Source organism: Cyanobacterium sp. (assembly GCF_054166785.1).
In genome coordinates, this window is sequence record NZ_JBSZCP010000002.1 from 1 (window position 1) to 47,480 (window position 47,480).

The 47,480-nt window shown below is 37.4% G+C and carries 39 protein-coding genes and 2 tRNA genes; 20 read left to right on the forward strand and 21 right to left on the reverse strand.

Annotated elements, in window-relative coordinates; translation table 11 throughout:
• The first annotated feature begins 71 nt into the window (after positions 1-71).
• Positions 72-206 (forward strand): RepB family protein, encoded by a 135-nt coding sequence (locus tag ACXITR_RS00210; RefSeq protein WP_457995216.1) that lies wholly within the window; start codon positions 72-74, stop codon positions 204-206.
• A 236-nt stretch (positions 207-442) separates the two neighbouring features.
• Here the strand turns inward: ACXITR_RS00210 and ACXITR_RS00215 are convergent, their stop codons facing one another.
• Complete coding sequence (locus ACXITR_RS00215; protein WP_457995217.1) at positions 443-703, reverse strand: hypothetical protein; 261 nt, start codon at positions 701-703, stop codon at positions 443-445.
• A gap of 256 nt (positions 704-959) precedes the next feature.
• Between ACXITR_RS00215 and ACXITR_RS00220 the strand changes: the two genes are divergently transcribed.
• A complete protein-coding gene (locus tag ACXITR_RS00220) occupies positions 960-2,768 on the forward strand; it encodes a PP2C family protein-serine/threonine phosphatase (RefSeq protein WP_457995218.1) in 1,809 nt (602 codons plus the stop codon).
• Positions 2,761-4,200, forward strand: coding sequence for a RecQ family ATP-dependent DNA helicase (locus ACXITR_RS00225; protein WP_457995219.1), 1,440 nt, complete (start codon positions 2,761-2,763; stop codon positions 4,198-4,200). Before ACXITR_RS00220 ends, ACXITR_RS00225 begins: the two co-directional genes overlap by 8 nt.
• 106 nt (positions 4,201-4,306) lie before the next feature.
• Here ACXITR_RS00225 and ACXITR_RS00230 read toward each other — a convergent pair whose 3' ends face one another.
• The gene (locus ACXITR_RS00230) at positions 4,307-8,350 is read right to left on the reverse strand and encodes a CBS domain-containing protein (RefSeq protein ID WP_457995220.1); all 4,044 of its coding nucleotides are present in this window, start codon (positions 8,348-8,350) and stop codon (positions 4,307-4,309) included.
• Positions 8,351-8,523: 173 nt separating this feature from the next.
• Here ACXITR_RS00230 and ACXITR_RS00235 point away from each other — a divergent pair, with 173 nt between their 5' ends.
• The 3 genes from ACXITR_RS00235 to ACXITR_RS00245 all read left to right on the forward strand — a co-directional run bounded on the left by ACXITR_RS00235 (position 8,524) and on the right by ACXITR_RS00245 (position 12,175).
• The gene (locus tag ACXITR_RS00235; protein ID WP_457995221.1) at positions 8,524-10,083 is read left to right on the forward strand and encodes a cryptochrome/photolyase family protein; all 1,560 of its coding nucleotides are present in this window, start codon (positions 8,524-8,526) and stop codon (positions 10,081-10,083) included.
• Positions 10,084-10,241: 158 nt separating this feature from the next.
• Positions 10,242-10,916: a DUF4079 domain-containing protein gene (locus ACXITR_RS00240; protein WP_457995222.1), complete on the forward strand. Its 675-nt coding sequence runs from the start codon at positions 10,242-10,244 to the stop codon at positions 10,914-10,916.
• Positions 10,917-11,050: 134 nt separating this feature from the next.
• Entirely contained in the window at positions 11,051-12,175 is a 1,125-nt protein-coding gene (locus ACXITR_RS00245; RefSeq protein WP_457995223.1) for a hypothetical protein, read from the forward strand.
• A gap of 14 nt (positions 12,176-12,189) precedes the next feature.
• Here ACXITR_RS00245 and cdaA read toward each other — a convergent pair whose 3' ends face one another.
• The 4 genes from cdaA to ACXITR_RS00265 all read right to left on the reverse strand — a co-directional run bounded on the left by cdaA (position 12,190) and on the right by ACXITR_RS00265 (position 17,208).
• Positions 12,190-13,131 (reverse strand): diadenylate cyclase CdaA, encoded by a 942-nt coding sequence (cdaA, locus tag ACXITR_RS00250; RefSeq protein ID WP_457995224.1) that lies wholly within the window; start codon positions 13,129-13,131, stop codon positions 12,190-12,192.
• Positions 13,132-13,454: 323 nt separating this feature from the next.
• Entirely contained in the window at positions 13,455-14,855 is a 1,401-nt protein-coding gene (gene lysA, locus ACXITR_RS00255) for a diaminopimelate decarboxylase (RefSeq protein ID WP_457995225.1), read from the reverse strand.
• 148 nt (positions 14,856-15,003) lie between these two features.
• Complete coding sequence (locus tag ACXITR_RS00260) at positions 15,004-16,116, reverse strand: ATP-binding response regulator (protein WP_457995226.1); 1,113 nt, start codon at positions 16,114-16,116, stop codon at positions 15,004-15,006.
• Positions 16,117-16,206: 90 nt separating this feature from the next.
• On the reverse strand, positions 16,207-17,208 hold the full coding sequence (locus ACXITR_RS00265; RefSeq protein ID WP_457995227.1) for a DnaJ C-terminal domain-containing protein: 1,002 nt from the start codon (positions 17,206-17,208) through the stop codon (positions 16,207-16,209).
• Between the two features lie 334 nt (positions 17,209-17,542).
• Between ACXITR_RS00265 and ACXITR_RS00270 the strand changes: the two genes are divergently transcribed.
• Positions 17,543-17,932 (forward strand): hypothetical protein, encoded by a 390-nt coding sequence (locus ACXITR_RS00270; protein ID WP_457995254.1) that lies wholly within the window; start codon positions 17,543-17,545, stop codon positions 17,930-17,932.
• Between the two features lie 15 nt (positions 17,933-17,947).
• On the opposite strand, the gene ACXITR_RS00275 is transcribed toward ACXITR_RS00270, so the two are convergent.
• From ACXITR_RS00275 to ACXITR_RS00315, 9 genes are all read right to left on the reverse strand, one after another.
• On the reverse strand, positions 17,948-18,469 hold the full coding sequence (locus tag ACXITR_RS00275) for a hypothetical protein (protein WP_457995228.1): 522 nt from the start codon (positions 18,467-18,469) through the stop codon (positions 17,948-17,950).
• 51 nt (positions 18,470-18,520) lie between these two features.
• Positions 18,521-19,150: a hypothetical protein gene (locus ACXITR_RS00280; RefSeq protein ID WP_457995229.1), complete on the reverse strand. Its 630-nt coding sequence runs from the start codon at positions 19,148-19,150 to the stop codon at positions 18,521-18,523.
• A gap of 292 nt (positions 19,151-19,442) precedes the next feature.
• Positions 19,443-19,853, reverse strand: a complete 411-nt coding sequence (locus ACXITR_RS00285) for a hypothetical protein (RefSeq protein WP_457995230.1) — start codon at positions 19,851-19,853, stop codon at positions 19,443-19,445.
• Between the two features lie 221 nt (positions 19,854-20,074).
• A complete protein-coding gene (locus ACXITR_RS00290) occupies positions 20,075-20,995 on the reverse strand; it encodes a cobalamin-binding protein (RefSeq protein WP_457995231.1) in 921 nt (306 codons plus the stop codon).
• Between the two features lie 134 nt (positions 20,996-21,129).
• Positions 21,130-21,906, reverse strand: a complete 777-nt coding sequence (locus ACXITR_RS00295; protein ID WP_457995232.1) for a tryptophan-rich sensory protein — start codon at positions 21,904-21,906, stop codon at positions 21,130-21,132.
• A 17-nt stretch (positions 21,907-21,923) separates the two neighbouring features.
• Complete coding sequence (locus ACXITR_RS00300) at positions 21,924-23,111, reverse strand: homocysteine biosynthesis protein (protein WP_457995233.1); 1,188 nt, start codon at positions 23,109-23,111, stop codon at positions 21,924-21,926.
• A gap of 228 nt (positions 23,112-23,339) precedes the next feature.
• Positions 23,340-23,424: transfer RNA gene (locus tag ACXITR_RS00305), tRNA-Leu, on the reverse strand.
• 179 nt (positions 23,425-23,603) lie between these two features.
• Entirely contained in the window at positions 23,604-25,766 is a 2,163-nt protein-coding gene (gene katG, locus ACXITR_RS00310) for a catalase/peroxidase HPI (protein ID WP_457995234.1), read from the reverse strand.
• A gap of 309 nt (positions 25,767-26,075) precedes the next feature.
• Positions 26,076-28,388 (reverse strand): glycosyltransferase, encoded by a 2,313-nt coding sequence (locus ACXITR_RS00315; protein ID WP_457995235.1) that lies wholly within the window; start codon positions 28,386-28,388, stop codon positions 26,076-26,078.
• A 240-nt stretch (positions 28,389-28,628) separates the two neighbouring features.
• Here ACXITR_RS00315 and grxC point away from each other — a divergent pair, with 240 nt between their 5' ends.
• Positions 28,629-28,889, forward strand: a complete 261-nt coding sequence (grxC, locus tag ACXITR_RS00320; protein ID WP_457995236.1) for a glutaredoxin 3 — start codon at positions 28,629-28,631, stop codon at positions 28,887-28,889.
• 86 nt (positions 28,890-28,975) lie between these two features.
• Positions 28,976-29,938, forward strand: coding sequence for a glutathione synthase (gene gshB, locus ACXITR_RS00325; protein WP_457995237.1), 963 nt, complete (start codon positions 28,976-28,978; stop codon positions 29,936-29,938).
• Positions 29,939-30,156: 218 nt separating this feature from the next.
• Here the strand turns inward: gshB and ACXITR_RS00330 are convergent, their stop codons facing one another.
• Positions 30,157-30,711, reverse strand: a complete 555-nt coding sequence (locus ACXITR_RS00330) for a manganese efflux pump MntP (protein ID WP_457995238.1) — start codon at positions 30,709-30,711, stop codon at positions 30,157-30,159.
• 129 nt (positions 30,712-30,840) lie between these two features.
• Here ACXITR_RS00330 and ACXITR_RS00335 point away from each other — a divergent pair, with 129 nt between their 5' ends.
• Positions 30,841-32,058, forward strand: coding sequence for an ABC transporter permease (locus ACXITR_RS00335; RefSeq protein WP_457995239.1), 1,218 nt, complete (start codon positions 30,841-30,843; stop codon positions 32,056-32,058).
• A 112-nt stretch (positions 32,059-32,170) separates the two neighbouring features.
• On the forward strand, positions 32,171-33,211 hold the full coding sequence (locus tag ACXITR_RS00340) for a D-alanine--D-alanine ligase family protein (protein WP_457995240.1): 1,041 nt from the start codon (positions 32,171-32,173) through the stop codon (positions 33,209-33,211).
• A gap of 57 nt (positions 33,212-33,268) precedes the next feature.
• Here the strand turns inward: ACXITR_RS00340 and ACXITR_RS00345 are convergent, their stop codons facing one another.
• On the reverse strand, positions 33,269-34,393 hold the full coding sequence (locus ACXITR_RS00345) for an iron-containing alcohol dehydrogenase (RefSeq protein ID WP_457995241.1): 1,125 nt from the start codon (positions 34,391-34,393) through the stop codon (positions 33,269-33,271).
• Positions 34,394-34,441: 48 nt separating this feature from the next.
• A complete protein-coding gene (locus tag ACXITR_RS00350) occupies positions 34,442-34,822 on the reverse strand; it encodes a hypothetical protein (protein ID WP_457995242.1) in 381 nt (126 codons plus the stop codon).
• A gap of 126 nt (positions 34,823-34,948) precedes the next feature.
• Between ACXITR_RS00350 and ACXITR_RS00355 the strand changes: the two genes are divergently transcribed.
• Together ACXITR_RS00355 and ACXITR_RS00360 are read left to right on the forward strand one after the other, a co-directional pair.
• Positions 34,949-35,021, forward strand: a tRNA-Arg gene (locus tag ACXITR_RS00355).
• 239 nt (positions 35,022-35,260) lie between these two features.
• Positions 35,261-36,472 carry an HhoA/HhoB/HtrA family serine endopeptidase gene (locus ACXITR_RS00360; protein WP_457995243.1) on the forward strand — a complete coding sequence of 404 codons (1,212 nt, stop codon included), beginning with the start codon at positions 35,261-35,263 and terminating at the stop codon, positions 36,470-36,472.
• Between the two features lie 109 nt (positions 36,473-36,581).
• Here ACXITR_RS00360 and ACXITR_RS00365 read toward each other — a convergent pair whose 3' ends face one another.
• Positions 36,582-37,922: a glycosyltransferase family 4 protein gene (locus tag ACXITR_RS00365; protein ID WP_457995244.1), complete on the reverse strand. Its 1,341-nt coding sequence runs from the start codon at positions 37,920-37,922 to the stop codon at positions 36,582-36,584.
• A 77-nt stretch (positions 37,923-37,999) separates the two neighbouring features.
• On the opposite strand from ACXITR_RS00365, the gene ACXITR_RS00370 reads away from it, so the two are divergent.
• On the forward strand, positions 38,000-38,731 hold the full coding sequence (locus ACXITR_RS00370; RefSeq protein ID WP_457995245.1) for a tetratricopeptide repeat protein: 732 nt from the start codon (positions 38,000-38,002) through the stop codon (positions 38,729-38,731).
• Positions 38,721-39,137 (forward strand): hypothetical protein, encoded by a 417-nt coding sequence (locus ACXITR_RS00375; RefSeq protein ID WP_457995246.1) that lies wholly within the window; start codon positions 38,721-38,723, stop codon positions 39,135-39,137. Before ACXITR_RS00370 ends, ACXITR_RS00375 begins: the two co-directional genes overlap by 11 nt.
• A 169-nt stretch (positions 39,138-39,306) precedes the next feature.
• Here ACXITR_RS00375 and ACXITR_RS00380 read toward each other — a convergent pair whose 3' ends face one another.
• Positions 39,307-40,365 (reverse strand): hypothetical protein, encoded by a 1,059-nt coding sequence (locus tag ACXITR_RS00380; protein ID WP_457995247.1) that lies wholly within the window; start codon positions 40,363-40,365, stop codon positions 39,307-39,309.
• A 352-nt stretch (positions 40,366-40,717) separates the two neighbouring features.
• Between ACXITR_RS00380 and ACXITR_RS00385 the strand changes: the two genes are divergently transcribed.
• The 5 genes from ACXITR_RS00385 to ACXITR_RS00405 all read left to right on the forward strand — a co-directional run bounded on the left by ACXITR_RS00385 (position 40,718) and on the right by ACXITR_RS00405 (position 46,282).
• Positions 40,718-41,581 (forward strand): ABC transporter permease, encoded by an 864-nt coding sequence (locus tag ACXITR_RS00385; RefSeq protein WP_457995248.1) that lies wholly within the window; start codon positions 40,718-40,720, stop codon positions 41,579-41,581.
• 27 nt (positions 41,582-41,608) lie between these two features.
• Positions 41,609-43,075, forward strand: coding sequence for a transglutaminase domain-containing protein (locus tag ACXITR_RS00390; RefSeq protein WP_457995249.1), 1,467 nt, complete (start codon positions 41,609-41,611; stop codon positions 43,073-43,075).
• Between the two features lie 100 nt (positions 43,076-43,175).
• Positions 43,176-43,688 (forward strand): flavodoxin FldA, encoded by a 513-nt coding sequence (fldA, locus tag ACXITR_RS00395; RefSeq protein ID WP_457995250.1) that lies wholly within the window; start codon positions 43,176-43,178, stop codon positions 43,686-43,688.
• 152 nt (positions 43,689-43,840) lie between these two features.
• A complete protein-coding gene (locus ACXITR_RS00400) occupies positions 43,841-44,869 on the forward strand; it encodes a chlorophyll a/b binding light-harvesting protein (RefSeq protein WP_457995251.1) in 1,029 nt (342 codons plus the stop codon).
• Between the two features lie 234 nt (positions 44,870-45,103).
• The gene (locus ACXITR_RS00405) at positions 45,104-46,282 is read left to right on the forward strand and encodes a M20 family metallopeptidase (RefSeq protein ID WP_457995252.1); all 1,179 of its coding nucleotides are present in this window, start codon (positions 45,104-45,106) and stop codon (positions 46,280-46,282) included.
• On the opposite strand, the gene chlG is transcribed toward ACXITR_RS00405, so the two are convergent.
• A complete protein-coding gene (gene chlG, locus ACXITR_RS00410; RefSeq protein ID WP_457995253.1) occupies positions 46,277-47,269 on the reverse strand; it encodes a chlorophyll synthase ChlG in 993 nt (330 codons plus the stop codon). The genes ACXITR_RS00405 and chlG overlap by 6 nt on opposite strands.
• Positions 47,270-47,480: the final 211 nt, after the last annotated feature.

Here is a 47,480-nt window from a genome sequence, read left to right on the forward strand (position 1 = left end):
ACTTGGGTAGATTCGATAGTTATATCGTTGTTTCATGATACAATAAATACTGTATATAACGGTATTATACCATGAAAAAAGTACATTTGACGATATTGATTACAGAAGAAGAAAGAGAAAAGCTAAAAAAATATTGTGAACAAACAGGGAGAAATCAAACAGAGGTAGTGCGAGATTTTATAAGGAGAATAAGATTAAAAGAGTAGGCTAATCGCCTTTTGTTTGTTCAAGTCCCCCTAAAAGGGCGAGGCTTTAGACCCATTATTTTTGGTAATACTGCTTGGAAGTTAGACATGACAGCAATTATAACATTGTAAAAACTAGAGGTATTGTTCGTTAATTCGCACCTAATATTTGCAGATAACCATAATACTCATAAATTATAATTACGATAGCCATAAAAAAAGAATTAATAAAAATTATGTTTAAATAATCCAAAAATCTACTTATGATCTGAAATTATCTGATAGATAGGAATAAAATTTTCCCACGGTAATAAAATTGGTTGTTTTTGAAAAATTAACTGCCCATGATAGGTTTTTTTGTCAATGGCAACTCCTAGGGGCTGAGAATCAAGGGTTACATGAAACTTACAATATGTTTCGTAAATTTCCTTAGCGGCTCTTAACATTGTAGGATCTAATATTTGGGGAATACTATTTAAAACTTTTTGAGAAAGATTCGTTTTATTGATTACGGGCATAGTTTTTTTAGAAATATATATAAATAGTTAAAAAGCGAACACTAAAATATATTTTACTTATATCTGAGAAAAAGAGATCGTTTTATGGATTAATGGTTTTAAGATAGTCATTACTTAGACTACCATGGAGCATAGCAAAACAGTTATTTATGATGGAGCATGAAGATAAACAAAATGATAATTTCTTTCGCCGAGGAATAAAGGTTACAATGAAATTATATTGTTTTCATTTTTTCACTTTTGTTGTTCTTGAATTATGAGCCATATTCACTGCATCAATCCTCAATGTAATGCCATTAATTCGGTTGATGAAAGTATGTGTCATGAATGTAATACTCCAACTATTAGGCGTTATTTGTGGGTAATGGATGGGGAGGCTCAATCTTTTGAGATTCAGTCTTTAATTGACGATCGCTTTTACGTAGTTAATGAGAGAATTGTTTTAGATACAAAACCGCAGAAAAATCCTCCTTTCGGGGATGATATTCCCTCCGAAATACTCCCTTATCAACGGTTATTTGCCCAAAGATTACACTTACCCCAAGTGTATGGAGTTATAGCTGATACATGGTTATTAGAACATCAAAGCGCCCCTTTAAGCCCGTCAGGAGAATTGATTTATCCTCATATTTTTCCCACCCTGCACAGTGCTTGGTTAGGGGCGCCCCCCCTCAGACAGTTAAATTGGTTATGGCAAATAGTTCAGCTTTGGTACTATCTTAAGAAACAAAAAGTTTTATCTAGTTTTTTGGTGAAAGATAATTTGAGGGTAGATGGTGGCATCATCAAAATAATGGAATTAAACCCCGATAATCATTACAAACCAAGCCTACAGGATTTAGGCAATTTACTAGAACCTTTGGTACAAGATAGTGAGGAAATAATCCAAGAGATTTTAACAAATGTAGTTCTTAGCTTACAACAAAAACTCCTGACCAGTACGGGGGAAGTGGTTAAAATTTTAGACCAAGCCCTGTTTATTTTAGGGGATGAATACTATCAAAGAAAATATCATATTATCACCTCCACAGATCCTGGAAGAAAGAGGGGTAATAATGAAGATGCTTGTTATCCCCCTGCCCTAGAGTTAAAGGAAAACGTTTCAGGAATTAATACTTTAACAATTATTTGTGATGGACTAGGGGGGCAAAAAGGCGGGGAAATTGCTTCTAATTTAGCTATAAATACCTTGGAGAAAGAATTAACTCAAATTTATCATAAAGAACTGAAAGACACCCTTTATCGTAAAAATTGGACTCCCTTAATTGATAAGGAAAAAATATTGACCAGTTTATGTGAAGCAAATGACCAAATTGCGGAGATAAATAATGCCCAAGGGAGTAAAGATCGAGATAGAATGGGGACTACGGTGGTTTTAACCCTAGGTTTAGACCATGAGATATATTTAGGTCATGTGGGGGATTCTCGTATTTATTTAATTACTTCTCAGGGGTGTCATCAATTGACGGTGGATGATGATTTGGCATCTAGGGAGGTTCGTTTGGGTTATAGTTTTTATCGTGAAATGACTAATAATCCCCAAGCAGGGGCTTTAATTCAGGCTTTAGGTACAGATTACGCTAAAAATATTCGTCCTCACATTAAAAGAATTATTCCTGATGAGGATTGTGTTTTACTATTATGCTCTGATGGTTTGTCGGATTTTGAAAGGGTTGAGCAATATTGGCGTAGGGAAGTTTTACCTATTTTGGAGGGGGAGTTGTCTTTATCTGACAGTATTACCCGTTTATTGGATATTGCTTTAACTAAAAATGGTCATGATAATGTCACTATTGGTTTAGTCCATTGTCAGGTTTTGAGGGTGGATGCCCAAAAACAGAGGGGATTATCTTGGGCTACTTTGAAGGAGGTTTTGCCTGATTTACCTGAGCCTGATTTATCGGCAGTAACGGTGGTAAAGGAGAGTGATTTTTTTGAGCGCTATAAGTATTGGATTGCGTTTTTGTTGGTGGCGGTGGGTATTATTTTGGGGGTATTTTATCAGTTAAAGTCTTCGGAAAGTCCTTCTAATCCTTCTTCTCTCGATTCCACATACCATGGTTAATCAGGGTGATTTACTAAGGGGGGAGTTAAAAAATGTTTGGGGTTATGATGATTTTCGCTACCCTCAGCAGGAGATTATGGAGTGTCTTTTGGCAAAAAAGGATTGTTTGGTGGTGATGCCTACGGGGGGCGGTAAGTCTATTTGTTTTCAGTTACCTGCTTTGTTGTCGGAGGGTTTAACGTTGGTGGTTTCTCCTCTCATTGCTTTGATGGAAAATCAGGTTAGGGAGTTGAAACAAAAGGGGGTGGCGGTGGATTTTTTCCATGGGGAAATGGCTAGGAGCGATCGCACTCAGGTAATATATAGGTTAGAAAAACAAAAATTAAAGTTACTATACCTTTCCCCTGAAACCCTCCTTAGCCCCGTGGTATGGCAAATTATCAGCCGTCAGGATTTACTTATTAGTAGCTTAATTATCGATGAAGCCCATTGTGTGGTGCAGTGGGGCAAAACTTTTCGCCCTAGTTATACCCGATTGGGGGCAATTCGCCCTAGTTTACTATCAGTAAAGCATAATCACCCCCTAATGGCGATCGCCTGTTTTACCGCTACTGCCGATATTACTACCCAAAAAACCATTAGTGATACCCTTGGCTTAATCAATCCCCAGAAATTTATCCTTAGCCCCTATCGTCAAAATTTACAACTAAACGTAAAACAAATTTGGACACCGAAAGGAAGAAAACAACAATTAATTAAATTTTTAAATAACCAAAAAAATCAGAGCGGTTTAATCTATATTAGAACCAGAAAAGAAGCTGAAAATATTTCCCATTATCTCAGTCAAAATGGTTATAATAACTACTCTTATCATGGGGGTTTGCCTAGTAGTCAAAGGAGAAAAATAGAACAGGATTGGTTAGAGGAAAAAATTAAATTTGTGGTTTGTACTAATGCCTTTGGTATGGGTATTAATAAACCTAATTTACGATGGATAATTCATTATCAAGTACCCTTATTATTATCTGATTACTTACAAGAAATAGGAAGAGGAGGGCGAGACGGCAAAATAACCCAAGCCCTAAGTATTGTTAGTGAATTTACAGGATTATTAGATCCCACCGATAAAAAAACACGCTCTTTTTTCCTTGACAAAACCTTAACATATTACCAAGAAACAGAAAATTTATTACAAAATCTATCTAATAAATCTACTTGTTCGGTATCTCATAAAAATGAACTTTACTTAGGTATATTAACCACCGCTAAACAATTAAAATGGTTAAATCCTTTTGAGTATCAATTATCTTTAAATCAGCCTGAAAAAAATATCAAAAAGATGATTAATTATGAAAAAATATTAATAACACAAATGAAAGATTATCTAACTACGAAAAGTTGTCGTTGGAAATTTTTATTAAGGGCTTTTAATCATCAAACAAATTCGTCCTTTCGCTGTGGTGTTTGTGATAATTGTCTCAAAAATAATTAGGGGTTGTTGAAAAAGTGGGAAGTGGTAAGTGGCAAGTGGGAAGTAGATTTTTATTACCCATTACTCATTACTCATTACCCATTACTCATTACTCATTACTCATTACTCATTCTTCACTATTTAACGCCTTTGTTAACTCATCTAAATCTAGGGGCTTAGTAATGTAATCATTCATCCCCGCTTGGAGGCAAATACTTCTATCACCTTCCATGGCATTAGCCGTCATGGCGATAATACGGGGTTGATGGACACTATTTTGTCTAATCCATCGAGTGGCTTCTAAACCATCCATTTCTGGCATCTGTATATCCATAAAAATAACATCGTAATCTACTTGTTTAATAGCTTCAATTACTTCTAAACCATTGGTAACAATATCGCATTGATAGCCTATTTTTTTAAGGCTTAGAGTAGCAACTTTTTGATTAACTTTATTATCTTCGGCGAGTAAAATTTTATATGGTTTAAGATTATTTGAATTTTTGATATGTGAGTTATTATTAATAATAGTTTGAGGATTACTAGACATAGGTAAAACAACAGTAAAGTTGAAAGTTGAGCCAATTCCTTCTTCACTATCAAACCACATTTCCCCGCCCATCATTTCAGCTAATCTTTTACTAATCACTAATCCTAATCCTGTGCCACCATAGTTACGACTTATGGAATTATCCACTTGAGAAAATGGTTTAAATAGTTTGTTTTGTCTATTTTTAGGAATACCAATACCTGTATCTTGTATGGTAAATTTGAGACGACATTTTTTTTCCTGAACCCTTTTACTTACTATATTGACAGTTACGGTGCCTTCTTTCGTAAATTTAATAGCATTACTAATTAAGTTTAATAAAATTTGTCTAAGTCGGGTAACATCGCCCCTAAAATATTCACTGTCTAGGGGGGAAGATTCATAAATTAGTTTAATATTCTTGGCATCCGCTTGGAATTTCATTAAATCAAGAATGCTGTTAATGGATTCTAATAGGTTAAAAGGCTGATTTTCTAACTCTAATTTACCCGATTCTATTTTGGAAAAGTCTAAAATATCATTGATAATAACTAGCAAACTTTCGCCGCTATGACGAATGGTTTTAATAAAGTCTTTTTGTTGAGGGTTTAAGGGAGTATCTGCTAATAAATTTGTCATGCCAATTACCCCATTCATCGGAGTACGAATTTCATGACTCATCATGGCTAAAAATTCACTTTTGGCACTATTTGCTAAGTCTGCTTCTTTTCTGGCTTGGGATAATTCATAATTTTTAAAAGCTAGTTGATTTAATCTTTGTTTTTCTTGTTTTAAAAGGTTCGATTGTGCGATCGCAATTCCTAACTGTGCCGCCACGGATTCAATCAAATCAAGCTCTTGGGCTGTCCACTCATGGAAATCATCACAGTGGTGAAGGATAATTACCCCGTTAATTTTACCCTGATAAAAAGTGCCGATGGTCAAAATTGACTTAAGGTGAATGGTGCGACAATAGCCCATGATAGAACTCAAAGAACTATCCTTATATATATTATTAGAGGCGATCGCCCCTTCTTGGTATAAAATCTTATTAAGATGGGCATTCCCCTGAATTGGCACAGGAAAACCCATAATAGAAGGATAATCACCCGAAGAATATTCCGCCCGTAAAGGCATAGAAAAGAAAGGCTCAAAAAAACAATCATGAATTAAACAACGATTCACCCCAAAAGCCATGCCAATCTCCCGCGCCGCCGTGGCAAAAATATCATCATGATTGAGAGTGCGCCGAATCTTATCCGTAATACTACTCAACAACAAACTCTTCTCCAACTCATCCTTCAACTGTTTTTCAGCCCTTTCCCTTTCCGTAATATCAAGTATAATAGCCAAAAATACCCTCCTATTTCCCTCATCAACCAACTGTAAATGGACTTCCACAGGGTAAAAACTACCATCTCGGCGACGATGAATCGTCTTAAATAACGCAATATTTTGCTCCTCAGTCAACAAAGGATTAATTAAATCCTGAAAACTATCCAAATTATACTCAGGCTTAATATTAAGGGGAGTCATTTTTTGTAACTCCTGCCAACTATAACCAATATTATTCAAAGCCTCCTGATTCACATACTCAAATAAAAGAGTATCCGCACTAAAAACATAAATCTCATTTAAACTCACCTCCAAATAATGAGCTAACCTTCTTCTTTCCGCCTCCAACGCTTGTTTCTCCGTCACATCCCGCAAAATTACCGTCAAAATACTATCCTCATCCGTCACCAAACGAGAAATGGAAGCCTCAATGGGAAACTCCTCACCTCCCTTCCTTTTCGCCGCCACAAATCTTCTCTCACTACTCTGATTACCCATATCACAACGGGAATTTTTATTTCCTCGCTTCTTAAAATCTTCCACATGATGACGGTGAGAAACAATAAACCTATCAGGCAATAGAATATCTAAAGGTTTACCCAAAACCTCCTCAGGAGTATAACCAAAAATTTTACTAGCCCCCTGATTAAACATAATAATCCTTTGCTCATTATTAATAGAAATAATGCCATCCTGGGCGACATTTAAAATACCAGCTAAAGTTGACTTAGTTTTTTCCAACTCCCTCTGTATGTCATTAGATTTAATCAACTCATCTTGATATTGTTGATTGAGATTGGTTAACTCTAAAGTGCGTTTTTCTACCTTTTTCTCCAACTCCACACTATTTTGTTGTACCTGAGTGAGTAAACTAGCCTGTTGAATCCCAATAGATAACTGAATCGCCAACTTATCTAAAAATTCTACCTCCTCCTGCTTCCAACGGCGAATTTCCTCGCAGCTATGGGCAATCAATAACCCCCATAAGGATTTATTAACCACTAAACCAATTACCAAATTACTCCTAATACCAAAACTAGCTAGTAATCCTCGATGACATTCCGTCAAATCGCTATTCTCAACATCCTCAATAGTTACCGTAGGAAAAGGCTTTGTAGAGTCTAACCACAACTCCTCGAAACAATCATCCCGGAATATCTTACCCTGTAAAGAATACTTATTATCAACAATGGACTCAATCAACAAAGAATTTTCAAGACATTTATCCATCCTTAAAATAACTACCCTTTCCACCGACAATAAATTTCTAACCTCATCTACCGCCCTTTGTAAAATTTGTTCTAAATCTAAAGATGAGCGAATCCGCAAAGATATATCCAGTAGCAGAGTCTCTCTTTTCTGGGCTTCTTGCAAACTTTGCTGTTGTTGTCTTATTAGTTGGTGTAATAACTCTGTATTTTTATTTTCCAGTAACTCCACCTGTTTTTCGAGTACAGTGATAACATCTTGTAATTCACGGGGATCAATTCCTTCTAATACGCTACTCTGGGTAATAATCCCTTGAAGATAACCCTCCTTATTAACCACCACTAAGCGACGAAAACCTTTTTCTTCCATCAACTTATGCGCATCCCAAAGGGAAGAATTTTTAACAATGACTTTCAAGGGTTGAGTCATCACTTGTTGCACTTCCAACTGTGCTAAATTTAATCGAAGGGCTTGATACCTAACAATATCCTTTTCTGTGATAATTCCGCAGGGTTTTAACTGACTGTTTTCTCCTTTATCCACCACCACCACACAACTAATACGGTGGGTAGCCATTAAGTTTATTACTTCAATTACTTTTTGCCCTCGAGAAGCATAAACAATATTACGCCTCATTACTTCTTCTACATGACGATGCTTCAAAAGATCAAGGGGTTGTAAGGTTGCCCTAATGGTTTCAGGGGTGACAATGCCCACTACCCTAGATTGTTTATCCACTAAGGGTAAATGTCGAATGCGATGGGTTTTTAAAATATCTACTAATTCTAAAACACTGCCAACCTTTTCCTCTTCAAAGGTAATTACATCCCTTGTCATAATTTGTGCCGCCACCATCTTATCTAAGGCACACTTTTGAGCCGAAATTTTAACAATATCTCTCTCTGTAATTAACCCCACTAAACGCTCATTATTGATCACTAAAGCACAACTAAAATGCCTACTTTTATGAGGATATTTTGACTTATTCTCATCCCTTAATTTTTCTGGTTTTACTTGACTTAGTTGTTCAACAACATCTAATAAACTAGAGTCTAGTTGTACCTTAATATAATTATTACTTAGGACTTTTTGCTTCATGATCTGATGAGGATTATCAGTGGACATTTTGGGTTAATTTATGATTAATAATTTATAATGAGAATAAATAACTTTAGGGGATTAATAAATATTTTATAAATTTATTTCATTGTTAGGGATGGTATTAATACACTTTATTATAAACTAAAAGATAATTTTTTATTGAAAATATTATGACCATAGGAGTTTGGATTTTAGGGGATCAATTAAATAAGAATAATTCTGCTTTATTGAGTTGTTTAGAGAATAAAAAAGATACTCAGATAATTTTGATTGAATCTTTTGATTTAGGTTCTTTAAAAACTTATCATTGCCAAAAGTTAGTTTTAATTTGGTCCGCAATGCGTCATTTTGCTAAAGAATTAAGGGAAAATGGTTGGCAAGTAACTTATATTATTGATAATAATGTTCAAAAATCCCTCGTTAATTGGATTCAAACCCATCATATTACGGAATTAAGGTTAATGAGTCCTAGTGACGATCGCACCATACCCTTTAATAACAGTATTAATCCACCTAATAACTATGATAGATCTTTTTTTAGTTTCCTCAATCAAGAGAATATAAATTGTTATATTAAGTTTTTTCCCCATAGTAATTTTTTATGGCAAAAAGAAGAATTTAATCAGTGGGCAAAAGGAAGAAAGAAATTAATACTAGAAGATTTTTATCGAGAAAGTCGCAAAAGATTTAACATATTATTAACCGAAGAAAATAAACCCATCGGCGGAAAATGGAACTTAGATAAAGAAAATCGTCAACCACCCAAAAAAAATTTACAAACTCCCCCCAGTTTATTTTTTGAGCCAGACAAAATAACCTTAGAAGTAATCGAAAAAGTAAAAAATATAAAAGATAAAACCTATGGAAAAATAAGAAATTTTAGATGGGGTGTAACCAGAAAGGAAGCCTTAAAAGTATTAAATAATTTCATAGATCACAGACTAAAACTATTCGGAACATATCAAGATGCTATGGTAACAGGGGAAGAATTTATGTGGCATAGTTTGATTTCCCCTTATCTAAATATTGGTTTGTTGCAACCATTAGAAGTAATAAAAGCCGTAGAAAATGCTTATTATAAAGGAGATTATCCCCTCAATTCCGTAGAAGGATTTATTAGACAAATTCTGGGATGGCGAGAATATATGTATGGATTATATCATTATGTAGATGATGATTATTTTAGTAGTAATTGGTTTGAGCATCAAAATCCTGTACCTGACTTTTTTTGGGATAGTACAAAAGCTGATATGAATTGCTTACATCAAGTGTTGACGCAAACGGAAAACACAGGCTATGCCCATCACATTCAAAGATTGATGATTCTTAGTAATTATGGCTTAGTGGCAGGTATTTCCCCCCAAGAGTTAAAAAAATGGTTTCATACCGCTTTTATTGATGCCTATGATTGGGTAATGCAAACCAATGTATTAGGTATGGGGCAGTTTGCCGATGGTGGGATTTTAGCATCAAAACCCTATGCTTCCTCTGCTAATTACATTAATAAAATGAGTGATTATTGCAAGGGATGCCGTTATAATCCTAAAGAAAAATTGACGGAAAATGCTTGTCCTTTTAATTATTTATACTGGGATTTTTTGGCTAGACATGAGGAAAAGTTGCGCACCCAAGGAAGGATGAATTTGGTGTTAAAACACCTAGAAAAAATGTCAGTGGAGGATTTAAACACCATTAAATCTTTGGCAAGTAAGAGAATGAAAGGTGATTAGTAATGACTAATTTTTCTTCTCCGATGCCACAAACTCCCTGATGTCTCTATTTTTATAAGCTAATATGGCGATATGTTAAAAATTTTTAAACTCTGCGGACAAAGTTTTAGTTAGCTATCTAGGTGAGGTCTTATTATTCTCAATTTTCAATTATTATCATGAATGCCGAGCAATTTTCTATCATCATACATCCGATTTTAGCCGTGGTGGGTGTGTTTCCCCTCATCGGTATAGTATCTTATTTTGCATGGGAAACCCGTCAAAGAAGACTGGCTATTAAGGCAGGAAATAAACAGTCTATTCCTCCCTCGGTGGGTAAAAACCATGTGGAAATAGGCAAAAAACTTTCTACGGCGGTGGTAATTGTCACCCTTGTGGGTTTATTTCGTCCTTTGATGGCTAAAAATATTCTCGAAAATCGTCTCTGGGAAACCAATTTTTTCCAGTTTACTTTTATTATTTTAATGTTTTTAGGGGCGATCGCCACTTATATTTTACTCTACATGGCTCGAACCAAACTATGGCGAGGAATATTTGCCACCCTTAGCGGTATGGCGGTAGTCATTTTGGGTTGTCAAGACGGTATATTTCGCAGGGGAGATGAATGGTACATATCCCATTACTACTATGGCGTAACCGTCACCCTGCTGATGATATTCTCCATCGCCATTATCAACGATATTTATCAAGATAAAAGCAACCGATGGCGTAATATTCACATCATCACCAATTGCCTTGCCCTACTGCTATTCCTCGGACAAGCCATGACAGGTGCTAGGGATATATTTGAAATTGCCCTTTGGACACCCCCCCCAGCATTTTTTATTTTCTAATGGGTTTAGTCAACAGTTGAGTTAATCCTTTCCTCGTTGACTATTCAAACACTGAAAGTGATAATGGGATTGTGCAGAGTCTCAAATCAGTTATAATTTCAAAAAAAGGAATAAATTATCCCCGACGAAATTAAATGGTCGTATCGTCAGACATAATTGAAAGTATAGCTCAAGATTTACAAAACTCCAAAGAAGCGGTTAGGGCAAAAAAATTAGTTTTCTATGTTAGTCAAAGATATTGGGAAAATAATGTTGAGGTAATCAATGATTACTCCTTCATCGAGCTATTAGAAAATTTACATAATACAAATCCTACCCTAGAAGATCTTAAAGCCTTACTTAATCATGCCGTAGAAACACTAAATCGCAAAACTGTTTACAAAAAGATTGCCATGTATGTGTTACGGCGTATGTCTGATCTATACCACATTTCACCCGCTGAAGAAGATTATATCGAAGAAAATGACACTTCTGATACTGAAATTGTAGAGGCGATCGCCCAAGCTATCCAAAATCATGAAGAATCAGCAAGAATGAAAAAAGTAATTTTTGCTGTCTGTAAACAATACTGGGAAGCAGATATTAACGTCATCGAAATGTATGACATAAGAGACTTAATCTATGAAATAAAAGAACTTTATCCCAATACAAAAAGACTCAGAAAAGCCCTTGACACCGTAGTATCAAGCATTAATAGGCAAAATTTTTATACATTCATCGCCGATACCATCATGGATAACTTTAGTTATCTATATCCCTATGAAACCAGAGATAAAGACAACAACTCAACGGAAGATGAAGAAACCCAATTAATTAAAGCTAAATCTAAAAAAGCAACCGAAGAAACAAAAACCCCCCAACCCCAAGAAAAATCCCCACCTCCCGAAGAAGTAAAAAGAGATGTTGCCCCTAGTAGCGTACCAGAAGGGCAGATTATTCCTTGGTTAAAAATAGAAAATTTATTCGAGCTTAAGCAGGAAATAATGCAATACACCAACCCTTTACGTGCTAAGATACTTTTGTTCTATGCAGTGTATGACATTGACACCTTTGAGCAACACTGGTCTATTGTGAGAACCTGTAGTTTTGATGATCTACTTCTCAGAATGTTTGAGCATTACGATAAAAACATCAAAGTAATTGCCCAAAAACTGCAACACGTTGCCAACTCCCCCATCGAAGGATTAGAGCAAGAAGAAAACTTACAAGCAGTCACCGCCATAGTTGAATCCATTAAACGTTTCTACAAGAAAAGATAGCTCTTGAAAATATTTTACTTTTTATCCTTTGGTTTTGGTAATTGATTATAATAGCTATTTTTTTTAGAGGATTTTTTCCCTTTAAATAAACCTGTAATTAAACTCCACCCCGTAAAACCTAGCTGACGACTGATGCGAGTTACTCCTGTGACTACTTCTGTATCTTGACTGACATTTAATTTTTCTTCTAATAATTCTTTTAGTTTAGTGCTGGTGAGGGGACGATTTAAAACCCCTTTTTCTCCCAGGGAAATAGAGCCTGTTTCCTCGGAAACCACTACACATACACAGTTTTCTACTAACTCAGTGATACCCATAGCGGCACGGTGGCGAGTGCCTAATCTTTTGGAAGCACTTTTTTCTGATAGGGGTAAAATAACACTGGCGGCGACAATTTCTGAGCCTCGGATAAAAACCGCTCCATCATGCAAGAGGGTTTTGGTTTGAAAGATGGTTTGTAATAATTCTTTGGTAATTTCGGCGTTTAATTGTACCCCCGGGCTTAAAAATACCCTTTCTTCTACGGTGTTAAAGGTTTCAATAATTATTAATGCCCCTGTGCGATTTTGGGATAATTCTTTGACGGCATCAACTATCTCATCGATGATGGTATCTTCCTTGGGGATGATATTATCCGATTTCCATAATGATTTTATTTCCCCTTTGCCTAGTTGTTCTAAAAAACGTCTAAAATCTGACTGAAAAACTACTCCGATAGAAAGGGAACAAATTAATATTAATTGTCCTAAAAAAAAGCTAATTAGTGTTAGTTGTAAGAGGCGATCGCACAGTAAATAAAATATAATTAAAAACAATAAACCCCTTACCATTCTTTGCGCCCGACGTTCTTGGAGAAGGGTTGTAATTAGATAGAAAAAAATACTAACTAAACCAACATCGAGAAAAAATAGCAAAAAATTTTTTAAATTGTCAGGAAAAAAACCCGACCAAAACATCAAATTCTAACCCGCTTTATTATGTTGTTTACTCAAAGCTAATAACTACATATTAATTCTAAATCAACAACCATCCCATATATCGTTAAATTATTTAATGACTCTAACATCAAATTATAATCAACATCCAAATTAGGGGATGAGGACAGTAAAAACTTGGTAATTATGTTTCCCATATTGCTTACTGTCCATAGTTCATCACATTTTCCCTTAAAAGGTAATAGAGTACATCCCCAAAATCTAATCTAATGAAAGTCTTATGCCAACTAGAGAAAAAACAAGTCCGAGTAATTTAAGTTCAATATTATTTACTCAATTTAACCCTATGCCAAACGACTAGGTAATAAATCTTGTTTTACCAAATCATCATAGGTTTCACGACGGATAATTAAATTTGCCTCTCCTTCATTTACTAAAACAGCGGCAGGACGTGCTAGACGGTTGTAGTTAGAAGCCATACTATAGTTATAAGCCCCTGTTGCTAATACTACCAGAATATCTCCCTCTTTTGTCTCAGGAAGGGCGACATTTTTCACTAAAATATCTCCCGATTCGCAATGTTTTCCTGCCACGGTAACGGTTTGAGTGTTAGCACTGGTCATTTTATTGGCAATCACCACCTCATAAACAGACTGATAGGTAATGGGGCGAGGGTTATCGGACATACCACCATCTACAGAAATATAAGTCCTGACATTAGGAATTTCTTTTCTTCCCCCCACGGTATAAGCGGTAATGGTGCTACTGCCGACCATAGAGCGGCCAGGTTCGGAAATTAATTTTGGTAGGGGAATATCACGCTCCTGACAGGCTTTAAGAACGGATTTACACACCGTTTCTACCCATTGGTCAATGCTTGGGGGATCATCAGATTCGGTGTAACGAATCCCTAAACCACCACCGACGTTTAATTCTGCCATGGGTAAGCCATAGTCGAGGGCTTTTTTGTACCAGTCGGCTAAGACTCCCGCTAAGTCGTTATGGGGTTGTAGTTCAAAAATTTGTGAGCCGATATGGGCGTGTAAGCCGATACAGTGGATAAATTTTTGCTCTTTGGCGAAGGTGAAAACCGCTTCTAGTTGGTTAGCATCAAATCCAAATTTACTGTCAATGCTTCCTGTACGAATATATTCATGGGTATGGCATTCAATGCCGGGGGTGAGGCGCACGAGGATGGAAACGGGGGTTTGTTTTTGGGCGGATAGTTTGGCAAGGTTTTCCAATTCTAGCCAGTTATCTACCATAATTTTACATTGGCTATCGATGGCTAGTTCTAATTCGGCAATGGATTTGTTGTTGCCGTGGAGATAGATTTTGTTTTGGATATATTCTTGACCTAGGTTGCTCATTTCGAGAGCTTTTGTGGTAGTATATAATTCTCCTCCAGAAACTACATCAAAGCCTATTTCTTCACTGGCTAGGATAGAGGCGATCGCCATACAACACCAAGCCTTAGAAGCATAGATAACTTGGGATTCCCCTGGGTAATATTTTCTAAAAGCATCCCTATATTGACGAGCGCTAGTACGTAAAGTTTGCTCATCAACAATATATAAAGAAGTACCAAATTTTTCTACTAAATCAGTTACATCACATCCTCCTATTTCTAAGTGATTTTGGTTATTTATCTTTGCACTTAGGGGTAAAAGTTGCTGATTTGGAGATAAACTAGGGTCAAATGCTTTAATGAACTTTTCGGCGCTGTTTTTTTCTGTGACTAACATTTATATTTTTACTAATATATAAAAAATAATAATAGGCGATGTAGTTTTGCTACTAAATCACCATTTACAGTAACTATTTTCCCAACAGTTAATTCCATGGGACACTGTTTTAACTATCTTAGGTTTTATTCCAAGGATAAATACAATTCTAACTTGAGTTTGAAACAATGGGAAGAATTACATCAACTTGAGTCTCCCGTTGATAAATGCTATTAATGGCTAAACTACCACCATAAATTTCTAACATTTTTTGAGTGATGGCAATACCTAAACCGCTTCCCTGTTGCTCATATTTACGGCGTTGAAATTGCATATATGCCCCAACCTTCTCCACTTCTTCCCTTGTCATGCCTTTGCCCTGATTAAAGATGGATACTTTTAGCCAATTATTATTTACCTTTTGACAGGTAATTTGTACCCTATGTTTGGGTTGAGAATATTTAAAGGCATTATCAATCAACTCACGACATATTTTGTCTAAATTGTTTTCGGCAATCTTTACCATTACACTGTCAACCTGTATCGATAAATCCGATGGACGATTATATTGGCTAGATATTTCTTTACCTACGGAAATAAGGGTATTAGAAATATTAGACTCTGAATCCTTTGATTCTCTAATCTGTTTAACTCTATCATCATCTTTGGTGATTAATTCTAACTCAGCGTACAGTAAAAAATTCTGCATTAAACGGGTTAGTCTTTTCGCACTATGTAAAATCAAATCCGCAATTTCTTGTAACTCTTCCCCGTCTAAACTGTCATGATAGTCCTTGAGAAGTTGTGCTGAAGTGTTGATACCGTTGAGGGGAGTATTGATTTCGTGGGGTAGGGCAAAGCTGATATTGTGTCTCAATTCTGCCAAGGTTTCTATGGACTGCTTTTTCAGTCGTGCCACTTTTTCTAGGCGAGTATTAATGGCTTTGATGAGGCTGTCAATGGTAAAGGGCTTGAGGAGATAATCGTCTGCCCCTAATTCCATACCTTTTCTCATGTCACCAGTATCAGAGTTAGCGGTTAAAAAGATGAAGGGTATAGAGGAAATATTTTCTTCTTTTTGAATTTTTTCTAACAATTCATAGCCCGACATGGTAGGCATGGTGACATCACAAATAATTAAGTCTAAGGAGTTTTGTTTGATTAAATTAAATCCTTCTTCACCGTTACGGGCGGTGATGACTTGAAAATCTAGGGTAGTTAGGATTTCTCTAATATTATCCCGAATATTTGCATCATCATCGATTACCAATATTGTCGTCATCACAAAAAAACTGATTTAGCTCATGAAAATTTAAAAAAAGTTGACACTGGTAGAAAATATTACCCTCTGGTTAACTAACTAAAACCTAATTTATAAACTAATGTTATCTAATTTTTGTCGAGGATTGTAGGTACTAATTTCTTGGATTTTTTGATAGTATTCTTTTTCTTGATTACTAATACTAGCAGGAGTTGCGATCGCAATGCGCCCGAATAAATCACCCCGACTACCCTTCGCACTACTCCAACCCTTACCTTTTAATCGTAAAGACTGCCCATGGCGAATACCAGCGGGAATTTTTACACTCACACTACCATCGGGGGTAGGCACGGAGATTTCCCCGCCTAATACGGCTTCTACGGGGGAAATAGGTACTTCACACACCAATTTATCATCCTCAAAAAAGAAGAAGTCATGGGGTTTTAAATCCACTTTTAAGTATAAATCTCCCCTCTGTTTAGTCATGGGGTTAACATTTCCTTTGCCCCGCAGACGAATTTTTGTACCAGATTTAGCCCCGGGGGGAATTTTGACAGAAACGGTTTCTTTTCCCAAATTAATTTTACTTTCTACTCCTTTAAAAGCCTGAGCAAAAGTTAGACTAATATTTTTTTCTACGTCATTAGCGGTATTATTTGGGGTTTGTTGCCCAAAGCCACCAAAATCACTAAAACCACCACCACTACTCGGGCGACTACTTCCAGCACCATAACCTCCAGCGGATGGGTTGGAAAAACGTCCCAATAGTTGATCGATAAAGTCATCAAATCCGCTATATTGACTAAAATCAAAGCCATCAAAATTTACTCCTGCCCCTGCCCCTGCATTTCCCCAAGGGGATTGGCTACCTTGTCCACCTTGTTGCCAATAGCGTCCGAATTGGTCATATTTTTTTCTTTTATCTGCGTCGCCTAATACTTCATAAGCCTCACTTATTTCTTTGAACTTTTCTTCTGCTTCTTTGTTGTCTGGGTTACGATCTGGATGATATTTTACTGCTAATTTACGAAAAGCCTTCTTAATTTCATCTGCTGTGGCACTTTTATTAATTCCTAAAACTGAATAATAATCTTTAAAATCTGTACTTGCCATAGGTTTTTTATGCTTTTACAATTAACAATAAAATTAGTATTAGTAAATAATTGGGTTATCAATAGATAGGTAAGTTTTAGATACTTTCAACCATGGTGAAGGTATTTGTATGCTCAAGATTTGATGGTCAATTGTCAATTATCAGATGTTTAATCCACTAAAATCTTGATTAATGACTTATCCTATTTAATTCTAAGGTAGCAAAATTATATCCTGATTTAGGTTCGGTTACACCCCCATTTTCTTGATTTTCGTCATTTTTTTATGGGCTAGGCTAGACAAAAATCTTCCATAAAACTGAGGTAAGATAATAGGGTCTTCATAAAAGTTATTAATTATATACGGTATGTTTCCTTTCTATTTTTCTTTGGATATGGCAATAATTGCTGGTAGTTGTTTATGGTCTTTAGCTTTATATTTAGCTTTTGCTTCTTTACGGGAAACGATTATTAATGGTTTAGAAAGATGGTTTAATTTTGCTGAACAATATTTATATACTTCTAAGGAAGAATTTGAACGTACACGGAAGGCTAGGGAGTCTCAAAATGCTTTTTTAGCTTCTTTGATGAGTATTATCCCTTTCTTTATTTTTGGTATTTTTACTAATTATCTTGTGGGCATAGGGTTTGGTAAAAGCTGGGAAATTAGTATGGGAATTTTAGGTGCGATCGCCTGTGGTGTATATGCTTTAGGTCGTCAAGATTCCCAAGGTAGAGAAGAATAATAGATAAATTGAGAATTAACGAAAGGTGGGTTTAAAATTCTTAGTAAAATTAATCCATCTGTCTTGTTTTCCACCAACTAGGTTAAGAGTGGGAACAGCAACATTTCGTGTGATAGGAGGACCTGATTCTTCTTGCCCATAAATAATGGGGGTATTTTGAGGAGCGCCCAATCCATAGGCACTAACAATGTCTCTAACCAAACTACAGGAAATAAAGAAATCCCCCATGTAAATATTGCCATTACCAGCATAGTAAGACCACTCTCGATTACCTCCTTCTCCAAACCGTTGACACTCTAAGTAAGTAACCTCAAACATTTTGGCGATGTGAATATCATACACTCTTAACTTACCACCATAGGCTGACCGAGTTGTTTGGGTGTCTGGAACTGTTAACTCATAAAAACCTTCTGAAGTTGAAATCCTCATGGGTAGTGGCTGTCTAGCATTTTGGGCTTTGACAATGGTAGAAGTCAGGGCGATCGCCAAAAATGTTACAGCTACAGATAAACTTAATTTTTTTGTTGCTTTTTTCATAATAATATATTGTTTAAATAACCAGTAAGATGTTTCATGAGAGGATTATTTTTAGAGAATTACGGAGGTAACAAGTATTTTAGAAAACCATATTGTTAAAGCAATTATTATACCTATAGATACAGAAGAATATTTTTCTTTAATATTGGATATTTTTGTTATACATGTATGTAAAATTAAAGTTGTATGAATAATATTAAACACTAATAGTAATATTATTATCTCAATATTGGCCGCACCTAAAAAACTAGCTAATAAAAGAAATATTCCCGTCGGTATAATAGTGGTGCCAGATGTAAATAAATCACCCTCTAATGTGCCTTCAGCTTTAAATAGTTTACGAACGCATAAACTAGCTGAAGCTAGGGTTATAAAAGCAATTATTGGAATAAAGTAATATCGACTTGTTCCAAAACCTAAGTAAGAAAAAGATTCTATAAGACTTTTAGTTGCTATAGTGAAAGCTATTAAAGAAAAGCATCCTAAAGCAATACTTGATTTAATAATTCTTTCTTTATTATATTTAGAAAAAACAACGGGTAAGTTGGGTAAATCAATAATTAAATATTTTAAAATTAATAAAGCATCTGTGGTAGCAGTTTTTACTTGGGCAATAACTTCCGTATCATTAGGGGATTGATTGTTTTTCTCTTCTGCAGGTTCTGGAATTGGGTTATTCATTAGCTTGCTAATTTAATTTTACAAAAAAGTTAAATATTTAAATAACATTATATATGTATTAGTAGGTATGCTTTCTATAGAAAATATAAAGAAAAAGCACAACTATTAATTAACTGGATTTATGCAATCACTTTTTGAAAATACCTTTATTTTAATATCTTATAAAATTTAGTTATTAATTTCTTTTTTTAGTTTATAAGATATTCACTTTCTATTTTTTCTTTCTTTAAAAAGCTCAGAGGAATCTTTTTAGATAATATAATCTTGATTTGTGTGTTGGATCTGTTAAAAGCTAAGGACAACTATTAGCTAAATCGGGTCTTCTGACATCAATCTCATCCCAATAAGCCCTGAAAGATATGTCCTCTATATCTCTAGCTCTTCTGAGATTGGTAGGATTAACCCCTTGCTCTTTAAGATACGCCTTGGCCGCCTCTGCCCCTCTAACATTAGCCATTGCACTAGCCACACCACAATCTCTTAGAAGTGGATCATTCAATGCTTGGGCGGCCTGCATTGCTCTTCGGTAATTAATAATTGCTGTGTCGTAATCACCCTTTTGTGTTGCTGAGTATGCCTGAGCATTATATCGATTTACTGATGCCCCATAAGGAGAAATTTGACCCCATGAAACTTTAGCATTAATAACTCCCAAAGCTAACCCCATGGAAAGACCAATGCACAGTCGCTTTATTACTTTCACGTATATCTATCAACAGTTATTTGATAGTTTAAAATTGATATAGTCAATCATAGCATTAGAATAGTAAAAAAATGTAATTATGCAACCAAAAATTATTATTGCTGACTATCAACAGACATTCACCATTCTTAGATTACGCATTTTTTAGTAATCTAAATTATCGGAATTTAAATAAAAATACATCCACTAAAGTTACTCAATCGGAAAATGAGTGCTTAAGGTTATCCTAGAGGTTGCCAAGCCTTTCCCTGATGACCAAAATTAAAGCCATCTGGATGGAGAATTTCAGCCAAAATTTCCAAAGAATCAACTAAACGAGGACCGGGACGGTTAAAATAAGCATTCCCATCAGTGATGAAAACTTTTCCTTGCTTGACTGCTTCTAAATTGTTCCAGTCAGGATGCCTTGTCAACACTTGGGATTCTTGATGAGTCCTTTCTAAATCAAAGCCACAGGGCATGATAATAATGACTTCAGGGTTAGCTTGAGATAAGGTATCCCAGGTTAGATAAGGTGAATGTTCACCTTTGTTTGCTAATAAGGGTTTACCCCCTGCCATTTCTATCAATTCTGGAATCCAATTTCCCCCTCCCATTAAAGGTTCAGTCCATTCTAAAGGCACCACAGTGGGACGTTTATCTTCTGACAGGGTTTCTGTTTGAGAGACTATCTTTTGCACTCTTCCCTGTAATTGCTGTAAAGCTGGTTCATAAGGAACATCCAATACTCGAGCAACTCTTTCAATATCTGCCCAAATCTCTTTGAGTAAGTTTGGTTGTAGGGAGATGATTTGAGGTTGACTAGAAATCAAGGAAGCCACCGCCTTTTCCACTTCTGGGAAACTGACAGCACAGACATCGCACTGATCCTGAGTAATAATGTGGGTTGGTTGCAGTTTTTCTATAACATCTATTTTCAGTTGATAGATACTTACGGCTGACTGTAAGAGGGATTGCACGTCAGCATCAATTTCTCGACTCGATTTCTTGGAATTCAACCTTGCTTCAGTACAGATGGGCAACTGGGCAACTTCCGTTGGATAGTCGCATTCATGGGAGCGCCCGACTAAGCTCTCCGTCAATCCTAGCGCCGTGACAATTTCTGTGGCACTTGGTAGCAGTGATATAATTCTTTTATCCATTAGTAACACTCATTACTGTTTTAAGCTAATCAAAATTTTTTAATTTAACTGCTCCATTCTAATCAGCCCATACTACCATAAAATCATGGGCAGTGAATCTTTTGACGCATTTAAGATTGCTTGATCTTCGCTAATTAAATTCTTTTCCTCTTTACCTCTGCTTTTTTCCTAATACTGATAATGAGTACCAGCAGTCCTGCCAGTACCCCAGCGATGATTGCAAGAGTGGGATTTTGTCCCTGTCGGAGGGCGATCGCAACGAAAGCCCAAACAAACACCCCGCCATAAATACTATCCCTGCGTTGCCAGATGATTACCATAGCTATAATCGTACTTATTATCATCATGATTACTGTCCAAAGTTCAGGACTAATTCCCCAGCCACTCCAACCTGCTATTTCCAAAGCCGAAGCTATGTTTATAATCGTGGCTACACTAATCCAAGCGAAATAGATGCTGATGGGAAAGTTAACTAACCATCTTGGCAGGAAAGGAAGGTTTGTTAAGTTAATACCTAACCTCAAGTAGAGGAGAATTAAAGGAATTAAAATGCCGACCATTGCCATAACCGATAGGGCAAACAATTGAGATTGAAAAAGAAATATCCAGATAATTTGGCTCAAACTACTGATGGCTAGATAGTAGCCCATCTGGCGCAGGCGGGGATTTTTGCTTTGAGTTGGTAAAACTTGGTAAATAGCTAGGCTGATTAATCCTACATAAATGAGTCCCCAAATAGCAAAGGCATAGTTAGCAGGAATGATTAGTACATTGGGGAAAAAGGTAGTCGAAATTTCACCGATGGTCAATTCTTCCCGAGGGGCAATGTTCGCCCAGATATTGATGGCAAAGGCCGCCACAATAGCTATGAAATTAACCCATTGTCTCAGTCTATCTTGATTAACTTTCATGATTTCTTAACTGTCAATTATATGGCGCCATCTTGGGCAATAAAAGTACGATCGCACGGTAGGGGTGCCACCGCCTCTGTGAGGGTAAATTCACCATCTAATATACTTTGTTTGAGGGCTTGAGTAACCTGACGAGAAAGGTATAGACTAGCCACGGAAGCCACCCGCACCACTTGCCCCTCAATTTTTATTTTGCCACTTTTGAGATGGGCATAACTAGCTAAACCAAAACTAGGGCGCACCCGACGGGGAATGGAAAAATCCATCACGGGGGCGACAATATCTTTATCATCCACCGCACAGTTAGCGACAATTTTTTCGCTCAATAAAGGAATAGGAATCCCCACCCCTAACATCAAAGATGAACCATAATTTTTAAAATAACAACCCCTCACCCATTCATGGCTCATTTGTTTCGCATCCCCCACCAAAGCCACTGTAGAAGCCGGGCCAATGGGGGTACGATTTTCTAGTCTTTTTTGTAAGGGAAAATTCTGAGTTCCTTCCCATGCAATATATCCCTGCGCTCCCCCTAAAAATATCTTAGTACCGATGCCCACCACTTCCAAATCAGGGTCGTTTAACAAGGGTGACATTCCCCCCACGCTTGAATATACGGCGTTGCCTAAACGGGGTAATAGAGGTCCTAAATAAGTATATAAGGTGCGATCGCCCCCATTCACCCCCACAATGAAATTTTGATATAAATTACGGGGATTATATAAATAAAACTGATTAATAGAATCCATAGTAATGGTGGACTCAAAGGAAGCCCGAGGATAACAGTCCGTTACCTGCCCCACCGCCTTAATGGGTACTGCTTTACCTGCAATCAAGTCTTCTATTACATGGGCTCCTCCCCGTTCGGGTAAATTGGAAAGGACATTATCCCCTAACTCTTTATTACTGCCATATTCAGATGGTACCGTAGCCCCCAAACAAAGATCCACCGCTCCAAACCCTGCATAAGTAGGTACTCCATCCAGCCAACATTGACGAATTTTAATGGGCGGATCAGTATGACCAAGGTTAATTATGGCCCCCGATGACTCCATGGGTTCAAAGGTTCCTGTACACACCACATCGATTTCTTGATAAGTTTTACTTATGCCTTGTTTTTTTACCTTGCTTTTTAACTCTTCAATGGTACAGACTTTTACGGTGCGATCGGCTATTTTTTCATTAATTTGGGCAACGGTACGCATAAATAATTAACTCGTATATTTGCAGGGCTAAAAAGTCCATAAAAAATTGAACTTTAGTTTATTTTATCGTCAATGGAGTTAATAAGAACCTAGGAGAATGTGATACCAATGTGGAAAGTAAAGGATGGTACGGTTATATGCTCCGTGATGACATTAATCTGTTACCAATAGCAGATAATTTGTTAAGCTACAACAGATATAAAAGATATTATTTTATCCCATTTATGATGGGGGTGGAGAGACTTGAACTCTCACGACCGACAAAGGTCAACGGATTTTAAGTCCGCAGCGTCTACCATTCCGCCACACCCCCTCAACCAGTTGAGGTTGCTTTGTGAATTGCTCACAGTCAACTATTATAACAGTGCTTTAAAAAAAATGCAAGGCAAACTTTCAAAAATGTTGCAGGAGCTTTTTCCCCTCCCCAAAGGAGAATGGGGAATTATTTTCGATCTTTCGGTAAAAAATATCAAAACCACACTTAAGTTAAAGTTAAGCTAGATCAAAGCGATCGCCATTCATCACTTTTACCCAAGCCGCTACGAAGTCCTGCACAAACTTCTCCTGGTTGTCATCCTGGGCGTAAACTTCGGCATAAGCACGCAGAATCGAGTTAGAGCCAAAAACAACATCCACCCGTGTTGCTGTCCATTTAACCTGATTTGTTTGGCGATCGCATATTTCGTATAGATTATTTCCCGCAGGTTTCCATAAATAGCTCATGTCCGTGAGATTTACAAAGAAATCATTGGTCAACACCCCTTCACGGTCAGTAAATACACCATGGTTAGTACCACCATAATTAGTACCCAAAACACGCATTCCACCCACTAAAACAGTCATCTCAGGGGCTGTTAATCCCATCAGGTTCGTGCGATCGAGCATTAATTCTTCAGCACTAACGGCATAATCCTTCTTAAGCCAGTTACGGTAGCCATCATGGAGAGGCTCTAGGGGTTCAAAGGATTCCCCATCGGTCATCTCTGGGGTTGCATCACCACGGCCTGGAAAAAAGGGAACAGTAATATCAAACCCCGCCGCCTTGACAGCTTGTTCAACCCCAACATTACCTGCTAGTACAATGACATCTGCCACACTGACACCCATATCCTTAGCAATGGCTTCGAGTACAGCCAAAACTTTAGCTAACCGCTCAGGCTCATTACCTTCCCAATCCTTCTGGGGAGCTAGACGAATACGCGCCCCATTAGCCCCTCCACGCTTATCCGAACTCCGAAAAGTTCTGGCACTATCCCAAGCAGTACATACCATTTCGCTAATGGTCAAACCACTGTCAGCAATTTTTAACTTCACCGCTTGAACATCATAATCACTGTTTCCGGCAGGAATGGGATCTTGCCAGATTAGGTCTTCTTGGGGTACATCTGGCCCTGTATAACGGGTTTTTGGCCCCATATCACGGTGGGTTAGTTTGAACCATGCTCTGGCAAACACATCGGCAAAGTATTCTGGATCATGGTAAAACCGCTCAGAGATTTTGCGATATTCAGGATCCATTTTCATCGCCATATCAGCGTCTGTCATGATGGGATTTAGACGAATAGAAGGATCTTCCACATCAACGGGTTTGTCTTCTTCTTTGATGTTGATGGGTTCCCACTGCCACGCACCCGCAGGGCTTTTTTTCAACTCCCAATCATAATTAAGTAACAACTGGAAATAGCCGTTGTCCCACTGGGTAGGATGGGTTGTCCATGCCCCTTCAATGCCACTGCTCATGGTATCACGACCAATGCCACGGCTCGTTTTGTTGAGCCAACCCAAGCCCTGATCTTCTAATTCGGCTCCTTCTGGTTTTGCCCCGAGCAACTCTTCCTTGCCATTACCATGACATTTGCCCACCGTATGCCCCCCCGCCGTAAGAGCAACGGTTTCCTCATCATTCATCGCCATACGCAAAAAAGTAACACGGACATCATGGGCGGTTTTGAGAGGATCTGGATTTCCGTCCACCCCTTCCGGATTAACATAGATTAAACCCATCATCACAGCGGCCAAAGGATTCTCCAGATTTCGTTCCCCAGAATAGCGACTTTGGGGATTATCACTAGGGGCGAGCCATTGTTTTTCCGAACCCCAATAAATATCTTTTTCTGGATGCCAAATATCTTCCCGTCCAAAGGCAAAGCCAAAGGTTTTTAATCCCATAGATTCATAAGCGATGGTACCTGCATAGGCAATCAAATCAGCCCAACTGAGGTTATTCCCATATTTTTTCTTGATAGGCCAGAGTAAACGACGGGCTTTGTCTAAGTTGACATTGTCAGGCCAAGAGTTGAGGGGGGCAAAACGTTGATTTCCTGTACCTGCTCCCCCTCTACCGTCGGCAATGCGATAGGTTCCTGCGGCGTGCCAAGTCATACGAATCATTAAACCGCCATAATGCCCCCAGTCTGCTGGCCACCAATCTTGGCTATCTTTCATCAGGGTGTGTAGGTCTTGTTTAAGGGAAGCTACATCGAGTTTTTTAACTTCTTCTCGATAGTTAAAGTCTGCTCCTAGGGGGTTGGTTTTGCGATCGTGCTGACTCAGAATATCGAGGTTCAGTGCCTTGGGCCACCATTCCATGTTCGACATACTGTTTGTAGTGACTGCACCGTGCATTACTGGGCATTTTCCGCCGCTATTTGTCATATTATTTTGCTTTTTATATTTAATACATTGATCTTAACTGATGGGATAAAAAATCACGATTTTTGTAAAGTTACTCAAACATAAGTTATCAATATTATTATTTTTTTATAGCAAGTATTATGCCCATAAAGTATAAAAGTATTCCTCTCCAATCCCATTATTAAAAGTAATCTGAGAATAATATATATACACCATAACTATGAAAAATACTATCTTGTTTTTTATCAGTAACAATTTAATTTTTCATTGTTTAGAAATATATAATTTATTTTACATTAATTCAAATTATTAAGACAAGTAACATATGGCTTAATCATCGGAAGTAGAAGTTAACACTGATTTATTTTCATTGACTTCATTATGTTCTAGTCCATGGGAAATACTATTAGATAACATTTTTCTTTGAGAAAAGCTATAGTTTATCCAACGCCAAGGAGTAATAATTAAAGATCGAGATAGCAAATAAATTGTCTTCCATTCTGAAGCAGTATTTAACCCATTCCATCTATTTTTATGTGAGCAATATATTTTAGTGATTAGTTGACGATAGCGTTCAATATTGGTGGTATCAAAAAATATGTTTAACTGATTATTATATTTATTATCCTTAACCGTTAGAATTTCCCCTTTAATATATAAATTTTGTCCAATTATTTCTATATTGTCTAACTTTGTAGGTAATGGAGATTGATTAGCTAATAGTTGCAATTGTTGCTGATTTAATGAAGAATAGTCTAATTCTACGATCGCCCCTACATCAGAAATTTTCGTAATTATTCCTTGATATATATGTTCATCAATTACTACTCTAATTCCCTCAAAAATATCAAACCATTCATAATTATTGGGCTTAGGTATATCTAACATTGCCCAAAGGGAAAGAGAAATAATCATCAAATTATAAATATTCCAAAAAAGAATTAAACTAATTCCCCCCACTGAATTTAATTCCCCCAAAGAATCCGCTTGAATTAAGCCAATGATGCTAATTAAGTTAACCCCATTCACAGCCCAAACAAAACATAAAGGAGAAGCTAAACTCCAATTAAAATAATAGCGATCGCACTTAGTTCCCTTGGGTGTAACCTTGAATATAGAACCAAAAGGAATAACCAAAGTTTGAATGACTTCCCATGCCACAGGAAAAGTAGTAACAATATTATAAACCTCAGAAATCATCGCCGAGCGACTACGAAAATTTAACCATGCAAAAGTGCCAACCTGCACACAATAGTAAGGCACGACAAAATAAACAATCTCTTGCAAACTAGCCTGAATGGGAATAATCCCCGCCGTATAAGCTAGGGGTAAAAAGAAAATAACAATCCTTAAAGGGCTGGTAAACCATTGAATTATTCCCTCAAAATGGGCTAATCTCTGCCAAAAATTTAACCCCTTAATAGCTAAAGGATTTTCAGGGATAAACAAAGATTGAATCGTGCCTCTAGCCCATCTCTGCCGTTGTCTGATATGTCCAAAAACATTTTCTGCTGATAATCCTGCACTCAAACTTTCATTAAGATACGCCACCTCATAGCCATGGGCAGATAATTTCACCCCCGTATGATAATCCTCACTCAAGGAATTTTGACAAAAACCCCCAATCTCGACTAAGTGCGATCGTCTCACCAAAAAAGAACTACCATAACATAAAGCACTATGCCAACTATCCCTAATAACTTGATAATGACGGGAAAAAATTTCCACATCAGGGGGAAAACTCTTTTCTAAACCTAAATTACGGGTAACAGGATCGGGGGAATAAAAACTTTGATATGTTTGTAGTAAGCCCATTTTTTGTTTTTGAAAAAAGCCCACGGTGCGTATCAAAAAATTATACTGAGGAATAAAATCCGCATCAAAAACCACGATTAATTCCCCATCAGTATGTTTTAAGGCATTATTTAAGTTACCAGCTTTAGCATGAAAGTTATCAGGGCGAGTAATATAATTACATCCCAATTCATAGGCTAATTGAGCAATTTCTTTTCTATCACCATCATCTAATAAATATACTTTTTTTCTTTGATATTCTATGCCCTGACAAGCCACAATCGTTTTTTTGATAATATCATAGGGTTCATTATAGGTAGGAATTAAAATATCTATAGTAGGTTGATAAATTCCATCCACAACACTTTGACTTAATTTATCTGCTTCTTTATTTCTAAACTTTAGCCCCAACATTAATAAATTTTGTAATAAAGGACTAAAAATAAAAAATAATTCAATGGCTAATAAAGTGATACTAAAAATTCCATTAACTTTATCACTAAAATTCAAACTTGATAAGCTACGCCATAAAATATAACGCACCATTAAAAAGGTTAAAACTACAATGGTTATTAATCGACTTAATTTATTTTGATTGGCAAAAAAATTACTAATTGTAAAACTGAATATTAAAGATAAGATAACGGGTAAATATAATAAATAATTGCTTTCAAAATGCGGAACTCTTAACCACACAGGGGGATTATTCTGAATATCAGAAATGTAATTAAAAAAATGAGAAATCGTCCCTTGTCCTATGAGCCATGCCCCGAAAATACTGATGATGACAATAAATATACTTAAAATTATGGCAGTAGCAGGATAAATTCGATAATTTTTGTTCAACATTTTTACTTTATTTTCAGAATAACTACATGGTGACTTTTAATTATCAATTAGGGGGATTATTCCAATGGCACGGGGAAAATTGACAATCATCATAGATACGAAGCAACCTATATGTTTAGATTTGTTTCAACTCATAAAAGGTTCAACTATTCCATAACTTACTTTTTCGTCAAAACCTAGTTGCTAATCTGATGTACAATTGAATTTTAATGGCATTCTTGTAAAGAAATATTAAGCACTATGAGCGCAAAAGTAGAAATTTATACTTGGAGTAGTTGTCCTTTCTGTATCCGTGCAAAGGCATTGTTGCAACAAAAAAATGTTGATTTTACTGAGTATTGTATAGATGGCGATCGCCCCGGGCGACAAAAAATGTCTGAAAGGGCGAACGGTAGAACAAGCGTTCCTCAAATTTTCATAGATGATGAGCATATAGGGGGTTGCGACGATATTTATGCCCTAGAAAGAGCTGGAAAATTAGAGAGTTTATTAAATAGCTAAACAGAAAAAATTTTTAAAAAAAGCTAACAATCAAGCCATTAAAACTCCATTACTTATTAATTTATCAATTACCATCACAATAACCCATGAAATTTGCCTTTATAATTGATCCAATTTCAAAATTAGACCCGACCCATGATAGTAGTGTAGCTATGATGGAGTCAGCCCAAATCCTTGGTCATGAAGTTTGGATTACTTATGTACCTGACTTGAGTATTGTTGATGGTAAAGCCTATGGGCATTTACAGCCCGTCACCCTCCACCCTGTAAAATTGGTGGATAATCACTGGGTAGCCAAAGATAATTGGTATAGTGTGCAAGAATCACAATTTTTACCCCTAGAAGCATTTGATGGGGTATTTATGCGTAAAGATCCCCCTGTAACCATCGGTTATCTCTACGCTACCTATATATTAGACCTCATCGACCCACTTAAAACAAAGGTTATTAATTCTCCCCAGGGCATTCGGGGGGCCAATGAAAAAATATACGCCCTCAATTTTCCCTCCGTTATTCCTGATACCATCGTTACCCAGAGTAAAGCCGTAATCGCCGATTTTCTTGAGGAAAAAGGGGAAGCTGTTATTAAACCCCTTGGGGGTAAAGCAGGGGAGGGTATCTTATTTCTGCAAAAGGGCGATCGCAACTTCAACTCCCTAATCGAGGTTAGCACAAAACAAGGACAAGAACCCATCATGGTGCAACAATATCTCCCCGCCGCCAAGGAAGGAGACAAAAGAATTATCTTAGTGAATGGAAAACCCCTTGGGGCAGTGAATCGTATTCCCACAGGTAAGGAATTTAGGGGAAATATGGCGGTAGGTGGTAGGGTAGCGAAAACGGAAATTACTCCCCAAGATTTAAAAATTTGTGACACCTTAGCACCCAAGTTAATTGCCGATGGTTTAACTTTTGTGGGTATTGATGTTATCGGCGGTTATTTAACGGAAGTCAATGTTACCAGCCCGACGGGCATCCGAGAAATTGATCGTTTAAATGATGTTAGTTTAGGAAGAGAAACCATTAATTCTCTGTTTGGGTTTTCTTAATTTTTATGTTATTACCATAGCCTAATGGAATAATAATCATGTTGGCTTTTCAATTTGTTTTTGATGATCTAAAGGTGTCTAATCTATGGTATTATAAGACAATTGGAATATAATTCATTTTTTTGTTAAACAGTCATATTTCCATTATTTACAACCTAGTTCCATTATCAGTCGAAAAGAGGAATAAGTCAAGAAAAAAATGATTTTTTTAACAATTGTTAAGAATTAAAGAACAGAATTCTTAAACCAAGGAGAACAAGAATAATACCCCCAATTATTTCTGCTTGTTTCTCAAAAAGATGCCCGAACCTGCCACCCAAAATTACTCCAGCAAAAGAAAGAACGAAAGTAATAATTCCCACCGCAATCAAAAGATGAACAATGCCCGAGTCAATCAAAGAAAAACTTAACCCTACCGCCAAAGAATCAACGCTAGTGGCGATCGCCAAGGCAAACAGATTATAAAGATTCCGAGGATTTTTATCTAACTTTTCCTCCCCCTCTTCCATTCCCTCCATGATCATTTTAATGCCGATAATCGCCAATAAAACAAACGCAATCCAATTATCAAAGCCCGGAATAAAATCACGAAAAGTTAATCCCAAAAACCAGCCGATAATGGGCATAAAAACCTGAAATGAGCCAAAAAAAGTAGCAATTAATAAAGCATCTTTAAACTGAACTTTTTTGATAGTTAAGCCACTGCACACAGACACAGCAAAAGCATCCATAGCTAAACCAAAAGAAGTTAGTAAAATAGTAATTAAAGTCACAATTAGTAAATAAAATATAAAAATAATCATTTTCATTGTAATCCTTTTTGACCATATTCAACTTTTAAAATTCTGTCTTAAAATAGAAAATATATTTTGATAAAATTATGAAAAAAAGATGAGAAAAATATGAAACTAATTGATACCCTAAAAATGGCAACTACCACCCTCATGGCCAATAAAATGCGTAGTAGTCTAACCATGCTCGGCATTGTCATCGGTAATGCCTCGGTAATTGGGATGATAGGCATCGGACAAGGGGCGCAACAACTCGCCTCAGAACAATTTGAATCCTTGGGGGCAAACGTTTTATTTGTGATTCCGGGAAACAGACAAAGTCGGCGTACCACCTTTGAAACCCCTAATACCCTTGTACTGAGTGATGCAGAGGCGATCGCATCTCAAGTGCCTAGTGTGGAAAATGTATCACCCCAAATCAATAGTCGTTTTCTCGTCACCGCAGGAAGTAGAAATAATAATGTCTTAGTAGCGGGGGTCACCCCCGAATTTTTGCCCGTGCGTAGTTTTGTGGTGGAAAAAGGGCGGTTTTTCGATGATACAGAGGTAAACCGTAGTGTAAGGGTAGCAGTCATTGGACCTGATATTGCCAATCAATTTTTTCCCAACCAAAACCCCATAGGACAGACGATTAAGGTTAGAAACGTTAATTTTGAGGTAATTGGTGTGATGGAAGCAAAAGGCTCGTTTTTGGGCACCAATCAGGACGAAACCGTATATATACCCCTAACCACCATGGCGAATCAATTGGTGGGGCGTACATCCCAATTTGGTACCCAAGTAAATGTGATTAACGTCTCGGCAAGGGATGCTAACAGCATTGAAGCTGCCCGTTTTCAGATCGAAAATTTACTCAGACTACGTCATAAAATTGTCGGGGAAGACGATTTTGTAGTGGAAACCCAGAAGGATGTTTTAAACATCGTCGGCACCGTCACGGGGGGATTAACTATCATGTTGGCAGCTATTTCAGGTATTTCCCTGTTGGTGGGAGGCATCGGGGTAATGAATATAATGCTCGTTTCTGTCACCGAAAGAACCCAAGAAATAGGACTACGTAAGGCGATTGGGGCAACGGAGGAAAATATTCTCTTGCAATTTCTCATTGAAGCGGTAATTATTTCCGCAGCGGGGGGCATCGTTGGTACAGCCATTGGGGTGGGTGGTTTAACCCTCGTGGGTTTATTCTCTCCTTTACCTGCTACGGCTTCTCCTGTGGCGGTGGCTTTGGCGGTGGGGGTTTCCGGGGGCATTGGTCTATTTTTTGGGGTAGTACCTGCTAGACAAGCGGCAAAATTAGATCCTATTGTGGCCTTGCGTAGTGCTTAAATAATTGATAATTGAGAGTTGATAATGGATAATGAAGGTTAAATTAATATTGTCAAGTCTAATAATAAAAATAGAGTTGATTCTTAATTATTCAGATTAAAAATAGATAAAAATGACGGGATTAAAGGTAGGACTTTTATTTGGTGGACGTTCTGGGGAACATCAGGTTTCTATTAAATCGGCAAGGGCGATCGCCACTGCCCTAGAAACAGGAGAAAATAAGCAAAAATATCAAGTAATTCCCTTTTATATTAATCAAAATGGGGTATGGTTAGACCCTGAAAAATCAGCCCAAGTGCTAACTTCTGGGGTGGCAGACGATAGCAATGCCCAAGGCTCAAAATGGCAATTTCCAGTCCAGTGCCAAGAAATAGAAGTATGGTTTCCCATCCTCCACGGGCCCAATGGAGAAGATGGCACAGTGCAGGGGTTATTAACCCTAATGGATGTACCCTTTGTGGGTAGTGGTGTTTTGGGTTCGGCTTTAGGAATGGATAAGATTGCCATGAAAAATGCCTTTGCGATCGCCCAACTGCCCCAAGTTGATTATGTTGCGGTTACGAGGGATGAGGTTTTGTCGGGGGCTTGTATTTTTCCCAAAATGTGCGATCGCATTGATGAAACCCTTGGCTATCCCTGTTTTATTAAACCAGCCAACCTAGGCTCATCCGTCGGTATTGCCAAAGCAAATACCCGTCAAGAATTAGAAGAAGCCCTCGATATGGCAGCGCAGTATGACACCCGTATTATCGTAGAGGCAGGGGTAAAAGCCAGAGAGGTAGAATGTGCCGTCCTCGGTAACACCCAAGCCAAAGCCTCCGTTGTGGGGGAAATTACCTATGATGCAGACTTTTACGATTATGAAACCAAATACACCGACGGTAAAGCCCAATTAATTATCCCTGCCCAGCTACCTCAAAATATCGTTAACCAAATTCAGGAAATGTCCCTCAAAGCATTCCATGCCCTCAACTGTAAAGGTTTGTCAAGGGTAGATTTTTTCTATGTAGAGGAAACAGGGGAAGTATTAATTAATGAAATCAATACCCTCCCCGGATTTACCGCCTTGAGTATGTATCCCCAGTTGTGGGAAGCGTCAGGGGTAAAGTTTGCTGATTTGGTCGATAAATTAATTGATTTTGCCCTTAATTAATTGATCAGTGTGACATCCTATAGAGACGCATCATGGTACGTCTCTAGCACCGAAATCCTAGACTAAAGTAGTTGATACCATGGCCGCCACCAAAGGCTCAGGTTTTACGGTAAAAGGCAAACGGTGAATATCAGACTCTGGTTGACAGGCAATTTGGGCACAGTGGCGTAATTCCTCGAGGGTAATTTTAGCCAAGCCCAAATCCTCAAGGGTACAAGGTAAACCAAGGGTTTGATAAAACTTGATTAACTGTTGCCGTGAAGTAGCAGCTAATTTATTATTGTCTAGCATTTCCTCTAACCTTAATTGAACCAAAATACCATAGGATACCTTTGCCCCATGGAGATTGTGATGGCTTTTAGCCAAATGGGTGAGGGCATTATGCACCGCATGGGCTGCCACGGTACGACAATTGGCCCCCCCCAAACCGCCGCTTACTCCCGCTAATAATACCGCCCCATCTACCACCTCTTTCCAATCTTCGCTGAGGGGATGGGCGATTGCACTTTCAGCCTTTTGAAATAAAATATCCCGTAATACTCTAGCCTGTTGTACCGCCGCAATGGTCAATGTAGCGCTAGAATTACCGCTACTAATAGAAGCCTCGTACCACTTGGCGATCGCATCTCCAATCCCTGCTATGAGCGTCTGAGGGGGGGCAGAGGCAATCAAACCATAATCCAAAATTAATAAATCAGGGCAATTTTTCAAACTCACATCATATAAAAAAGCCCCATCCTCCGAATAAATATTACTCAAGGCAGTCCAAGCCGCACAAGTAGCCCCAGAAGTAGGAATAGTAACCACAGGCAATCCAACCTTGAAAGCCACCAACTTCGCCATATCCAAAGCCTTACCACCCCCCACGCCGACGACAAAATCAGCCTCATGGGATTTAACAGCCCCCACCAACCTAGCCAAAGAAGTCTCGCAACAATCAGGGGCATAACTTCCATTACAAGGCTTTAAACCGTATTCCTTAAAAATAGGTTCCAAATAACTGTCAATTACCTTTAAAGTATTATCACCGCCTACCACCATGGGACGTTTGCCCAACTGTGCAATTTCACCCCCTGCATTTTTTAAACAATCATCACCCTTCAATATCCTTGCCGGGGCAATTTGTAAACTAAAAACTTCCGTCTTACTCGCCTTACTTACTACTGATTTTGTTTTACTCATGGATAAACTCAAATCTCTAAATAAAATAAACTAAACCGCAAACCCTAATCATTGATTCGCCAATAACTGATAACTCAGGGGCTCACAAAAACTATCAATTCCCTGCCTTAGGGCATAAATAATAACAGGAGTTACCAACAAAGGAGGACAAACTTTACGCTCTAATAAATATTTTACGGCAGGTTCAATATAATTGTCCTGTAAATCCTGTCTCAAATCTTGGTGACAGATAGCAACCCGACATCTTTTTGCCATACCCTCAAGCCAATCTATCCTATCAGGACTTTGCCCAATAGATAAAGCAATAGTGGTGGCAGAGTCTATTAAATCCCCTTCACAATCTTCAATAATATCCAAAGCCTTCAAGGCAATTTCACAATCTTCTAACTGCTCTCGATAATAGTTGATTTCTTCCCTACTCAGTTCCATTTCTTCCTACGTTAATCTAATTACCACTATTGAAAATTATACTCTTACCCTATGAATATTATTTTGTAGTCCTTAAAAAATACTTTGTCAAGGAACCCAAAAAATGCTATCTTATATAGTTATTGTGGGTGCGTAGCTCAGGGGATAGAGCACCAGATTCCGGTTCTGGGTGTCGGGGGTTCGAATCCCTCCGTACTCGTTATTTTAAGTGGTTCATAACCCTAGAATAATATTTTTGTTATAACTTTTCGAGGAACAAAGTTCATAAAAAATTCATCTCAGGTTCATAGGAAAGCCATGGGGGGTGTTTATACTAGATTTAGTCAGCTTAAAAAGGTTTTCCTCTTTATCTCCTTCGCACTTTAGGCTGACTACCCCAAACAATATTTTTAAAAATCTATAATTATTAGTAAAGGTAAATAAATAGGAATATATATTATGAGTAAAAAATCTTTATTTTCTAAATTAACGGCAGGTACTTCTTTACTGGTTCTGGGTTTAGGTATTGGTGTGGGGGTAAGCTCTTTAACAAATATTTCTGAAATTTCGGCTTTCAGTCCTTCTTTGGCTTCTACGGAGGGAAATAGTAATAATAATGGTTCTTCTACCATTGCTAGGATTCCAGAAATGAGCCGTAATGGCAATGTTAATTTTGTGGCGGAGGTGGTGCAAGATGTGGGGCCGGCGGTGGTTAGAATCAATGCTTCCCGTACGGTAAGCACTAGGGTACCTCCTGTTTTTAATGATCCTTTTTTCCGTCGTTTTTTCGGTGATCAAATTCCTAATATGCCTCAGGAGGAGACTAGGGAAGGAACTGGTTCTGGTTTTATCATTAGTGCTGATGGTAAAATTTTGACTAATGCCCATGTGGTGGAGGGGGCTTCGGAGGTGTCGGTAAACCTGAAGGATGGACGAGTTTTACAGGGTAGGGTATTGGGTAGTGATGCTCTCACGGATTTAGCTGTAATTCAGGTGGACGCAGATAATTTACCTGTGGCGAGGTTGGGTAATTCTGATGATTTGATTATCGGAGAATGGGCGATCGCCATTGGAAACCCCCTAGGATTAGATAACACTGTCACTACGGGTATTATAAGTGCTACGGGGCGATCGAGCGCTCAAATAGGGGTGGGAGATAAACGCCTTGACTTTATCCAAACCGATGCTGCCATTAACCCGGGTAACTCAGGAGGACCCTTACTAAATGCCCAAGGAGAAGTAATTGCCATTAATACTGCCATCATCCGTAATGCTCAGGGTTTAGGTTTTGCCATCCCCATCAACCGAGCCGCCGAAATTGCTGAACAACTAATTGCTGATGGTAGGGTAGATCATCCTTATATCGGTATTTCGATGGTTTCCATTACCCCTCAAAATCGTCAAAGAATTGAAAGCCAAGGATTCACCGTGGCCCCTGATCAGCAAGGAGTATTAGTGGTACAGGTTGCCCCCAATTCCCCCGGAGCTAGGGCTGGACTACAACCAGGTGACATTATCACAAACATTGGACAAGATAGCGTTAGAGATGCGGAAACCGTGCAAAAAGCCGTGGCTTCTAGTCGTGTAGGCAATGAGCTGCCGTTAAGGTTACGACGCAACACCGAAGAAGTGAGTTTAAATGTGACTCTCGGAGTTTTACCCACTCGTTAATTAATTAATATCGTGATTAAGTTATGGGCAATTATCCCGAGGGGTGATTGCCTTTTTTTATCAACACAAAAAAATAATTTCTTTTGGCTATCCTCATCGCTTCATTTTTTTATAAATTAGATAATATTTCAGAAATTTGAGATTGATAGTTATCAAAAGTATATTTATTGGTTAGCTTTTCTCCTTTGCTCATTAATTCTTCACGCAAAGCATTATTATTCACCATTTCTAAAATACCCTCAGCAATTTCGGGAATACTGGTAGGGTTAACGTATAGTGCCGCATCTTCACAGGCTTCGGGAATAGCAGATATTTTTGAAGTTAAAACAGGGCAGCCCATGGTCATGGCTTCGAGGGAAGGTAAACCGAAACCTTCATATAACGAAGGGAAAACAAAACAATTGGCATTACGTAAAAGGATCAATTTTTCCAAGTCATTAACATAACCAATATGTCTAACAGAAGTATAATTGTGTTTTGTCATGCGAACTTTTTTCCCATCGGCTTTTCCACCAGCATCAATCTCGATTTTATTAATGAATACTTCATTGCCATAACCTAATGACCCTACAAGAATTAATGGCATCTTGATTTTATCTTTAATCAGACTATAAGCATCAATGAGACGGTCAATATTTTTTCTCATTTCCAATGCCCCAACGTATAGTATATAGTTTTGTTTTTCCAATTTATATTTATTTAAAATTCCCTGATTAAATATTTCATTTTTGGCTATTTTTTTGTCTTCATCATCAATGGGAATTGGTTGGTATATTACTTTTATTTTTTCTGCTTGATAATTAGGAAAAGTTTTGAGTATTTCTTGTTTAGAGAATTCAGAAATCGTTAAAACTAGATCAGAATATTTCAGCGCCCCTAAAACATTTTTATAAAAAAGGGAATTAAAACGACTAGCAGGAGGATGATATAGGGTGACAAGAGGGATTAAATCATGGATGGTTTGAATGGTTAAACCATTTTTATAGTTATTTTTGACAGGAGAAGGGGCAGTGGCAAAAAGTATGTCAGCTTGTTTTGTATCAATTTTGAAGGGACTACTGGATAAAATAGCATGGAGATTAATGGTTTTATAAATAGAAGTTTGGTTTACATATCCATCTACGGCAGATAAGTAGTTCAATTTATTGTTATTGTAATAACTAGAAGGAACTTGATTTACTTGTTGAGATTTTTGTTTTCCTATAGATGTAGAGATATAGTCTAATATTATTCTTTTTAGGGATGGTTCGATAGGATTATCAAAATTTCTTAAAATATTTAGTTGTTGTAAGTTACTAATTTGATTAGTTTTTGCACTGGTTAAAAGATAGTTATCATATCCTAATTTTTTTGTTGTTTTAATTACTGATTGGGCATAAAAACCAATGCCACGATAGTATTTTTCCTCTAAATCGGAGGCACAAAAAACAACTTTTTTAGGGTTGGTCATTTTTTCTTGTTAATAATTGTTTCTATACTAGGTTAAACTAAAAGGAGTAAGGTGTTTTAATTTTATTCCTACAGGTTATGGTTGAACAAAATAGTCTTTATCGCACCTTGGAATGTCGTCCTGATAATTATCAAGGTTGGTATAATCAGGGTCATATGTTGCGATCGCACAATAACTTACTTGATGCGTTATTCTGTTATGAGAAGGCATTAGAATATTACCCAAACGACTATTTTTCATGGTACTACCATGGCAAAGTATTAGAGGAATTGGGTAGATATAATCAAGCTATCAAAAGTTTTCAAGAAGCCTGTGCCATTCAGAAAGATAACTATTGGGCTTGGTATAGCACCAGCTACATCCTACAGGAGAAAATAGGACATCATAAAGAAGCTATTCCTTTTTTAAAGGTTGCCCTAGAAAGTAATCCCTCTGATTATTGGGCTACCTACCGTTTAGGAAAAGCCTATTTTTATCAAAAGAAATATCTCACAGCCCTAGACTTTTTCCAACAAGCCCTCAAAATTAGACCTAACGACTATTGGTGCTATTATCGTTGTGGACAGTGTCGCCAAAAATTAAATCAATTAGATTTGGCTAAAATTAATTATCAAAAATCATTACAAATAAAACCTCAAGATTATTGGTCAATCGCTAGTTTAATAACTGTAGCTGAATCTCAAGGACTATACCATGAAGTTATTGCCCTTAGCAAAAACATTATAGATAATGATAATATATGTACTGACATAGAGCATAAAATAAATTTAGCTCATTTAATCACAGGTACAAATAAGGGTGAAAATTAATCTTTTAACACAAATATTAATTACTATTTTTATCTCTTCATTTTTAGTTAGTTGTGCCGATGCAAGAGTATCGGGTTGCCGTCAATTAACTAAGTCCATTTCCCCCCTAGAAGAAAAACTGCAAGGGTTGGATGACACCAATTTAGAATCAATACTCGATACTGCTCAAACTTTTGAGTTAACCAGTCAGGCACTTACGAATCAAACCTTTGAAGATGATAGTTTGCAAAGCCATAGTTTACGACTGTCTGGAGTGTATCAGGAGTATGCCGATAATACTCGCAGTTTTGTTGATGCCTATGAAAAAAAGGATCAAGACAAAGCTATATTTTATCAACAGCGAATTATTGATTTATTTCTCAAACAAGAAGAAGTTTTACAGGTAATCAATAGCTATTGTCTTTGAACCATAATAGTTAATTTTAGAACAATAAGTTTATAACTTTTTGTCAGTACCTAACCTTTTTTTTACTGCATTTTTGAGAATTATAAGGTACATTTTTTTATTACCTCTTGTCTTTTAACTAAAATTTTTGTACCACACCAAAATAGAAACTGCTATATCGCTCAACAAATTAGGATTTTTTATTAAAAATATTGATCATATCTTCATGCTTTAGGTAAATATCAACCCCCGGAATTTCCTTTTGATACTCTGAGGGTAAATTATATTGTTTGGCAGGATATTCAGAGCGATTACTTTCAATCATATTATATAAATTTGCCCATTGCCCCATTACTTCCATTAAGCGAAAATATTGATCTGAGTTTTGTTCATGTTTTTTACTCAGCCCTAAATATTGTAAAATAAGGGCATAGTTTTCTAAGGTTTCTTTACTTTTAGGTAAACCGATAATACGACTTACTTGGAGGAAAATTTCTTGATTTTTTCTTACTAAGTCTATCACAGCATTAGTTTTTCTTAGGTCTTTTGATTGTAAATAATTTACCATATCAGATAATACTTTTAAAATACTTAAATCTTTAATATCTGTTCTTTTAAATAAGTATAATAATCTTAGTCCTAAGTCTCTTTCTGTGGCTAATTGTGCTACGGATTCAGCGTAATCATTAATAGCTATTTTACCTTCTTCACTTTTTATCGTAGCGTTGATTTCTTCCGATTTTATTTTTAGCTTTTCTTTAAATTGTGTAGGGGAATATACTGTTTTTGTAGGGGCTTTTTTTTGATTGGTTAAAATGCCATTATCTTCTTCTTTCTCTATGTCTGCTTCTTCAAATTCTTCTGTTAATATCTGTAACACATAATCATAATATGCTTGTTGTTTTGAACTACGGTAACGTAATTCCGTCTGCTCAATTTTTAAAAATATGGACTGAGCTGCGATCGCAACTCGTAGTAATTCTGCACTATCTTCCAAACCTTCATACTCACCACTATTTTGAGCAAAAGAAGCCCGAATATGGAGAAAAAACTTAAAATCAGATTGATTTAAATAATCACTGTCTAAGGTTTTAGCGATGGAGGTGAGAATTTTAAGCTCGGAAAATAACTGATTATGTAAGCTAACAGCACTTTCGGGAACATTTTCCTTATGAGGAGAATCAGAAGAAGTGTTATTTTCTGAAGGAAATATCTCTGTGGTTAAAATAGCCTTAATTTTTTTAAACATTTTGAAAAAGATTAACTATATATTGTTATTTATTAGTTTATGATAATGTAATATATGTAATTAATACTCTCTTTTTACATTAGTTAACTAATTTTATACGTATGTATTTTATCTTAACGTAAAGTTTAAGCTACGATTTGTAATCACTGATTGTTGAGCAATGCTAAATATTTGTCAATTATTGATGTAATATTTTACTTACACTTTAAAGAAAACTTTTTATATTTATTTAAAGTTCCTGTTTTCAACAAAAAATAAGGAGAAAGTATTTAAGCCATTAATAGTATAATTAATTACTTGAAAATATCTTTAAAAGTGAATTATTGTATTACCTGTTCATGCCATAAACATAATGATTATCACAAATCGTAAACAAAAAAAAAATAAATTATTGACCATTAACAATGTGCTACTCATGGGAGGAATAATTATCACCTTATTTTTTATTATCCTTGCCTTAAGTGCATCGTTTTTACAAGATCAAAATATCATTCAAAATCCCCTAGAATCCCTTGTTAATCCTATTCATCAGCCCCCAAATAGTGAATATTGGTGGGGAACAACGGGACAAGGTTATGACGTATTTTCCAGAACAATTTTCGGTACTCAGGCGGCTTTTAAGGTTGTTATTTTAGCCACAGGATTAAGTTTAATAATTGGAGTTCCTTTGGGCTTAATTAGTGGTTATTTTGGGGGAAAATTAGATAAATTGTTACTGTTTTTAATGGATACTATTTATACTTTACCCGGTTTACTATTATCCGTTACCCTTGCTTTTGTGGTGGGTAGAGGAATTTTTAATGCGGCTATTGCTTTATCTATTTCCTATATTCCTCAATATTATCGTGTGGTGCGCAATCATACCACCAGTGTAAAAACAGAGCTATTTATTGAAGCCGCCCAAGCCATGGGGGCAACACCCCAAAGAATTTTGACAAAACACCTGTTTTTTAATGTGGTGCAAAGTGTACCTGTGTTGTTTACCCTCAATGCGGCGGATGCGATTTTAATTTTGGGAGGGTTAGGTTTTTTGGGTCTAGGATTGCCAGAGAATGTGCCAGAATGGGGTTATGACCTTAGATTGGCTTTGGATGGTTTATCCACGGGGATTTGGTGGACTGCGTTATTCCCTGGTTTAGCCATGACTGCCATGGTAACGGGATTGTCTTTACTGGGAGAGGGGTTAACGGAGTTTTTTGAGCCTCGTATTCGCTAATTTTATTCTTTTATTGTTGAGGTTTTGATGAGAAGTAAACATAATTCTGTTCGCAAAAGACAAAGGGTTAGACAACAGAAGCGAAAGAAAAAGAATCGTTTTTTTCTATTTTTAATGTTACTAGGTTTTTTACTTTTTAATCATTACGGTAATCCTCAATGGCGATCGCACTTTGAAAACAAATTAAGTTACGAAAATGTAGTTAGTTTTATTAATAGTTTTAATTTTAGAATCACATCATTAAAATCCCTAACTCAGGAGTTTATTACAGATTTTAATGGCCCCATAGTAATAGGTGATATTAACAGTCTTAATCATAATCGTTTTGCCGAAATAGATGCTAAGGCTTTACAAGTTCAATATTCGGGCAATTCTACCTCAGAATTAGCCAGTCTTTTAAGTCAATATGCCACCACCGATGAGGAAAAAGCAAGAATAATATATAGTTGGATTACCCATAATATTGCCTATGATGTGGTATCTTTAAATACCTTCATGAATTACAATATTTATCCAGATGTTAGTGTTAGAACGGTTTTAAATACCCGTGAAACTATTTGCTCTGGCTATGCTAATTTGTATCAACAATTAGCTCAAAATATGGGATTAAGGTCAGTTATTATTATCGGTTATGCCAAAGGTTTTGACTATGCCGTTGGTAATGATAGTAATGTTAACCATGCTTGGAATGGGGTTCAAATTGACGGAAAATGGTTTTTATTAGATCCTACATGGGGTGCTGGTACCATTAATGATAATCGTTTTGAGAAAAATTTTAATGACTTTTACTTTGCAACAAATCCTCAACATTTTATTTATACCCACTTCCCTGAAAATAATAAATGGCAGTTATTAGAAAATTCTTATACTAGGGAAAAATTTGATAATTTACCTACGGTTTCCCATCACTTTTTTAGAAATAAATTTGAATTAATCAGCCATAAAAATCACCACATCTTAGCTAATGGAGTCGTTGATATTACCTTAAAAGCACCTCGCAATTTAGTGGCGATCGCATCTTTACAAAAGAATGATCAACCAGTGGAAGGGCAACATACATTCGTCCAAAGACAAGGAGATTTTATTCAGATAAAAGCATCATTTCCCCACCGAGATAATTATCAGTTAAAAATTTTTGGTGGAGAACAAAGTCAAGAAAATAACTATCCTTTTATCCTTGCCTATGACATCACAGCAAATCAAATCGTAAGACAAGAATTTCCCTTTACATTTAGTCATTTTACCCAAAATAATGGTCTTTTAGTATCTCCTTTTAATGGACAGCTAAACTCAGGACAAAATAACTACTTTAAATTAAGGATTGATAACGCTACCGATGTGAGAGTTTTTGATAAATCCTCTAACCATTGGACAACCTTAACCCGTTATGGCAACCTATTTACTGGCAACGTAGAAGCCTCTCGGGGAGAAGTCATCGTTTATGCTCGGTTTCCGGGCGATCGCAATTTTTGGGGTTTATTACGCTATAACTAACAGTTGCAACTAGATCGCAATTAGGTTACTCTAGTCATGAAGCTAATGATAGTAATTATCAATAGTTTTAACCAGTAATCAAAATAAAAGATCAACAATTATGGCAAAAATAGGCTTATTTTATGGCACCCAAACAGGAAACACAGAAACCCTTGCCGAATCTATCCAAACAGCCCTTGGGGGAGACGGCGTGGTTGATTTACATGACGTTGCCGATGTCGAAATCGAAGAACTTGACAACTACCAATATTTAGTCATCGGTTGTCCCACATGGAATGTAGGGGAATTACAAAGCGACTGGGAAGGACTTTACGAAGACTTAGATCAAATTAACTTCCAAGGCAAAAAAATCGCTTATTTTGGTGCAGGAGATCAAATTGGCTATGCCGATAACTTTCAAGATGCCATGGGGATTTTAGAGGAAAAAATTAGCGAATTAGGGGGGCAAACCGTGGGTTATTGGTCAGCGGAAGGTTATGAATTTAACGAATCAAAAGCCCTAAAAGACGGTAAATTCGTTGGTTTAGCCATCGATGAAGACAATCAATCGGAGCTTACGGACTCTCGCATTGAGTCTTGGGTGGCTCAAATCAAACCAGCATTTGGTCTTTAATGCTTTTATCCAAGGGCGGATCAACATTCCCCTCAAACCTGTTAATAAAAGTTAACAGTATTTTTATTGCATTAATTTTGCAATTAAGTTAGTTTATGAATACGCTTATTGAATAATACTATTAATAAGTACCGTTTAAATTTTGATAATCTATGCAAACCTACGACAACCCGAACGTAAAATATGACTGGTGGGCAGGAAATGCCCGATTTGCCAACCTCAGCGGTTCATTTATTGCCGCCCACGTGGGGCAAGCAGCCCTGACAGCTTTTTGGGCTGGGGCTTTTACCCTTTTTGAGATCTCCAGATTTGACCCTAGTTTACCCATGGGTGAGCAAGGATTGATTCTTTTACCCCATCTAGCCACCCTTGGCTGGGGAGTGGGCGAAGGAGGAGCGGTAATTGATACTTATCCATACTTTGTAATAGGTTCGATTCACCTTATTTCCTCCGCATTTTTGGGGGCAGGAGCATTATTTCATACCCTAAAAGCGCCGGATGATTTGAAAAAAGCCGAAGGACAAGCAAAAAAATTTCACTTTGACTGGAATGATCCTGCTAAACTAGGACTTATCCTCGGACATCACTTGTTATTTCTTGGTTTTGGGGCTTTACTTTTGGCGGGGAAAGCCATGTATTGGGGAGGATTGTATGACTCTACCACCCAAACCGTCAGGTTAGTTACTAACCCCACCCTTGATGCGATGACTATTTATGGTTATCAAACCCATTTTGCTAGTATTTCTAGCCTTGAAGATCTTGTGGGAGGTCATATCTATGTGGGTATTATGTTAATTGGGGGTGGAGTATGGCATATTTTAGTACCTCCCCTCAAATGGGCAAGAAAAGTGTTAGTTTTTTCTGGGGAAGCAATTCTTTCCTATTCTTTAGGGGGCATTGCCTTGGCTGGTTTTGTAGCAGCTTATTTTTGTGCCGTCAATACCCTCGCCTATCCTGTGGAGTTTTACGGACCAGTATTGGAGGTAAAATTGGGAATTGTACCTTACTTTGCTGATACCGTTAATTTGCCCTATGGGGAAAATACATCCCGTGCATGGTTAGCAAATGCTCACTTTTTCCTTGCCTTTTTCTTCTTACAAGGACATTTATGGCACGCTATCAGGGCTTTAGGATTTGATTTTCGCCGAGTGGAAAAAGCCTTTGAGTCTCTGGAAGCCTAAAAAAGAAATGGTGAGATAGGAGGCTACTACATTAGATAAATACTTAACCTTCTCTCACCAGTCCCTTATCTTGGACAAAATTGGGAAATTGTCCATAGCTTATTAATGATTCTCTTTTCATATTAGCAGAAGGAAGTGGTAACGATCGCCGTTATCCTTTCTTCTTTTTTTTGGTGTTCAATTTGATTGGCACTAAGATAGATATATCTAAACACCTGATTTTGTAAGAGTGCAATGTTATCAGAGATCAAAAAAATAGCTACGGAAATCACCCCAAGATTAATTGAAATTCGGCGCCATTTTCATGCCCATCCCGAATTGAGCGGTAGGGAATATCAAACCGCAGCCTATGTGGCGGGGGTATTATCTTCCTGTGGCTTAAGGGTAAGGGAGGGGGTAGGAAAAACAGGGGTAATTGGGGAGTTGGAGGGGAAGGAAAAATCCCGTGGTTATCTGGCGATTCGGACGGATATGGATGCTTTACCTATCCATGAAATGAGTCAGTTGGAATATGCTTCTCGCAATGCAGGAATTATGCACGCCTGTGGACATGATTTACATACCACGGTAGGTTTGGGGACAGCGATGATTTTGTCTCGACTCAAGGATGAAATGAAAGGGAAGGTGCGTTTTTTATTCCAACCCGCCGAAGAAATTGCTCAGGGTGCATCTATGATGGTGGCAGATGGGGCGATGAAGGGTGTTGATGCCATTTTTGGGGTTCATGTGTTTCCGTCTATTCCTGCCCAAGTAATTGGGGTTAGATACGGGGCGCTCACCTCAGCCATGGATGATATTGAGATTACCATTCAGGGGGAGGCAGGCCATGGGGCTCGTCCTCATCAGGCTATTGATGCCATTTGGATTGCAGCGCAGGTGATTACTACTCTACAACAGGCCATTAGTCGTACCCAAAATCCCCTTGATCCTTTGGTGTTGACCATTGGGCAGATTAAGGGGGGTCGGGCGGCTAATATTATTGCGGATCAGGTTAAAATGGTGGGTACGGTGCGATCGCTCAATCCCCAATTAAGGGAAAATTTACCCCAATGGATAGGTAATATCGTCAAGGGGGTATGTGAGATGTATGGGGCAAAGGCGGAGGTTAATTATAAGTATTGTTTGCCTAGTGTGCAAAATGACCATGATTTAACCAAAATTTTGGAAAAGTCTGCCCTAGAGGCCTTTGGGGAAGATAAAGTGATTTCCATTCCTGAGCCTTCTTTGGGGGCGGAGGATTTTGCGGTTTATTTGGAACACGCCCCCGGGGCTATGTTTCGTTTGGGGGTAGGAAAGGAGGGACAACATAATTATCCCTTGCATCACCCCCGTTTTGTGTTGGATGAGTCCGCTATTTTTACGGGGGTGGTAATGATGGCTTATGCTGCTTATCGATATTTGGAGCAGTTATGAGTTACCGATGGCAAGACCTAATACTAGCATTCCTAAGACAAGGAAGGGTTGGGCGCTGGCTTGGTATTTAACATCATTTTTGAGAGGATCTCGTAAAAAGTACATATCTTGGAAGGTAATTTGAGGGATAATCAACAGGAATAATATGGCGGCATAGAGGTTTTTGTGGATGCTCACTAAATATAGTCCCATTCCCGCCTGAAATACATCGATCATAATTACGCATATCCAAGCGGCGGTGGTAATACCAAACATCACTGGTAATGATTTTAAGCCTAAAGTGCGATCGCCCTCTACACTCTTAAAGTCATTCACCACGGCAATCCCTAACCCTGCCATACTATATATAAGGGTAAGAACCACAATAGTCCAGTTTAACTCCCCAAATAAAGCATGACCAGCCCACCAAGGAAGGGCGATATAACTAGAGCCAAGGGCATAGTTCCCCAACCAGCCATTTTGTTTTAACTTGAGAGGAGGGGCAGAATAAATATAGGATACAAACGAGCCTCCAATGGCTAAACAGGTTAGTACAGGGAAATCATGACCAGCCCAAACATCCAACCCATAGGATATGGCAATACCCCCAATTAATAACACAATAATTTGCGTCACCACTTGGGGAATGGTAATCGCCCCCGAAGGAATAGGACGATAAGGCTCATTGATAGCGTCAATGTCTCGATCATAAAAATCGTTAATAGTCTGGGTATAACCCGTTAAAAGGGGTCCTGACATAAACATACAAGCAAGGGCAATCAAGAAATGTTCCACACTCCACACATATCCCCCCGAAGACGCAGCCCCACAGACAACCCCCCATATCAAAGGAATCCAAGTGATGGGTTTCATTAACTGTAATCTTATCTGCCAGATGTTTTTGCCTTGACTAGCTCCCTTCATCCCCAACATTTGTCTGGCTTTTGAGCCTTTATCCTCTCGCTCTAAATCAACTTTTGTAAAGTCTTTATTTTCTGCTTCAGTCATAATCTTAATTAATAATTAATTTTTCCCATAAGTAAATAGTAAGTGACTTCTCCCACACTGAATCAAAGATTACAGTGATCGGGTAAGGTTTGAGAGTCACCTCTCGCCCCTCCCCTAAGAACCGTGCGTGACAGTTTCCCATCACACGGCTCAAGCCTTACTTCAAGCCTTCAACTTGGATTTTGAGTGTACCTGTTTATGACACGTCTTG

Bases quoted from the DNA above. Each gene is read 5' to 3' on its own strand.
- ACXITR_RS00210 (WP_457995216.1), top strand. From the start codon at position 72: ATGAAAAAAGTACATTTGACGATATTGATTACAGAAGAAGAAAGAGAA.
- ACXITR_RS00215 (WP_457995217.1), bottom strand. From the start codon at position 703: ATGCCCGTAATCAATAAAACGAATCTTTCTCAAAAAGTTTTAAATAGT.
- ACXITR_RS00220 (WP_457995218.1), top strand. From the start codon at position 960: ATGAGCCATATTCACTGCATCAATCCTCAATGTAATGCCATTAATTCG.
- ACXITR_RS00225 (WP_457995219.1), top strand. From the start codon at position 2,761: ATGGTTAATCAGGGTGATTTACTAAGGGGGGAGTTAAAAAATGTTTGG.
- ACXITR_RS00230 (WP_457995220.1), bottom strand. From the start codon at position 8,350: ATGAAGCAAAAAGTCCTAAGTAATAATTATATTAAGGTACAACTAGAC.
- ACXITR_RS00235 (WP_457995221.1), top strand. From the start codon at position 8,524: ATGACCATAGGAGTTTGGATTTTAGGGGATCAATTAAATAAGAATAAT.
- ACXITR_RS00240 (WP_457995222.1), top strand. From the start codon at position 10,242: ATGAATGCCGAGCAATTTTCTATCATCATACATCCGATTTTAGCCGTG.
- ACXITR_RS00245 (WP_457995223.1), top strand. From the start codon at position 11,051: ATGGTCGTATCGTCAGACATAATTGAAAGTATAGCTCAAGATTTACAA.
- cdaA (WP_457995224.1), bottom strand. From the start codon at position 13,131: ATGTTTTGGTCGGGTTTTTTTCCTGACAATTTAAAAAATTTTTTGCTA.
- lysA (WP_457995225.1), bottom strand. From the start codon at position 14,855: ATGTTAGTCACAGAAAAAAACAGCGCCGAAAAGTTCATTAAAGCATTT.
- ACXITR_RS00260 (WP_457995226.1), bottom strand. From the start codon at position 16,116: ATGACGACAATATTGGTAATCGATGATGATGCAAATATTCGGGATAAT.
- ACXITR_RS00265 (WP_457995227.1), bottom strand. From the start codon at position 17,208: ATGGCAAGTACAGATTTTAAAGATTATTATTCAGTTTTAGGAATTAAT.
- ACXITR_RS00275 (WP_457995228.1), bottom strand. From the start codon at position 18,469: ATGAAAAAAGCAACAAAAAAATTAAGTTTATCTGTAGCTGTAACATTT.
- ACXITR_RS00280 (WP_457995229.1), bottom strand. From the start codon at position 19,150: ATGAATAACCCAATTCCAGAACCTGCAGAAGAGAAAAACAATCAATCC.
- ACXITR_RS00290 (WP_457995231.1), bottom strand. From the start codon at position 20,995: ATGGATAAAAGAATTATATCACTGCTACCAAGTGCCACAGAAATTGTC.
- ACXITR_RS00295 (WP_457995232.1), bottom strand. From the start codon at position 21,906: ATGAAAGTTAATCAAGATAGACTGAGACAATGGGTTAATTTCATAGCT.
- ACXITR_RS00300 (WP_457995233.1), bottom strand. From the start codon at position 23,111: ATGCGTACCGTTGCCCAAATTAATGAAAAAATAGCCGATCGCACCGTA.
- katG (WP_457995234.1), bottom strand. From the start codon at position 25,766: ATGACAAATAGCGGCGGAAAATGCCCAGTAATGCACGGTGCAGTCACT.
- ACXITR_RS00315 (WP_457995235.1), bottom strand. From the start codon at position 28,388: ATGTTGAACAAAAATTATCGAATTTATCCTGCTACTGCCATAATTTTA.
- grxC (WP_457995236.1), top strand. From the start codon at position 28,629: ATGAGCGCAAAAGTAGAAATTTATACTTGGAGTAGTTGTCCTTTCTGT.
- gshB (WP_457995237.1), top strand. From the start codon at position 28,976: ATGAAATTTGCCTTTATAATTGATCCAATTTCAAAATTAGACCCGACC.
- ACXITR_RS00335 (WP_457995239.1), top strand. From the start codon at position 30,841: ATGAAACTAATTGATACCCTAAAAATGGCAACTACCACCCTCATGGCC.
- ACXITR_RS00340 (WP_457995240.1), top strand. From the start codon at position 32,171: ATGACGGGATTAAAGGTAGGACTTTTATTTGGTGGACGTTCTGGGGAA.
- ACXITR_RS00345 (WP_457995241.1), bottom strand. From the start codon at position 34,393: ATGAGTAAAACAAAATCAGTAGTAAGTAAGGCGAGTAAGACGGAAGTT.
- ACXITR_RS00350 (WP_457995242.1), bottom strand. From the start codon at position 34,822: ATGGAACTGAGTAGGGAAGAAATCAACTATTATCGAGAGCAGTTAGAA.
- ACXITR_RS00360 (WP_457995243.1), top strand. From the start codon at position 35,261: ATGAGTAAAAAATCTTTATTTTCTAAATTAACGGCAGGTACTTCTTTA.
- ACXITR_RS00365 (WP_457995244.1), bottom strand. From the start codon at position 37,922: ATGACCAACCCTAAAAAAGTTGTTTTTTGTGCCTCCGATTTAGAGGAA.
- ACXITR_RS00370 (WP_457995245.1), top strand. From the start codon at position 38,000: ATGGTTGAACAAAATAGTCTTTATCGCACCTTGGAATGTCGTCCTGAT.
- ACXITR_RS00380 (WP_457995247.1), bottom strand. From the start codon at position 40,365: ATGTTTAAAAAAATTAAGGCTATTTTAACCACAGAGATATTTCCTTCA.
- ACXITR_RS00385 (WP_457995248.1), top strand. From the start codon at position 40,718: ATGATTATCACAAATCGTAAACAAAAAAAAAATAAATTATTGACCATT.
- ACXITR_RS00390 (WP_457995249.1), top strand. From the start codon at position 41,609: ATGAGAAGTAAACATAATTCTGTTCGCAAAAGACAAAGGGTTAGACAA.
- fldA (WP_457995250.1), top strand. From the start codon at position 43,176: ATGGCAAAAATAGGCTTATTTTATGGCACCCAAACAGGAAACACAGAA.
- ACXITR_RS00400 (WP_457995251.1), top strand. From the start codon at position 43,841: ATGCAAACCTACGACAACCCGAACGTAAAATATGACTGGTGGGCAGGA.
- ACXITR_RS00405 (WP_457995252.1), top strand. From the start codon at position 45,104: ATGTTATCAGAGATCAAAAAAATAGCTACGGAAATCACCCCAAGATTA.
- chlG (WP_457995253.1), bottom strand. From the start codon at position 47,269: ATGACTGAAGCAGAAAATAAAGACTTTACAAAAGTTGATTTAGAGCGA.